This is a genomic window from Altererythrobacter chaiwopuensis (genome assembly GCF_054957735.1).
The window spans coordinates 979,553-1,036,353 of sequence record NZ_JBTXJF010000001.1 but is presented as its reverse complement, the minus strand read 5'-3'; the positions used below and the strand labels follow the sequence as shown (position 1 = coordinate 1,036,353).

At 60.3% G+C, this 56,801-nt stretch carries 49 protein-coding genes and 1 tRNA gene (1 of these 50 cut by a window edge); 33 read left to right on the top strand and 17 right to left on the bottom strand.

Going from position 1 to position 56,801, the window contains the following annotated elements; genetic code table 11:
• Positions 1 to 390: 390 nt before the first annotated feature.
• The 9 genes from gloA to ACX3VQ_RS05065 all read left to right on the top strand — a co-directional run bounded on the left by gloA (position 391) and on the right by ACX3VQ_RS05065 (position 10,286).
• Positions 391 to 930, top strand: a complete 540-nt coding sequence (gene gloA, locus ACX3VQ_RS05105; RefSeq protein ID WP_462579852.1) for a lactoylglutathione lyase — start codon at positions 391 to 393, stop codon at positions 928 to 930.
• Positions 931 to 963: 33 nt separating this feature from the next.
• Positions 964 to 1,419, top strand: a complete 456-nt coding sequence (locus tag ACX3VQ_RS05100; protein ID WP_462579851.1) for a cupin domain-containing protein — start codon at positions 964 to 966, stop codon at positions 1,417 to 1,419.
• Entirely contained in the window at positions 1,379 to 3,088 is a 1,710-nt protein-coding gene (gene dld, locus ACX3VQ_RS05095; RefSeq protein ID WP_462579850.1) for a D-lactate dehydrogenase, read from the top strand. Before ACX3VQ_RS05100 ends, dld begins: the two co-directional genes overlap by 41 nt.
• A 138-nt stretch (positions 3,089 to 3,226) precedes the next feature.
• Positions 3,227 to 4,192 (top strand): helix-turn-helix domain-containing protein, encoded by a 966-nt coding sequence (locus ACX3VQ_RS05090; protein WP_462579849.1) that lies wholly within the window; start codon positions 3,227 to 3,229, stop codon positions 4,190 to 4,192.
• A gap of 182 nt (positions 4,193 to 4,374) precedes the next feature.
• The gene (locus tag ACX3VQ_RS05085) at positions 4,375 to 6,564 is read left to right on the top strand and encodes a TonB-dependent receptor (RefSeq protein WP_462579848.1); all 2,190 of its coding nucleotides are present in this window, start codon (positions 4,375 to 4,377) and stop codon (positions 6,562 to 6,564) included.
• 79 nt (positions 6,565 to 6,643) lie between these two features.
• Positions 6,644 to 7,114, top strand: coding sequence for a cupin domain-containing protein (locus ACX3VQ_RS05080; protein WP_462579847.1), 471 nt, complete (start codon positions 6,644 to 6,646; stop codon positions 7,112 to 7,114).
• 55 nt (positions 7,115 to 7,169) lie between these two features.
• On the top strand, positions 7,170 to 8,798 hold the full coding sequence (locus ACX3VQ_RS05075) for an AMP-binding protein (protein ID WP_462580690.1): 1,629 nt from the start codon (positions 7,170 to 7,172) through the stop codon (positions 8,796 to 8,798).
• Positions 8,799 to 9,258: 460 nt separating this feature from the next.
• Complete coding sequence (locus tag ACX3VQ_RS05070) at positions 9,259 to 9,771, top strand: antitoxin Xre/MbcA/ParS toxin-binding domain-containing protein (RefSeq protein WP_462579846.1); 513 nt, start codon at positions 9,259 to 9,261, stop codon at positions 9,769 to 9,771.
• Positions 9,768 to 10,286 carry an RES family NAD+ phosphorylase gene (locus ACX3VQ_RS05065; RefSeq protein ID WP_462579844.1) on the top strand — a complete coding sequence of 173 codons (519 nt, stop codon included), beginning with the start codon at positions 9,768 to 9,770 and terminating at the stop codon, positions 10,284 to 10,286. The genes ACX3VQ_RS05070 and ACX3VQ_RS05065 overlap by 4 nt, the downstream gene beginning before the upstream one ends.
• A 138-nt stretch (positions 10,287 to 10,424) precedes the next feature.
• Here ACX3VQ_RS05065 and ACX3VQ_RS05060 read toward each other — a convergent pair whose 3' ends face one another.
• The 3 genes from ACX3VQ_RS05060 to ACX3VQ_RS05050 all read right to left on the bottom strand — a co-directional run bounded on the left by ACX3VQ_RS05060 (position 10,425) and on the right by ACX3VQ_RS05050 (position 13,732).
• Entirely contained in the window at positions 10,425 to 11,285 is an 861-nt protein-coding gene (locus ACX3VQ_RS05060; RefSeq protein WP_462579843.1) for a DUF5681 domain-containing protein, read from the bottom strand.
• On the bottom strand, positions 11,282 to 12,613 hold the full coding sequence (locus ACX3VQ_RS05055) for a site-specific DNA-methyltransferase (protein ID WP_462579842.1): 1,332 nt from the start codon (positions 12,611 to 12,613) through the stop codon (positions 11,282 to 11,284). Before ACX3VQ_RS05055 ends, ACX3VQ_RS05060 begins: the two co-directional genes overlap by 4 nt.
• A gap of 432 nt (positions 12,614 to 13,045) precedes the next feature.
• On the bottom strand, positions 13,046 to 13,732 hold the full coding sequence (locus tag ACX3VQ_RS05050; RefSeq protein WP_462579841.1) for a queuosine precursor transporter: 687 nt from the start codon (positions 13,730 to 13,732) through the stop codon (positions 13,046 to 13,048).
• Positions 13,733 to 13,871: 139 nt separating this feature from the next.
• Here ACX3VQ_RS05050 and ACX3VQ_RS05045 point away from each other — a divergent pair, with 139 nt between their 5' ends.
• The 6 genes from ACX3VQ_RS05045 (at position 13,872) to ACX3VQ_RS05020 (ending at position 22,565) form a co-directional block, all read left to right on the top strand.
• A complete protein-coding gene (locus ACX3VQ_RS05045) occupies positions 13,872 to 15,185 on the top strand; it encodes a NupC/NupG family nucleoside CNT transporter (RefSeq protein ID WP_462579840.1) in 1,314 nt (437 codons plus the stop codon).
• Between the two features lie 9 nt (positions 15,186 to 15,194).
• Positions 15,195 to 16,124, top strand: a complete 930-nt coding sequence (locus ACX3VQ_RS05040; RefSeq protein WP_462579839.1) for an isopenicillin N synthase family dioxygenase — start codon at positions 15,195 to 15,197, stop codon at positions 16,122 to 16,124.
• A 250-nt stretch (positions 16,125 to 16,374) separates the two neighbouring features.
• The gene (locus ACX3VQ_RS05035) at positions 16,375 to 19,812 is read left to right on the top strand and encodes a TonB-dependent receptor (RefSeq protein WP_462579838.1); all 3,438 of its coding nucleotides are present in this window, start codon (positions 16,375 to 16,377) and stop codon (positions 19,810 to 19,812) included.
• A gap of 103 nt (positions 19,813 to 19,915) precedes the next feature.
• Entirely contained in the window at positions 19,916 to 20,641 is a 726-nt protein-coding gene (locus ACX3VQ_RS05030; RefSeq protein ID WP_462579837.1) for an energy transducer TonB, read from the top strand.
• A 59-nt stretch (positions 20,642 to 20,700) separates the two neighbouring features.
• On the top strand, positions 20,701 to 21,753 hold the full coding sequence (locus ACX3VQ_RS05025; RefSeq protein ID WP_462579836.1) for a mannose-1-phosphate guanylyltransferase: 1,053 nt from the start codon (positions 20,701 to 20,703) through the stop codon (positions 21,751 to 21,753).
• Positions 21,754 to 21,761: 8 nt separating this feature from the next.
• On the top strand, positions 21,762 to 22,565 hold the full coding sequence (locus tag ACX3VQ_RS05020) for a class I mannose-6-phosphate isomerase (RefSeq protein ID WP_462579835.1): 804 nt from the start codon (positions 21,762 to 21,764) through the stop codon (positions 22,563 to 22,565).
• Between the two features lie 6 nt (positions 22,566 to 22,571).
• Here ACX3VQ_RS05020 and ACX3VQ_RS05015 read toward each other — a convergent pair whose 3' ends face one another.
• The 3 genes from ACX3VQ_RS05015 to ACX3VQ_RS05005 are packed head-to-tail and all read right to left on the bottom strand — an operon-like array spanning position 22,572 to position 24,831.
• A complete protein-coding gene (locus ACX3VQ_RS05015; RefSeq protein ID WP_462579834.1) occupies positions 22,572 to 22,877 on the bottom strand; it encodes a polyhydroxyalkanoic acid system family protein in 306 nt (101 codons plus the stop codon).
• On the bottom strand, positions 22,874 to 23,623 hold the full coding sequence (locus ACX3VQ_RS05010) for a hypothetical protein (protein WP_462579833.1): 750 nt from the start codon (positions 23,621 to 23,623) through the stop codon (positions 22,874 to 22,876). Before ACX3VQ_RS05010 ends, ACX3VQ_RS05015 begins: the two co-directional genes overlap by 4 nt.
• Positions 23,623 to 24,831, bottom strand: a complete 1,209-nt coding sequence (locus ACX3VQ_RS05005) for a toxic anion resistance protein (RefSeq protein WP_462571186.1) — start codon at positions 24,829 to 24,831, stop codon at positions 23,623 to 23,625. The genes ACX3VQ_RS05010 and ACX3VQ_RS05005 overlap by 1 nt, the downstream gene beginning before the upstream one ends.
• Before the next feature lie 174 nt (positions 24,832 to 25,005).
• On the opposite strand from ACX3VQ_RS05005, the gene ACX3VQ_RS05000 reads away from it, so the two are divergent.
• On the top strand, positions 25,006 to 26,547 hold the full coding sequence (locus tag ACX3VQ_RS05000) for a TIGR00341 family protein (RefSeq protein ID WP_462579832.1): 1,542 nt from the start codon (positions 25,006 to 25,008) through the stop codon (positions 26,545 to 26,547).
• Between the two features lie 37 nt (positions 26,548 to 26,584).
• Positions 26,585 to 28,225: an acyl-CoA dehydrogenase family protein gene (locus ACX3VQ_RS04995; protein ID WP_462579830.1), complete on the top strand. Its 1,641-nt coding sequence runs from the start codon at positions 26,585 to 26,587 to the stop codon at positions 28,223 to 28,225.
• A gap of 23 nt (positions 28,226 to 28,248) precedes the next feature.
• Here ACX3VQ_RS04995 and ACX3VQ_RS04990 read toward each other — a convergent pair whose 3' ends face one another.
• Positions 28,249 to 30,000, bottom strand: a complete 1,752-nt coding sequence (locus ACX3VQ_RS04990; RefSeq protein WP_462579829.1) for a fatty acyl-AMP ligase — start codon at positions 29,998 to 30,000, stop codon at positions 28,249 to 28,251.
• 151 nt (positions 30,001 to 30,151) lie between these two features.
• Between ACX3VQ_RS04990 and ACX3VQ_RS04985 the strand changes: the two genes are divergently transcribed.
• From ACX3VQ_RS04985 to ACX3VQ_RS04970, 4 genes are read left to right on the top strand one after another with little or no spacing between them, the layout of a single operon-like run.
• Complete coding sequence (locus ACX3VQ_RS04985) at positions 30,152 to 30,721, top strand: regulatory protein RecX (protein WP_462579828.1); 570 nt, start codon at positions 30,152 to 30,154, stop codon at positions 30,719 to 30,721.
• The gene (locus ACX3VQ_RS04980) at positions 30,711 to 31,229 is read left to right on the top strand and encodes a DUF192 domain-containing protein (RefSeq protein WP_462579827.1); all 519 of its coding nucleotides are present in this window, start codon (positions 30,711 to 30,713) and stop codon (positions 31,227 to 31,229) included. Before ACX3VQ_RS04985 ends, ACX3VQ_RS04980 begins: the two co-directional genes overlap by 11 nt.
• 50 nt (positions 31,230 to 31,279) lie before the next feature.
• On the top strand, positions 31,280 to 31,675 hold the full coding sequence (locus ACX3VQ_RS04975) for an NADH:ubiquinone oxidoreductase subunit NDUFA12 (RefSeq protein WP_462571192.1): 396 nt from the start codon (positions 31,280 to 31,282) through the stop codon (positions 31,673 to 31,675).
• A gap of 2 nt (positions 31,676 to 31,677) precedes the next feature.
• Positions 31,678 to 32,175: a DUF2155 domain-containing protein gene (locus ACX3VQ_RS04970; RefSeq protein ID WP_462571194.1), complete on the top strand. Its 498-nt coding sequence runs from the start codon at positions 31,678 to 31,680 to the stop codon at positions 32,173 to 32,175.
• Here the strand turns inward: ACX3VQ_RS04970 and aat are convergent.
• Positions 32,124 to 32,822 (bottom strand): leucyl/phenylalanyl-tRNA--protein transferase, encoded by a 699-nt coding sequence (gene aat / locus ACX3VQ_RS04965; protein WP_462579826.1) that lies wholly within the window; start codon positions 32,820 to 32,822, stop codon positions 32,124 to 32,126. The genes ACX3VQ_RS04970 and aat overlap by 52 nt on opposite strands.
• 119 nt (positions 32,823 to 32,941) lie before the next feature.
• On the opposite strand from aat, the gene ACX3VQ_RS04960 reads away from it, so the two are divergent.
• Positions 32,942 to 33,017: transfer RNA gene (locus tag ACX3VQ_RS04960), tRNA-Trp, on the top strand.
• 66 nt (positions 33,018 to 33,083) lie between these two features.
• Here the strand turns inward: ACX3VQ_RS04960 and ACX3VQ_RS04955 are convergent.
• A complete protein-coding gene (locus ACX3VQ_RS04955) occupies positions 33,084 to 34,607 on the bottom strand; it encodes an alanine/glycine:cation symporter family protein (RefSeq protein WP_462579825.1) in 1,524 nt (507 codons plus the stop codon).
• A 277-nt stretch (positions 34,608 to 34,884) separates the two neighbouring features.
• Between ACX3VQ_RS04955 and secE the strand changes: the two genes are divergently transcribed.
• Together secE and nusG are read left to right on the top strand one after the other, a co-directional pair.
• A complete protein-coding gene (gene secE, locus ACX3VQ_RS04950; RefSeq protein ID WP_462571207.1) occupies positions 34,885 to 35,094 on the top strand; it encodes a preprotein translocase subunit SecE in 210 nt (69 codons plus the stop codon).
• A gap of 30 nt (positions 35,095 to 35,124) precedes the next feature.
• Positions 35,125 to 35,661, top strand: coding sequence for a transcription termination/antitermination protein NusG (gene nusG / locus ACX3VQ_RS04945; protein WP_462571208.1), 537 nt, complete (start codon positions 35,125 to 35,127; stop codon positions 35,659 to 35,661).
• Positions 35,662 to 35,675: 14 nt separating this feature from the next.
• On the opposite strand, the gene ACX3VQ_RS04940 is transcribed toward nusG, so the two are convergent.
• On the bottom strand, positions 35,676 to 36,140 hold the full coding sequence (locus ACX3VQ_RS04940; protein WP_462579824.1) for a host attachment family protein: 465 nt from the start codon (positions 36,138 to 36,140) through the stop codon (positions 35,676 to 35,678).
• An 85-nt stretch (positions 36,141 to 36,225) separates the two neighbouring features.
• Positions 36,226 to 37,470 carry an FAD-dependent oxidoreductase gene (locus tag ACX3VQ_RS04935; RefSeq protein ID WP_462579823.1) on the bottom strand — a complete coding sequence of 415 codons (1,245 nt, stop codon included), beginning with the start codon at positions 37,468 to 37,470 and terminating at the stop codon, positions 36,226 to 36,228.
• A 402-nt stretch (positions 37,471 to 37,872) separates the two neighbouring features.
• Between ACX3VQ_RS04935 and rplK the strand changes: the two genes are divergently transcribed.
• Both rplK and rplA read left to right on the top strand, forming a co-directional pair.
• Complete coding sequence (rplK, locus tag ACX3VQ_RS04930) at positions 37,873 to 38,304, top strand: 50S ribosomal protein L11 (protein ID WP_462571211.1); 432 nt, start codon at positions 37,873 to 37,875, stop codon at positions 38,302 to 38,304.
• 4 nt (positions 38,305 to 38,308) lie between these two features.
• Positions 38,309 to 39,001 (top strand): 50S ribosomal protein L1, encoded by a 693-nt coding sequence (rplA, locus tag ACX3VQ_RS04925; RefSeq protein WP_462571212.1) that lies wholly within the window; start codon positions 38,309 to 38,311, stop codon positions 38,999 to 39,001.
• 129 nt (positions 39,002 to 39,130) lie between these two features.
• Here the strand turns inward: rplA and ACX3VQ_RS04920 are convergent, their stop codons facing one another.
• Positions 39,131 to 39,520 (bottom strand): MAPEG family protein, encoded by a 390-nt coding sequence (locus ACX3VQ_RS04920; protein WP_462579822.1) that lies wholly within the window; start codon positions 39,518 to 39,520, stop codon positions 39,131 to 39,133.
• An 83-nt stretch (positions 39,521 to 39,603) separates the two neighbouring features.
• Here ACX3VQ_RS04920 and ACX3VQ_RS04915 point away from each other — a divergent pair, with 83 nt between their 5' ends.
• Complete coding sequence (locus tag ACX3VQ_RS04915; protein WP_462571214.1) at positions 39,604 to 39,918, top strand: winged helix-turn-helix transcriptional regulator; 315 nt, start codon at positions 39,604 to 39,606, stop codon at positions 39,916 to 39,918.
• Here ACX3VQ_RS04915 and ACX3VQ_RS04910 read toward each other — a convergent pair.
• The 3 genes from ACX3VQ_RS04910 to ACX3VQ_RS04900 form a co-directional block, all read right to left on the bottom strand.
• Positions 39,915 to 42,773, bottom strand: coding sequence for a DUF2339 domain-containing protein (locus tag ACX3VQ_RS04910; protein WP_462579821.1), 2,859 nt, complete (start codon positions 42,771 to 42,773; stop codon positions 39,915 to 39,917). The two genes, ACX3VQ_RS04915 and ACX3VQ_RS04910, sit on opposite strands and share 4 nt — an antisense overlap.
• A gap of 72 nt (positions 42,774 to 42,845) precedes the next feature.
• Positions 42,846 to 43,610 carry a competence/damage-inducible protein A gene (locus ACX3VQ_RS04905; protein WP_462579820.1) on the bottom strand — a complete coding sequence of 255 codons (765 nt, stop codon included), beginning with the start codon at positions 43,608 to 43,610 and terminating at the stop codon, positions 42,846 to 42,848.
• 164 nt (positions 43,611 to 43,774) lie between these two features.
• Positions 43,775 to 45,259 carry a flavin-containing monooxygenase gene (locus ACX3VQ_RS04900; RefSeq protein WP_462579819.1) on the bottom strand — a complete coding sequence of 495 codons (1,485 nt, stop codon included), beginning with the start codon at positions 45,257 to 45,259 and terminating at the stop codon, positions 43,775 to 43,777.
• Positions 45,260 to 45,371: 112 nt separating this feature from the next.
• Between ACX3VQ_RS04900 and ACX3VQ_RS04895 the strand changes: the two genes are divergently transcribed.
• A complete protein-coding gene (locus tag ACX3VQ_RS04895) occupies positions 45,372 to 47,399 on the top strand; it encodes a TonB-dependent receptor (protein WP_462579818.1) in 2,028 nt (675 codons plus the stop codon).
• A gap of 162 nt (positions 47,400 to 47,561) precedes the next feature.
• Positions 47,562 to 50,492 (top strand): TonB-dependent receptor, encoded by a 2,931-nt coding sequence (locus ACX3VQ_RS04890; RefSeq protein WP_462579817.1) that lies wholly within the window; start codon positions 47,562 to 47,564, stop codon positions 50,490 to 50,492.
• Positions 50,493 to 50,609: 117 nt separating this feature from the next.
• On the opposite strand, the gene ACX3VQ_RS04885 is transcribed toward ACX3VQ_RS04890, so the two are convergent.
• Together ACX3VQ_RS04885 and ACX3VQ_RS04880 are read right to left on the bottom strand one after the other, a co-directional pair.
• Positions 50,610 to 51,773: an acyl-CoA dehydrogenase family protein gene (locus ACX3VQ_RS04885; protein ID WP_462579816.1), complete on the bottom strand. Its 1,164-nt coding sequence runs from the start codon at positions 51,771 to 51,773 to the stop codon at positions 50,610 to 50,612.
• 38 nt (positions 51,774 to 51,811) lie between these two features.
• Positions 51,812 to 52,573 (bottom strand): crotonase/enoyl-CoA hydratase family protein, encoded by a 762-nt coding sequence (locus ACX3VQ_RS04880; protein WP_462571222.1) that lies wholly within the window; start codon positions 52,571 to 52,573, stop codon positions 51,812 to 51,814.
• Between the two features lie 116 nt (positions 52,574 to 52,689).
• On the opposite strand from ACX3VQ_RS04880, the gene ACX3VQ_RS04875 reads away from it, so the two are divergent.
• The 4 genes from ACX3VQ_RS04875 to ACX3VQ_RS04860 form a co-directional block, all read left to right on the top strand.
• Positions 52,690 to 53,958: an acetyl-CoA C-acetyltransferase gene (locus ACX3VQ_RS04875; protein ID WP_462579815.1), complete on the top strand. Its 1,269-nt coding sequence runs from the start codon at positions 52,690 to 52,692 to the stop codon at positions 53,956 to 53,958.
• Between the two features lie 10 nt (positions 53,959 to 53,968).
• On the top strand, positions 53,969 to 55,498 hold the full coding sequence (locus ACX3VQ_RS04870) for an acetyl-CoA acetyltransferase (protein WP_462579814.1): 1,530 nt from the start codon (positions 53,969 to 53,971) through the stop codon (positions 55,496 to 55,498).
• A 100-nt stretch (positions 55,499 to 55,598) separates the two neighbouring features.
• The gene (gene hppD / locus ACX3VQ_RS04865) at positions 55,599 to 56,714 is read left to right on the top strand and encodes a 4-hydroxyphenylpyruvate dioxygenase (RefSeq protein WP_462579812.1); all 1,116 of its coding nucleotides are present in this window, start codon (positions 55,599 to 55,601) and stop codon (positions 56,712 to 56,714) included.
• Positions 56,711 to 56,801, top strand: the 5' portion of a protein-coding gene (locus tag ACX3VQ_RS04860) for a VOC family protein (protein WP_462579810.1). Its footprint extends 476 nt past the window's final position; only the first 91 of its 567 coding nucleotides appear in the window; its start codon is at positions 56,711 to 56,713; its stop codon lies off the right edge, out of view. The genes hppD and ACX3VQ_RS04860 overlap by 4 nt, the downstream gene beginning before the upstream one ends.

Genomic DNA, 56,801 nt, shown 5'->3' with positions numbered 1-56,801 from the left:
TCGAATGTGTATGTGGCACATTGGCTCTGGCGACACCCTCTTAGCTGTTTCATTTTGCCGTTCAAATGATCCTGAACGGGGTCGTTGACTGAATGTCCGCTTTGCCGACCTTCTGATCTGCAAGCGGAATGTCTGAAACCGGCCCAGAAGCTGCCCTTCGAGCCAAATGGCTGTGATGACCGAAAGTGGGCCGCTAGCGGTCCGTCAGCTTTTTGCAACGATTGCTGCGAATGCTGCCTTTCCGCAAGCGTTCAGGAAGGGGGACTTCGTCTTTGCGCAGGCTGACAAGTTAGTTTGCAGGATCAGGCAAGCGTCAATCGGTGATGACGATATGCTTGAAAAGGTGCGAACACGCCTGATTGCGTCGAGAACCGAGAGAAATTTAGTAAGATGCCAGATTTGCCCGATCAACGCCCGGAAGGGGACATATCCGCTCCCGCGGAAACCAAGGGTTTCGTGTTCAACCAGACGATGCTGCGTATCAAGGATCCCGCGCGTTCGCTGCCGTTCTACCAGCATGTCTTGGGGATGACCCTGGTGAAGGAGATCCCTTTTCCTGAGATGGAATTCACGCTCTACTTTCTTGGCTATGTCGGGTCGGCTGATGAATTGCCTGACGACGCGGAGGGTCGTCTGCATTACGCCTTCGGGCAGCCAGCCATGCTAGAACTAACGCATAACTGGGGCACCGAAGACGAAACTGGTGAGGTTTACCATAGCGGCAATGATGACCCGAGGGGGTTTGGCCATATTGGCCTGGCTGTCCCCGATGTGGATGAGGCATGCAAAAGGTTCGAGGCTCTCGGAGTTGCGTTCGTCAAACGCCCCAACGAGGGGAAAATGAAGGGCTTGGCCTTTATTAAGGACCCCGACGGGTACTGGATCGAAATCCTCAATCCTGCAAACAGTACTGTGATTTGCAGTAGTTGAGAGTTGCGTTGAGAAAAAAGGGATAGATAGCCAATGACGAAGAATTTTAGTCCTGTTGAGGGACGGGCAGTCCAACTCGACGACATCGACTGGGTGCCCTTCCCCGATTCATTGAGCGCTGGGGGTATCCGCTGGAAACTCTTGAACGTGGCACCTGAGTTGGGCTCTTGGGCTGCGATATTTGACTGCCCTGCGGGCTCGTCCTTCAACAGCCACCATCATATCGGTCCGGGCGAATATTTCCTGACGAAAGGCCGAATGGAGGTGCGCGGCGGATCTGACGATGGCGGAGATACTGTCACGGCTCCCGCCTATGGCTACGAAGCGACCAGCGCGTTCCATGGTAAGACCTATTTCCCGGTCGACAGCGAGTTCTACATGACGTTTCTCGGACCGCTGCAATTCGTGGACAAGCCAGGAGGCGAAACTCTTGCGCTGGTGACCTGGGATGGCGCGCAGGCAGCGTGGGAAAGCGCCACCGCTGGCTGAATGTAACGGCCGCCTGGTCGATGAACTCCGCAATGCGGTAAGAAGAGGTCAGGTTCTCACGGATTGCAGAGAGACGCAGTCGTATCGATCCGGCTATCGCGTTGGCGACGGGGCCGCTCTGGCAGTCGTTCGCCCTGGAACGTGCTTGGAATTGTGGCGCGTGGCCCAAGTCTGCGTTCGCCACCAATCGATTATCATCCTGCAAGCCGCAAACACAGGATTGACGGGCGGTTCCACGCCATTCGGCAGCTACGACCGACCGGTCATCGTAATTTCGACCCTTATGCTTGATGCTGTTCTGCCCCTCGATGACAGCACGGATGTCATCTGCCTGGCAGGCAGTACGCTCACAAATCTAGCAAGGGCAATCGAGCCATCCGCGCGGTTACCCCACTCGGTGATTGGCTCTTCCTGCCTTGGAGCGTCAGTGGTTGGCGGCATTTGCAACAATTCGGGTGGTTCGCTCGTGCGTCGAGGGCCTGCGTTTACACGTCACGCGCTTTTTGCGCGAATTGATGCCCACGGCATTCTTCAACTCGTAAACCATCTCGGGCGTGATCTTGGCTCAAGCCCAGAATCCATACTCCGAAGTCTGGACGCTGGTGACGCGGGTACTGCCGATGAGAACGATGGCGCTGAAGCCGGGGGGGATTATCTAAGCCACCTGCGTCAGTTTGACAGCACGCCGGCCCGTTACAACGCCGATCCACGGCGATTGTTCGAGGCATCGGGATGTGCGGGAAAGCTGATTGTCTTTGCAGTGCGAGTGCCGACCTACCCTGCTCCCAGGAAGGAACAGACGTTTCTGGTTACAACCGACGATGCAGCACGACTTGGCGCATTGCGCCGTGCCATTCTCTCCGACCTCGTCACCGTTCCCAGCACTTGCGAGTACCTAGATCGCGATGCCCGCCAACTTGCTGCTCGATTCGGTCGTGACATTTGCCACCTTCTGGCTGCCTTCGGGGCGGGGGCCATGCCGATCATACAGCAAATGCAACGCAGGCTTGACATAGTCGGCAGCAAACTCGGCCTGAGGCCAAATCTGTCAGCCAGGCTATCCCAAACGATTTCCCGCGCTACCCCGCATCCGCTGGCAGCCGATCTACGTGCCATGTTCGATGCGCACGAACATGCCTTGCTTTTGACCACGGACGACGATGGGATCGCGCAACTGAGTAACCTGCTGCAACGAGCTTGCACGGATCATTCGATGCAGTTTAGCGTACTCGATCGCGGACAGGCAAACGCTGCGTTCCGGTTGAGGTTTTCCAGTGCCGGTGCAACGGTCCGAATGCAGGAGTTGTCGCGCAAGGCGATCGAACTGTCTTCGCTCGACATCGCACTTCCCCGAGGCGCGACTGATTGGCAGTTCGTCCTCCCCGAGCGACTCGAAGAGCAGGTCTTGGTGAAAGCCGCCTACGGGCATTTTCTGTGCCATGTATTCCACCTCGATTTCCTCCTCCGGCCCGGAGTGGACAAGGAACTGTTCGAGGGCGAGGTAAAACAATTGGTGGAAGAGCGCGGCGGCCAAATGCCCGCTGAACACAATTTCGGGCATCTTTACGAAGCACCACCGGAAGTGGCAGGTTTTTATCAATCGCTCGATCCCACCAACACACTCAATCCAGGTATTGGCAAGACCTCGCGGATGCGGGGATGGTCTTAGCCTCGTTGAACATTGCCGTTTGGTGGAATCTCATCTATCGTGCCGACGGGCACCAGAACCCGATTTGCCGACAGGGCGATACATATGACCTAGCCATAGATTGAAAAGAAAACAGTGGTTTGGTCGGGAGAGAGTTTTATGGGAGCTAGCATCGACCAGATAAACTGGTCTACCAACGACGTGGCGGTTCGCGAACAGTACGATTCCTGGGTCGCAGCACTCAACGAGACCTATGGGACATGGCGACCGGAGCTGCCGAATTCGACCGGATTCCTTGCCAGCGTGAGGGCGAGCAAATTGCCAGGTATGGCGCTTGTCGAATGTGAATGCGACCCATGCGGAGCCCAGCGTACCCGACGAGATGCGCAGGCCATCCATGAAGAGCAATTGACCATTCAACTCGTGCTGTCCGGCAGCGAGAGTATTCAGATGGGCGATCAGGAGGCATCGCTTTCCGAAGGCGATATTTTCGTCTGGGACGACACACAGCCGATACGGTTTTCGGTGCTTGAGCCATTGCACAAAATGTCCCTTGTTCTGCCACTGGAGAGACTAAGGAGCTGGGCCCCCAATGATTGGCGGAATCTTCCACGATACCTCAAGCGCGGAGAGGCGAGCGCGGCAATGCTGGGAAGCTATATTCGGTCTTTGTCGACGATCGACTTCGAAAATAATCCTATGCGTTATAATGCGTTGATCGAGGCGGCGATCGCCATTCTGGTAGCGCCCATTGCGAAGCGAGATGTCGATAGCAGCCAAAGGCTGGCGCAATTGGAGACCATCAAAACCAAAATTCAGCCAATGCTGCGGGACCCAGATCTCGATCTGAATATGATTGCCGCGAGGAACCGAATTTCGCTGCGGTATCTTCACTGGTTATTCGAAGCGAGCGACACCACGCCGTGGCGTTATGTCGTCAACCAGCGGCTCGAAGGGTGCAAAAGGGATCTGCAGAACTCCGAGCAAAGCCACCGCAGCATTACCGACATCGCGTTCTCGTGGGGATTTTCTAATTCCGCGCATTTCGGACGCAAGGTCAAGGCGGAATATGGCTGCTCTCCGAGCGAATTGCGCCGCATGCTCAGGAAGCCTCACGCAGCCTGATTGAACCGCTGATCCCCCTAATTTTCCATTGCACAAATGACACCTTGCGACTTGCACAACCGGAACAGCGAGTTGTTCCATGATGGCTCAATAAGGTCCCGGATAAATATCACTGGGAGGGGCCAATGCTGCGATATCTTCAAAAGGATTACCTACTGAGTCCAGTCGTCCGCGGGGTGCCAATGACGGGTATTGCCCTGGGATTGGTACTCGGAGGACCGGTAAATGCGCAGGACTCCGCCTCGGACAGAATTGCGGAAGAATCTTCGCCTGGTGTAATCATCGTCACGGCACGGAAACGTGCCGAAACGACATTGGAAGTCCCGGAATCCGTCACCGCATTTTCGGCCGAGACACTGGAACGCGCGAACATCGAGGACATCGATGACGTGGGCCTTGCCGTTCCCAACCTGCAACTCAGTACGCGCGCAGACGGATTCCCGAATGTGACGGTTCGCGGGCTCGGCGGGTTTGGCAACACTCAAGGCGTCGGCTTCTACCTCGACGACGTACAGCTTTTCTCGGACGCGTCCTCTCGCTTTGGCGATCTGGAGCGTATCGAGGTCCTGAAGGGCCCGCAGGGTATCCTTTACGGCGGCTCGAACATCGGCGGTGCGGTCAAGTTCGTGAGTGCGAGGCCAGAACTGGGGGCTTTCGAAGGGCGGATCGCCGCCAAAGCGGGCACGGACAACTATTTCGATGGTGAGATCGAACTGAATGTTCCACTTGGTTCCAATTGGGCCTTCAAGGCTTTCGCATTCGGCGAAACCGATGATAGCTTCCTCACCAATGCGCAAACGCCCCGTGAAAATGGCCGGTCAGCCGACGGCTCCAAAGACATCGGAAAGCGGGAGCAATACGGCATTCGTGGTGCTCTTTATGGCGACCTGGGCGGTCCGGAAATCTACATTACTGCCCGCTACAATGAGCTCGACGGTCCGAACAATCTCTGGATACGCGAACTCGATGGGGACTTCCAGTATTCGCGTACGGTTGATCTGAGCTACAATCCACGCAACACGAGAGAAACGTTCGGATTGACGGGGCACGTCGATATACCGATCGGCAATGTGACCTTGCAATCGATATCGTCTTACACCGAGACTGAATCGCGTCGTGAAACCGACCTCGACATCCAGAACGAATTCGTGCTCGATCTTTTCCGGCCGGAAGACTTCGAAGCCTTCACGCAGGAAATCAGGCTTAGTTCCGATGATACAGGTCCATTCGTTTGGCAGGTAGGCGGTTACTTCCTTGACCTGAGCCGGGATCTGGACAGTGTCCTGATAATTCGTGAGGCGTTCTGTTTCCTTGATCCTGGTACCTGCGCGCCGCTAGGTCAGAACGATGACGAGATACTTGCTGAAGTCCCGTTTGAAGTAAGTCGGCGGTCTCGCGATCAACTGGCAGCCTTCGTCAACGCATCGTACCAGTTGGGCCAGATCGAACTGAGCGGCGGGCTGCGGGTCGACAACACCACCTCCGAGCGCGACAATCTCGATACCGGGCTATCCGGGAAGGCCGAAGAAACAGTGGTTCTGGGCCGGGCGTCGGTCGCTTGGTCAAATTTGGACGAAACCACGCTTCTGTACGCCACATTTTCGCAAGGGTTTGAGCCGGCAGATTTTTCCCTGTCCAATTTGTCGACCGCGAACTCTCTGTTGCGGTACGACAAGGAAACGGCGGATCAGATTGAAATAGGTTACAAGGGCCGACTGCTCGACAATAATCTCTTCCTGACCATTGCTGCATTTTACGTCGACTACAAGGACCGCCAGTTCGAATTGCAAACGGTTGATCCAGCTACCGAGACACCGGTTGAGGGGATCGTCAACGTCGGCGATTCGACGCAGAGGGGAATCGAAGTCGATTTTGTCTGGCAACTGTCAAGCAGTCTGACCTTTTCCGGTGGTGCCGGCTATATCGATGCCGAGTGGGATGACGGGGTTGTTTCGCCTGTAACCGGCCTGGATCTCGGGGGCGTTCAGCCGCCAAATGTTGCCAAGTGGAGCGGCTCAGGCGCGCTGGAATATGAAGGCGATTTGGGCAAAGGTGAATTCTTCGTGCGCGGCCAGGCCCGCTACAAGGGCAAGAGCTCGACCAACGCCCAATTCTTCGACGTACCAGGTGATGACTATCCCATATTCGTCAACCCGAGCTATTTTGTCTTCGATCTGGCCGCGGGCTTCGAACTGGGTAATGTCAACATCGGGGCCCGTGCCGAGAATATATTCGACAAGAAATATTTCACGGACGTGCAGGAATTTCCCAATTTTGCCGGGACACTGAACCCTGGCGAGCCAGGCCAGATCGTCATCGGCACGTTCGGCCAAGCTCAGCGCTTCATCGTGTCGGTGGGTTACGATTTCTAACAATAGTCCGCCGGTCCAGGCGAGGGAAGTAAACCGCTACGTTTGCGTATGCCCATGAACGAGAAATAGGAGAATTGAGATGCCGCTACCCCAAGATATCACGCCGTTGAATGATCAGTTGGCCGATACGGTTGTAGAAACCGGAAAAGTTGAATGGCTTGAAACCGAACCCGGCATGGCATGGATCAAGGTGTTGTGGACGGGCTCCGAGACAGGGGCCTGGGCGGCAATCTTCAAGTGGAAGAAGGGTTATGTAGCCGGTGGCCACAAGCACCTCAGCGCGGCCCATGTGTACGTCATGAGTGGAAAGTTGCAGGTCCGGGAGGGTATCCTGAATGCGGGTGACTATGTCTATGAGCCGAACGGCATGCTCCACGGTGCGACAACAGCGCTAGAGGACACCGAGTACCTTTTCATATGCAACGGGCCGCTCATTTTCCATGACGATGACAGCTTCACGAGCTATCTGGGTTGGGAAGAACTTGCGAGAATGGCAGATGGTCAGATTGATGGTTCCGCTATCAGTGCAGGATCGAAGGTTGTTGCATAGGAGCTGGCGCTTGCTCAGCGAAATTCTCGTGGGAAATTGATTGCGGGACGCCGAGGTGACAACTCTCAGCCATGCCAGAGGTGCTGTCGATCAGCCTCTGCTTCAGTACAGTATCGGTGACGCCCTTGACCGAGCTGCTTCCGCCTGGGGCAGTTCACTGGCGCTCGTGTCACGCCACCAGGGAATCCGGTATAGTTGGTCCGAACTCAACGCTGAGGCCGATCGCATAGCGACCGGATTGCTTGATCGTGGAGTGAGGAAGGGGGACCGCGTCGGCATCTGGTCGCCCAACTGTGCCGAATGGGCGCTGACTCAATTTGCTACCGCAAGGATTGGCGCGATACTCGTGACGATTAACCCGGCCTATCGTGTTACCGAGCTCGAATATGCGCTGAACAAGGTCGGGTGCAGTGTCATTGTTACCGCACAATCATTCAAGACCAGCGACTATGTTGGCATGTTGCGCGAACTTGGGCGGGAGAAACTCCCTCAGTTGCGCTGTATGATTTCCATCGGAGAGGAGGAGGTCGACGGCTTCGTGCCGTGGAACGCTTTGCGGGTTCAGGCAGAAAAGCCCCGCCTCTCCTCGATTGGCAAGGAAATCGATTTCAATGACCCGGTCAACATTCAATTCACCAGTGGGACCACGGGATTTCCCAAGGGTGCCACCCTTACGCATCACAATATCCTCAACAACGGTAGGTTTACGGCCTATACGCTGCGCCTTGAACAGTCAGACCGCATCTGCATTCCCGTTCCCCTTTATCATTGCTTCGGCATGGTCATGGGAAATCTCGCCGCGGTTACGACGGGCGCGGCGATGGTCTATCCGGACGAAGCGTTCGACTCCGCGAAGACTCTCGAAGCAGTGGCTGCGGAGGGGTGCACCGCTCTCTATGGCGTGCCGACCATGTTCATTGCAATGCTCAACCTGCCTGATCTAACGCAGTACGATGTCTCGACGCTTCGCACGGGTATTATGGCAGGATCGCCTTGCCCGACGGCCACAATGCGCAAAGTCATGGACAAGCTCAACATGAGCGAGGTGACTATCGCTTACGGCATGACTGAAACCAGTCCGGTCACTACTCAGACCTCGCTGGACGATCCTCTCGACAAGCGAGTAGAAACGGTCGGCCGGGTCCATCCTCATGCCGAAGCAAAAATAATCGGACCCGATGGCGCCACCTTACCGCGAGGTGAGCAAGGTGAATATTGCTCGCGCGGCTATGCGGTGATGCTCGGATATTGGGATGGTAAGGAGAAAACAGAAGAGGCGATAGACGCGGACGGCTGGATGCACACGGGTGATCTCGCCGTGATGGATGAGGAAGGCTACGTCAGCATCACCGGCCGAATCAAGGACATGATCATCCGAGGAGGAGAAAACATCTATCCGCGCGAGATCGAGGAATTTCTGCTCACACATCCGGATATATCTGATGCGCAGGTATTCGGCGTTTCGGACGACAGGTACGGAGAAGAAGTTTGCGCGTGGGTCATACTCAAAAATGGCGCAATATTGTCGGACGATGACATAAGGTCCTACTGCAAGAGCAATATCGCGCATTACAAGGTGCCGCGCTACGTACGCATGGTCGACAGTTTTGTAATGACGGTAACGGGAAAGGCGCAGAAGTTTGAAATGCGCAAAATGATGGAAGCAGAACTGGGCCAAGGATAAGCTATACGAAAATCACAGGACACATTGCTCAATGGTTCCTCCTCTATGTCCGCGATCCATTGATCTTCTGATTGTGAGACCTGAGCGAACGTCGACTTTCAGGAGCTTAGATCTGAGATTGCAATGTCTTGGATTGGGGCGCATTTCTGACCGGCAGGATTGCAAGTTCCGGTAATGCGGCAACTGGGCTGATTGCGGACGGTCGGCTTCTAGGAGATAAGAGCCTTTTTCAGAGAGTGCGATCGTGGCAAATGAGATGGTGAAACCGAACGAGTCAGCGCCAGACTTGCCCCGGCCTGGAGACTGCACTCGTTGGTGAGCACTCGAATCAATGAGCAAATTCCGAGTTTCTTGGCCGGGATCAAAATAGAAATCGCAACATTTCCCGAAGGGCTTCGATCCCTTGACTTTTGTCGGAATGTCCCAGATATTGTCCCATATATGGCAGGAGAATGAGGCAATGGCGGCTGATGTGAAAGATGGCGGTAAGGCTGGAGCTTCTGAAAATGCTAAGCGCCGGAGTGCTGCCGCGTCGCGTCGATCGGCGACCAGTGTGAAGGCACATTCTAAGAAAGTGTATGCCAAAAAGGCCGTTCCCAAGAGAGGAAAACTTGCTGGTGCCGGAGTGATCTCCTACTTCGATAAGGCTGGCCTAATCGATCTAGAGCGAGTGACTGGAGAGTTCCATATCACCAAAGGGCAGCTGGCAGAGACTATTGGCCTGAACGTCGCGGCGATCAGTAAGGCTGATCGACGAATTGCTCCTCGCACTCAGTCGAGAGTACGAGAAATGTTGGAGATCATCTCCCGAGTACGCGAATGGTCTGGAGGTGCAACTCAGGCCTTGGCCTGGTACCGATCTCAGCCGATCCCTGCGCTAGATGGCAGGACCGCTGAGGCGTTGGTCAAAGACGGAAGGGCTGGTGCTGTCCGGACTTATTTGGACCACATGGCTGTTGGTGGCTACGCTTGAGGTTTCAGGGAAGGTGTTACCGGGGACATGATCCTCGGTGGTCCTTCACGCCGATATCTGGCGAAGGGGCCGCCATCACGGGTGGACGATTTAATCGTGTTGGCGAACCGACCCTGTATCTATCTCTAGACATCGTCACCTCGGTGGGGGAGTGTACGCAAGGCCTAACACGTCGTCTCGAACCGCTTACGATGTGCGAGTACGAAGTCGACTGTGAGCCCATCGCTGACTTGCGTGATGACGGTGGTAGAGCAAACTACGGGGTTGCGCTTCCAGAACTTGCGTGCCCATGGCTGACATATCTTCTGAATGGCGAAGATGCTCCCTCTTGGTTGGTTGTCGACGGTCTAAAGGAGAATGGTTTCGTCGGAATGCTCGCACCAAGTTTCTACCCGGGAGCTACGCCGGATAATTGTAATCTCATCCTTTGGAAGTGGGGGCCAGAGTTGCCTGCGAAAGTGGAGGTTTTTGACCCGGCAAATAGATTGCCCAAGGACCAGCTGTCTTGGAGCTGACTTGATGGTCGCTAACGGAGCATAGCTGCCGGTCCGCTCTTAGGCATTCTCAGGCAGAACTCGAATGACCGGAGTTAGGGCGCAAAGCTGCCATTATGACTAGTTAGCATCGAGCTGCTGTTGCTCTTTTACGCCGAATCAATCTCCAACATAGTCTCCCCATTGACGCTGTTCTGGAGGCTTCTCTCGATCTTTCATGAACTGTTTGATAGTTTCACCAGCGCGTGATGCGCCCTCCCGGTATGAGCGATCCTCAAGTCTCATCTTGTAGCGCTCGGGCATGGCATCGTTGATGATGTCGAACATGCGCTGCTCCCAGTGCCATTCCTCCAGGTATTGCTGCTTCTTCAGCTCGTTTCTCGCTTTGCGATACTTGTCCGCAAAATAGCTTACCTCTTCCTGTGCCTCGAGTCGGCGTGCGGCGGCTTTGTCGTAATGGGCCTTCTGCTCCTTGGTTTGCGGGCCTAGGATACGCACATCGCCCGTGTTCGGATTGATGATGATGTCGTCGGGATGCGGGATCGGCTCAGGCACGGGTTTGCCGTTCTTTTCGCAATGTTCGATCACCTCGGTCCATTCGCGCTTGTAATCGAGCGCGTTGCCCAGCAATTCCGAGTGTGCGTCGGCATCGCGCTGTTCAAGGCCGGTGACCAGTTCCGCCATGGTCTTCTGCGCGAACCGGTTGCCCTTCATCGCGGCCACACCCATCGCGCGGAACACCGCCTGGATCGCCGGTAGTTCGATAAGCTGACCATCCTCGCGCAAGGTGACGGGCCGATATGCCTCATGGCGCAGGAACTCTTCAGCCGCGCGCATGCCGTGACCCGTGTTGATCTTTGGCTTGTTGGTCGAGCCCTTCGCGCGCCCCTTGGAGTTGCCCGACTGACCTTTCTGGAACCGGTGCTCGACCGGCGGCTTGCCGTAGCCGACCGTGTAGGGGACGACGTTGTCCTTATCTTCAGGGCCGCGCTGCTCATCCTTGCGTTCTAGCTGGGTCATTCTGCAGCCTCGAGATCAAGGCCCAGGCGCTCGTCGGCTATCTCTTCAAAGGAAGCCCCTGTTGTATCGAGCCGCGCCTTCTTCCCGGTGTAATTCTCCCAGCGCCTGATGATTGTATCGCAGTAGAGCGGATCGTATTCGACAAGGCGCGCCTTGCGGCCGGTCTTCTGCGCAGCAATGAGCGTGCTGCCCGAACCACCGAACCCGTCGAGCACGATCTCGCCGCGGCGCGAACAATCGCGCAGCGCATCGGCGATCAGCGCGACCGGTTTGACCGTGGGATGCATCGCCAGCTCATCGGAGCGATCAGCGCTGATCGAGGATATCCCGGCATAGTCCCAGACGTTGGTACGATAGCGCCCGGTCTCACCGAGCCCGAAGCTGTTTGTATGCGCGGCCGTGCCCTGCTTGAACACGAAGATGAGCTCGTGCTTCGAACGATAGAAAGCGCCCATCCCGCCATTGGTCTTGTTCCAGACCACGAGGTTCTTGAGCTCTGTGAAACTGGCCTCGCCCGCTTCGACCAGTTCGCCCATATGGCGCCAGTCCATGCAGACATAGGCGATCGCACCATCGCGCATGACGCGAGCCATGTTCCCCAGCGTTGACTTCAGGAACGCCACGAACTGCGTCCGGTCCATCTCGCCGCTGGCAAAGGCGAACTCGCGGTGCTTGACTGCACCGAGGCCGCAGACATTGCCGTCGATCGCAACATTGTAGGGCGGATCGGTAAACACGATGTCCGCGCGCTCGCCCGCCATCAGCCGTTCGAGGTCGAGCTGAAGCTGGGTGTCACCGCACAGCAGGTGGTGGTTGCCAAGTGTCCAGAGATCGCCTCGCCGTGATACCACATCGCCTGCCTTCGCTGGAACGAGGTCCTCAGCAGTATCAATGGCATCAGGGTCGGCTTCGCCGGCCTCGTCGAGAACCAGGTCAACCTCGGCCAGGCTGAACCCGGTGAGCTCGGTGTCGAACTCGAGATCGACCAGAGCCTGCAGCTCGATCGCCAGCACCTCCTTGTCCCAGCCCGCATTTAGCGCGAGCTTGTTGTCCGCGAGCACGTATGCGCGGCGCTCGGTCTCGGAGAGATGCGACAGGGCCAGCGTCGGGACCGATCTGATGCCGAGCGTCTTCGCCGCCTCGACCCGGCCATGCCCCGCAATGATCTCGCCATCGTCCGAGATGAGAACGGGATTGGTGAACCCGAAGCGCTCGATCGAGCGGGCAATCTGGGCAATCTGCTTTTTGGAGTGGGTTCTCGCGTTGCCCGGATAGGGCCGCAAGGATTGAATGGAGCGCTCAATCACGCCCGTAGGTACTTCCGTCATCTTATCTTCCTTCAGCTGTCACAGCGATGGGGATCTTCTCGATAACATAAGCCAATTAAAATGTCAGCACAAAGCAAGAACAATTCTGGGGATAGCGCGCTATACTGCCTCCCACCTCTCACCGCGATCTAGCCGAAACTCTTTTCCCTGGAGGCTTGCGCAGCTTCCCTGCAGGGACGTCACGATTTCCCTGATCAGTCAGAAAATTTCCCTGCTCTTAGAGTAGGGAAATTGGCTCAAGAAATGGCAGTATTCTGCGGGTTTCAAGCGCTGCAATGCGGCGCGAAAAGGCCCAAAAATTTCGATTTCCCTGTAGATTCCCTGCAAATCAGGGAAATGGAGGCCCGAGACTGGTTAGATCGGGACTGCGCCATTCACCACCTTCGCACTTGATTGATCTTTCTGCGGCGGCGCACAGGCGTGCGCCCCGGCCTACCGGGCCGAAGCGTCGAGCCTGCGCGCCAGCGCCACCCCGCCAGTGATCAGGAACGGCACCAGCACGAAGCTGAGCGCGACCTTGGCCAGCACCTGGCCGATCATCAGATTGGTGATGTCGAATTCGCCATAGAAGGCGAGCGTGATGAAAATCACCGAATCGACCGCCTGACTTAATGCAGAGGCGATCGCGCCGCGCGCCATCAGGCCAAAGGTGGAATTCTCACCGCTGCCGCGCAGTTTCGAGAAGATCCAGACATTGAGCAGCAGTGAGGTGAGATAGGCGGCGGGCCCGGCCAGCCATACGCGCCAGGTTGATCGGTGCACCTGTTCGAAAGCGGCAAGGTCGTCTGGGCGGAACGCGACCATCTCGGTCGATGGCGGAAGAGCCAGCACCAATTGCATGAGCACCGCCGATACGCCCAGCGGAACGAAGCCCCACCACACGATCCGGTTGGCAATCTTCTGACCATAAAGCTGGGCCACCGTGCTCGAAATCACCACCAGCGTCAGAAAGGCAAAAATGCCCGCTTCCACCGCAAGATCGCTGGGCGGCAATTGCACCTGTTTATAAGCCAACACGCCCGCCAGCACCGTCATTCCGCCATAGAGAAGCATGTACACGAACAGGCCACGCGGCATGGCAGCAGCGGCGGCAGCTTGCGGAGTATCGTGTTCGCTCATGCTGGAAATAGCCCTTCTGGCAGAAATGATCTGTGCACGGAGCTTGCGCTCGCACCTTGCGAAAATTGACTAATGGCGGCGCGCGCGCAAGACAGCGTTTGATTTCATCCGCAACTTGTCGGGCCGCAAAGGGGCGCAGATGCCGCAGTTTGTTGTAAGTCTTGCCGGGATCGCCGCGATCCTGGCTATCGCCTTTGTGCTGTCGAACGGGAAAAGAAGGATCAAGCTTCGGATTGTCGGGGCCGCCTTCGCGCTGCAAATGCTGATGGCGCTGCTGGTGCTACGTACGCCATGGGGCGTCACTGCGATCCAGGGGCTGTCCAACGGGGTGATTGCCCTGCTGGACTATTCCAAGGTCGGCATTTCCGCGGTGTTCGGACCGATGGACGCCAACCCCTTCGTCAACACTTTCGTCATCGCGGCGCTGCCGGTGATCGTGTTCTTCGCGGCGATCGTCTCGATCCTCTACCACTGGGGCGTGATGCAGCGGCTGGTGCGCTGGGTCGGCGGGGCGATCGGCTGGATCACCGGGATCAGCAAGGTCGAGGCACTTGGCGCGGCGGCCAATATCTTCGTCGGCCAGTCCGAAAGCCCGCTGGTGGTGCGGCCCTATCTCGCCGCGCTTTCACCCAGCCGCCTGTTTACCCTGATGACCGTCGGCATGGCTGGGGTCGCCGGCACGATCCTGGCGGCCTATGCCAGCTTTATCGGCGAGGACGCGGTGCCCTTCCTGCTCGCCGCCGCCTTCATGTCGGCGCCCGGCGGTATCCTGATGGCCAAGATCATCATGCCCGACGACGAAGGCGAGCCAGCGCCCGAGGGGCGGATCGTGCTGCCTGATGCGCGGATCAGCGCCGAAGGACCGGCCGCGATCACCGAAGGGTCCAGCACCCACGAAGTCGAGGTCGCCGAGACGTTCGAGGAAGGGCATCGCCCGGCCAACCTGATCGAGGCGGCGGCGCAGGGCACCCAGACCGGGGTCAAGCTGGCGGTCGCCGTGGGCGCGATGGTGATGGTGTTCGTGGCGCTGGTGGCGCTGGCCAATGGTATCCTCGGTGGGTTAGGCGGTTGGGTCGGCTACCCCGAATTGACCTTCCAGCGGATCCTCGGCTGGGTCTTCGCCCCGGTAATGTATCTGATCGGCATCGCCGACTGGCAGCAGGCGCAGCTCGCCGGCGGGCTGTTCGGGACCAAGATCGTGCTCAACGAATTCGTCGCCTTCATCGAGCTGGGCCAGCTCGAGGGGCTGACCGAACGCAGCCGCGCGATTATCACTTTCGCGCTGTGCGGCTTCGCCAATTTCTCCTCGATCGCGATCCAGATGGCGGTGACGGGGGGGCTTGCGCCAAATCAAAGACCGGTGATAGCGCGGCTCGGTATCAGAGCGCTTGCTGCCGGCAGCCTCGCCAACCTCATGAGCGCGGCGCTGGCCAGCCTGTTCCTGCCTTATTAAGATGGTGTCATGACTGAAATCGCATCCGTTTCACTCGATCAACCGCTCGAGAACATCGCCGATGAACTGGGCCGCAGCTTTGCCGAATTCGGCTTTGCCGTCATTCGTGACCACGGCATCCCGCAGGAATTGATCGACCGGGCCGAAGCCAGGTCGAAGGAATTCTTCGCGCTGCCGGAAGCGGTGAAGCGCGGCTATCACATTCCCGGCGGCGGCGGTGCACGCGGCTATACCCCCTTCGGTACGGAAAAGGCCAAGGATGCCGAGGTTCAGGACCTGAAAGAGTTCTGGCACGTCGGGCGCTCGCTTCCAGAGGGGCATCCGCTGGCGGAATATATGGCACCCAATGTCTGGCCGGATGAGGTCGAGGGCTTTCGCGAGACGTTCACCGAGCTCTATGCCGCGTTCGAGAAGGCCGGCGGGCGTGTGCTCGAAGCAATTGCGCTGCATCTGGGGCTCGACCGCGAATATTTTGCGCCCACAGTGGAAGACGGCAATTCGGTGATGCGGCTGCTGCATTATCCGCCGCTCAGCGAGGATGCGCCCGAAGGGGCAATCCGCGCCGCCGCGCATGGCGACATCAATACCATCACCCTGCTGCTCGGCGCCGAAGAGGCCGGGCTTGAATTGCTGACCAGGCAAGGCGAGTGGAAATCGGTCGACGTTCCCGAAGGTGCGCTGGTGATCAATGTCGGCGACATGCTTGACCGGCTGACCAACGGCAAACTCCGCTCGACCACGCACCGTGTGGTCAACCCCAAGGGAGACGCGGCCCGGCGCGCGCGTTTCTCCATGCCGTTCTTCCTGCATTTCCGGCCCGATTACGTGATCGAAACGCTGGACAGCTGCATTGAAGCGGGCAGCGAATCGGACATTCCCGAGCCGATTTCGAGCCACGAATTCCTCCAGCAGCGTCTGCGCGAGATCAATCTGGCCTGAATTCAGCGACGCAGGGGGAAATACCCCTGATTTTCTGGCGTTGTTGCGCCCCGGCAACACTGGCCAAAGCGCTAGGGATTCTGCGGCTTTCAGGCCGGTCAAGAGGGCGTGGATGGCCTGCGCGCTGCCAGTGCGGCCAGGTGTTTCACAATTTTGTCATGCAACTGACTTTTTGCCGCAGTGCAGCGCGTTTAACCAGTTCTTAGCCGAGCGCTAGATTCCGGTTCGCATTCACATCAGGGGCCTAACCATGAAATTGAAATATCTTCTGGCAGCGAGCGTTGTCAGCATTTCTGCCGCCGCCACGATTGCCACGCCCGCAGCGGCGCAGCAGATCACCTCGGGGGTTGAAGGGCGCGTTACGGATGAAAGCGGCGCTGCGATCGCCGATGCCACTGTAACCGTCACCGATACGCGTACCAGCCAGACTCGCACACTGAGCACCGGTAGCGATGGAAATTTCCGTGCCATCGCGCTGGTTCCGGGCGGACCTTATACGATCACTGTTACCGCTCCCGGCTATCAAGGCCAGACGGTCGAAGACCTGTCGATCAGCATTTCGGGCAATACCAGTTTCAATTTTGCGCTCACCGCCACCGAAACGGGTGCCAGCGACAGTGTGATCGTGGTTACCGGCGCTCGGGCCAATGCCGTTCAGCTGGCGGTTGGCCCTGGCGTTGCATTCGATACGGCAACTCTGGAGGCCTTTCCCTCGATCAGCCGCGATGTGCGCGACATCATTCGGCTTGATCCGCGCGTCAGTCTCGAACGTTCGAACGAGGTTGATCGTATTTCGTGTTTGGGTGGTAATGACCGTTCAAACACTTTCACTGTCGACGGTATCGTACAGGCTGACGTATTCGGCCTGAACGGAACGCCATTCGCGGCGCGCAACTCGCTGCCGTTGCCCTTCGATGTGATCCGATCGACATCGGTCGAATTTGCGCCTTTCGACGTTGAATTCTCTGACTTTACCGGTTGCCTTGTCAATGTGGTGACCAAATCAGGCGAGAACGAGTTTCACGGCAGCGCCTTTTACACCTATTTCGATTCAGGGCTGCTGGCCAACAGCATCATCGATGGCGACGGTGTGGAGCAGCCGCTTTCTTCTGGGAGCGAGAAACGCTGGGGCGCCACCTTGGGCGGACCGATCATCAAGGACCGCCTGTTCTTTTATCTCGGATACGAACAGGTCGATCTCGGCGATGCCAATGACGAAGGGCCAACAGGTGGCGGTTTTGTCAACGAAGTGGACGGCATCACGCAGGATCAGTTCGATCGTTTCGCGTCGATCGCGCAAAACGTGTATGGCCAGGACGTTGGCGGCTTCCCGCGTACTCTTGATGAGTCCAGCAAACGCTATTTTGGCCGGATCGATGCGTATATTTCTGACGATCACAGGCTGGAGGCGACTTATCAGCGGCTTGAAGAATCGAATATCGAGCCCGATTTCGGTTCAGATAATTTGACCGGCCTCAATTCGTTCGAGGATGAAGGCACAAAATCGGATTATTTCTCGCTACGCCTTTATTCCGAATGGTCAGACAAGGTTTCAACGGAAGTGCGCCTCAGCCGCTCTGAGGTAGGAGACATTCAGGGCCCGTTCGGGGGCGGTGAAGCGCAAAGCGAAAACCCGATTGTCAGGCTGGCGGTTGGCACTTCCACACCAGGCGATGACGGAATTCTGGGAACGAGCGATGATGATTTCGGCGTTCTGAGCACTGGCCCTGGCATCTTCCGCTCAGCCAACCAGCTCGATACACGGGTTAATCAGGCGAAGTTTCAGATGAACATCGACGGCGGCGATCACCAATTCAAGATCGGTGCCGAGCTGAATGATCTTCAGGTCTTCAATCTGTTTGCGGTCAATGCAACGGGGACACTCTATTTCGCCAATCTCGATGCCTTCGAGCAGGGCATCGTCAACCAGGGGACCGAATTCTTCCCCGATGCGGAGGAGATCTTCGACGGATCGAGCTATGGCGCTGATATCAACGCTACCCCCAGCGGAGACATCAATGAGGCCGCTGCGCTGTTCAGCCGCAAGATCTGGTCATTCTACGCCCAGGATGATTGGCAGGCGACCGATCAACTCAGCTTGACCGCCGGCATCCGCGTTCAGACCTATTCGGGTGGTGCACCTCGTGCGAACCCGAATTTCCTTGAACGCTATGGCTTCACCAATTCCGTCAGTTTTGGCAGCCTTGATCCGGTCATCCTGCCGCGACTTTCGGCAACTTATGAATTCGACAATGATGGCTTCCTTTCCAACTCGCGTCTGACAGGCGGCGTCGGCATGTTCTCGGGTGGGGATCCGGTAGTCTATTTCTCCAACGCGTTCTCGAACAATGGATTCTCGACCGGACTCGGCACTTCGCTCAGCTGCGCTCCAGGCGAATTCCCGACCAGCGTTCTGTCCGGCGGACAATTCGCCGGTTTCCCCAGCTGCGTTGTGGCGGGCGGATCGGCGCAGGCAGCGGCCGGACTTGCCGATACGCAATCGACCGATCCCAATTTCGATGTCCCCACGGTGCTGCGTGCCAATCTGGGTTTTTCATCCACGTTCGGGACCGATGGCGGGTTCTTCAGCGATTGGCGTCTGAACCTTGATTATATCTATTCGCGGTTCAATGACACGATCAACTTTGTCGATCTGTCGCAAGCGCCTAATATTAGCCGCGGCCTCAATGGCTTTACTGTTGATGGTCGTCCAATCTATGCCGCGATTGATCCGACCGATCCTGATGCTGCTGGCTGTAACGCCACTCTGGCAGGCACCGGCGGCACACCGCCGGTTTGGCAGAATGTCACGGCTGCCTGCTTCAATCGTATTGGCCGCGATGACGAGATCCAGCTGACTAATGGCCCTGATTATGAGAGCCATATCGCCTCGATCTTGCTGTCGAAGCGGTTCGATGGCCTCTTTACCGATGGGGGCAGCGTCAACTTCCGCTTTGGTTATGCCTATACCGATTCGGAAAACAATCGTGACAATGGCTCTTCGACAGCGACTTCGTCGTTTGATGTCACGGCTGCGTTCGACCGGCAAAATCCGGCGGTATCGACCTCGAATTTCGAAACGCGCCACAACGTCACCGCAGCTCTCAGCTTCAAAGAAGAGTTCTTCGGCGATTTTGCGACGCGGCTGGGCGTGTTTTTCCGTGCTAGTTCGGGCAGGCCCTATAGCCTGACCTTTGATGGGGGCGGGGTTTTCAACGACAGCGCGTCTGGGAGCGACAATGCACTGCTCTATGTGCCGTCAGGTGTGAACGATCCGAATCTCGCACCTACCTCTGACCCAGCGGCAGTACAGGCACTGATCGATTATGTCGGGACTACAAACTGCAAGTTCACACCGGGGGCTTCGATTGCGCGCAATTCCTGCCGCAACCCATGGCAGTATGATATGGACCTGCGTTTCAGCCAGGAGTTGCCTTTCCTCGGAAGCTTGACGAACGTTGTAGAAGACAAGGTCGAGCTGTTCATGGATTTCGACAACTTCCTCAACTTCCTCGACAGTAGCTGGAACCGGCTAAAGTTCAGGAACAGTCAGGTCGATGTCGTCGATGTCGCGGTAGATAGCGCAGGGCGCTACGTCATTTCCGGCTTTAATCCGGACGATGATACGTCTGTCGGGATCTCAAGCTCTGCCTGGAAGATCCAGGTAGGAGCACGCTACAAATTCTGATCCCCGTAGATCATAGAATGTGAACAGAGCGGCGGGGCCTTCGGGCTCCGCCGTTTACATTTGGGCGGTTTGTATTCGGGGTGAGGCGCGATATTGGTGCCTCATGGCTGGTCCGGGCGAAGGGTTTCTGAAGCAGCGCCGCAAGCTGCGCCCCGGCATGATCGCGCTGATTGTGCTGCTCCATTTGCTCGCGCTTTACGGGCTAGCGAAAGCGCTGGTTCCGCAAGTCACCGCCACGATCGAGCGCGGCGTGGTTGAGGCGTTCACCGTCACTGTTACCGCGCCGCCGGATGACCCGCCCGATGAGCCCGATGAAGGGATGGCGGGCGATCCGGGGGAAGAGGCGGTGCCCGATCCGGTCAGCGCGCCCACGCCCAGGGTGACGCCAAAGCCTGATCGTGCTCTTCCGCAGGCATCCTCCACCGGCGACGCCGCAACTTCCGGTGCTACCACCAGCGGCGAAGGCACCGGTGCCAGCGGTGAGGGCGCAGGCACTGGCAGCGGGGATGAAGGCAGCGGCCAAGGTTCCAGCATGGCCACCGGCCCGGTCAAAATCGCAGGCACGATCGATTCGGCGCGCGATTATCCCGTTCCTGATGGCGGGCGCGAAGTGCGTTTTGGCCGGGCGGTGCGGATCGCGATCCTTGTCGGCACCGACGGCTTGCCAAGGCGCTGCCGCGTGTTCCGCTCGAGCGGGCTGCCCGAAACCGACGCGCGCACCTGCGAGCTGGCCATGGCACGCTTTCGTTTCAAGCCGGCGCGCAACGCACGCGGGACACCGATCGAAGCCGAATTCGGCTGGGAGCAGCGCTTTCGCCGCGCGCGCTAGGTGCGCTCGCCAGGCGTTTCCTTATGGCCTGCCTGCCCCGGCCTTGTTAGAGCATGCGAATGTCACATTCCTCCAATGACATGCTGATTCATCCGGTGATCCTGTGCGGCGGCGGGGGCACCCGGCTGTGGCCGCGCAGCCGCAAGCAAAGCCCCAAGCCTTTCCTGCCCCTGCTGGGCGATGAGACGCTGCTGCAACAGACGCTCGCTCGCTGCAGTGACGAGGCCATCTTCGCACCGCCCATGCTGGTGGCCGGCGCGGACCATGTGCCGTTGATAAGGGAGCAGGCGGGCGAGCTGGCGCCGGGCGCGCTGATCGTCGAGCCGGCGGCGAAGAACACCGCGCCGGCGGTGGCGCTGGCGGCGGCGCGGCTTGATCCCGATGCGGTGATGCTGGTGTGCCCGAGCGATCATCATATCGCCGACACGGCAGCTTTCCATGCGGCGGCGCTGGCGGCAGCGGCTCTTGCGCGCGATGGCTGGCTGGTGTCGCTGGCGATCACTCCTGACCGGCCAGAGGTCGGCTATGGCTATATCAAGCGCGGGGATGCCTTGGCAGGCGGCTTCGAGGTCGAGCGTTTCGTCGAGAAGCCCTCGCTCGAGACGGCGCAGGCCTTCCTCGCCGATGGCACCTATGCCTGGAACGGCGGCATCTTCGCATTCCGCGCGGGCGCATTGCTGGCAGAGCTTGCCACCCACCGCCCGGCGATGGTCGAAGCGGTCCAGCAGGCGGTCCGCCAAGGCAGCGTAAAGGGCGCGGAGTTCAACCCGGCGGCAGAGCCCTTCGCGGCAATCGAGGGCGAATCGATCGACTATGCGGTGATGGAAAACACGCGCCGCGCGGCAATGGTGCCGGCGGCGATGGGCTGGTCGGACATTGGCAATTGGGCGAGCCTGCAGGATACCATGCCCCGCGATGCCGCGGGCAATCACGCCCCTGCAAATGCGGAACTGGTCGATTGCGAGAACGTGCTGGCGGTGAGCGACGGGCCGCGCATCTCGGTGCTGGGGCTGAAGGATGTGTGCGTGATCGTTGACGGGGACGAGGTTCTGGTGACCACCCGCGATGCGGCCCCGCATGTCGGCAAGCTGGGCGGGGCGAAGGAGCAATGAGCCCCGCAATGACCAGTGCCCGCGCGCTGACCACCCGGATGGTCGAGAAAGTGTGGGGCAGGGATACTCTGCCGCCGCCCTTTGCCGCACCCTGTGGCCAGCGGATCGGCGAAATCTGGTTCGAACCGCCAGCTGAGCTTGGCAACCTGCTGGTGAAGTTCCTGTTCACCAGCGACAAGCTTTCGGTCCAGGTCCATCCTTCCGATGCGCAGGCGCTTGCGGGCGAGCAGGGCAAGGAGGAATGCTGGCTGATCATCGCCGCCGAACCGGAGGCGTGCATTGCTATCGGCCTGCGCGAGACGGCGGGCGAGGAGCAGCTGCGCCGTGCGGCGCAGGACGGCAGCATCGAGCAGCTATTGGCATGGCACAAGGTTGCGGCGGGAGATTTCTTCTACCTCCCGGCCGGCACGATCCACGCCATAGGCCCTGGGCTGTCGCTGGTCGAAGTGCAGCAGAACAGCGACACCACCTTTCGTCTGTATGACTATGGCCGCCCGCGCGAATTGCATCTCGATCGTGCGCTCGACGTGGCACGGCGGGCACCCTATCCGGCGGATTTGCGCCAAAGGACAGCCGAGAGAACGCAGTGTCTTGTTGACGGGCCGCACTTCCGGCTCGACCGGATCGTGGGCGCGCCCGATGCGGAATTCGCCCTTGCATATGACGGGGCGCTTCTGGCGCTCCCGCTTGAAGGAGAGCTTGCGCTTGATGGCGGCGGGGTGCTGGTGGCCGGGGGCTGCGCCTATGCGCCATCGCTCGAAGCGATCGATTTTTCCGGGGCGGGTGTGAGCTTGCTGATGCGCCCCGCTTAGGACGCGTTATTTCGGCGCTTCCAGCATTTTCGGGCCATCCTTGCGGATCGCCTTTTCGATCACCGGCTCGATGAACGACAGCATCCTCGGCAGCGTGATTTCGAAGATCACCTGCCGGTCCTCTATGTCGATATGGCCGGTGATGTTCTGCCCCATGGCGGATACCAGCAGCGCCATGCGATCCTCGCTGACCCAGTCAGTCTCGACATCGGCGATGCCACCCGGCAGATAATCGGCAATTTCGTGGCTGCGGGTGCTCAGGCGATGGCGCACCTCTTCGCGCCCAAGATCATGCGGCAGGGCGACTCTCATTTGCTGTGATCCTCCAGCGCTTCAGCGCCGCCGAAGCGATAGTCGAGATAGCGCGATTTAACCGCCAGATCGTCAAGCGCGCCTTCGGCCAGCCGCCTGGTCACGCGATCAACCTCGCCGCTGATCTTCGAAAGGCTTTCGATCAGCCGCTCGTCGGCAGTCTTGCCGACATGTTGCTCGCGGCGCAGATGGGCCGGGATCTTGCGGTAATTCTCGATCGTCTCGGGAATATATTCGCCCACCAGTTCGCGCACTTCGTTCACCGCGGGATCGGCCTGGTCGATGGCCTGCAATTGCAACCCCAGCGCATCGAGCTGCACGCCAAGCTGGTCGACGATCTGCACTGCGGGCGGGGGCAGCGCAGGGCGCTGCGCCTCCAGCCACAATTCGGTGCGCGCCACCATCTGCTTGGCATCGCCTTTCTTGAGGTCGGCGCGCTGCGGCACCTTCACCTTGGGAAAATTGGCGAATACTGCAAGCGCCGCGACCACCGCGAAGAAGGTCATCACCACGCCGATGAAACCTATCCCGTCAAGGATGATCCCGGCAGCGGTGGCCGCCAGCATGATCGCCACCACGGCGCCGCCGAAATAGCCTGCCCTGCGGATCCAGTTCTTGAGCTTGAGCTCGGCAGAGCCCTTGCCGATGTTCTTCGCCGGGCGATGCGTGCCGCCTTCGCGCTGCACCTGCAGCGAACGGCCTGCCGCGCTCAGGATTGCGTCAGACTCTCTGGTTGAATCGGCCATTATTTTTCAAGCGCCAACAGACCCGGTTCGGACGAAACCTTCTTCTGCGCCTGCGCCTGCCCTTCCGCACGCGCAATATATCCTTTCGACTTCTCGACCTCGGCGGATAGCGTATCGACTGTCTGCTTCATGCTCGAAAGCGCGCGCACCTTGAACTCGTCGACCTCGTCCATCGTGTCATAGATGTTCTGGAAGGCGCGCTGCAGCGTTTCGAGCGGGATCGTGCTCGAGGCCGCCTGTTCATGGATCTTGCCGGTCTGGTCGCGCAGCATGGTGCTGGTCGAATCGATGATGTCGCTGGTGGTCTGGTTGAGCGAAGTGATCTGCCCCAGCACCAGCCGCTGGTTGGTCATCGCCTGCGCCACGGTAACTGCTGTGCGCAAGGCCCCCACAGTGGTGGTGCTGGCACGGTCGACGCCCTTGACCAGTTCGACATTGTTCTTCTTCACGAGATCGAGCGCGAGGTAACCCTGCACGCTCACCGCCATTTGAGTGAGCAGATCCTGCGTGCGCTGGCGGACATAGAACAGCGCGCTTTCGCGCAGTGCCTTGGCCTTGGCGGGATCGATCGAATCAAGTTCGTCCGCCTTTTCTTCCAGCCTGGTGTCGAGCTTTTTGGCGATATGGATCATCTGTTCCAGCTCGCCCATCGCCTCCCACAATTTCTGGCGCTCGACATCGATTGCGGCATTGTCCTCGTAGAGTTCCCTCTTGCCCGAGGCGAGCCGCTCAAGGATCGCCTGGATATGGCCCTGGGCGGAAGTGTAGCTGTCAAAATAGCGCTGCAGCTTGTTGCCGAAGGGGATGATCCCGAACAGCTTGCGCCCGCGCATCTTTCCTTTGCGCCCGGGATCAAGGTCCTCAACAGTCTTGCGCAGCTCGAGCAAATCATTGCCCACGCCATTGTCCTGGTCCATTGCCCGCACCGGGCGGTCGAGGAAGCGGTTGGACATGGCGGCGGCGGCACGGATCTGTTCCTGGCCCATGCGTGTGATCTGGTCGACCTTTTCGCCGAAGGCGGGCGAATTGGCATCCTCGGCCACCAGTTCGGCCACAAATCCTTCGACCTTTTCCTCAAGCTTGGAGCGCTTTTCCTCGCTTACCGGCACCAGGCCGACCGCCTTTTCCGGCGTAATCGTAGGCACCGGATCGGGCGGGCTGAGTTCGAAATCGGTCGCCGTCTTGGCTGGGGTTTCCTGCGTGCTCATGATCGGTCTTCAAGCTCCCTGGGATGGCGGTAAGCGCCCTTCGCATACTGTATTAGTGCACTAAAACACAAACTTCAAGAATTGTGGCTTATTCGCGCCCGCGCGTCCATGCTTTCGTTTGCCAGCTCAAGGGGCTACATTGCCCTGGCCCGCCATTTGGAACGGAACGGAAATTTGGCTGAAACTTCTGCACCGCAAAGCGCCGCGCCTGGCGATGGCGCACGCGGGACGTCATCCAGTTTCTCGCGCGTATTGTTCAGCTGGCGCCGCTGGTGGCTGCAGGACGTGGTCGGCACGGTTGACCAGGCTGCCGTGATCGAGAATCGCCGCGAGGAGTGCGGGCTGAGCGAGCGTTATCTGTTCATGACCGCAATGTCCGGCGGCATCGCGATCCTGGGCCTGCTGCTTTCGTCCCCGGCGGTGGTTATCGGCGCCATGCTGCTATCGCCGCTGATGGGCCCGATCATGGGGCTGGGCTTTGCCCTGGCAATCGGGGATTACAACTGGCTCAAGCAATCCGCGCGCTCGCTCGCCTGGGGATCGGCGATGGCGGTGGTGCTGTGCGCGCTCGTGGTGTTCTTGTCGCCGATCCAGACCGTGACGCCTGAAATTGCCTCGCGCACCCAGCCCAATCTGTTCGACCTGCTGGTGGCGCTGTTCTCGGCATTGGCCGGTGCCTATGCGATGATCCGCGGGCGCGAGGGCACGATCGTGGGCGTGGCGATCGCAACCGCCTTGATGCCGCCGCTGGCGGTGGTCGGGTTCGGCCTTGCGACCTTCAACTGGACGGTATTTTCGGGCGCGTTACTGCTGTATGTGACCAACCTCATCACCATCGCGCTGACCGCATGGGGGATGGCGCGGCTTTATGGTTTCCGCACCACGCTGAGCGAGCGCAATACATTCTACCAGAATGTCGCCGTGGCGGTGGTCTTCGTTGCACTGGCTGTTCCGCTTGGTTTTTCCTTGCAGCAGATTGCCTGGGAAGCCAATGCGCAGCGGCAGGTGCGCGGCGAGATCCTGGACGAATTCGACCCGCGCTCGCGGCTGAGCCAGGTTGACGTTGATTTTGATGCAGATCCTGTGCGGATCGATGCGACCGTGTTGACACCGCGCCTTGTTGCAGATGCCGAAGCAAAGGGCGAACGATCCCTGGCGCGCGTTCTGGGCCGCCCGGTGCAACTTACGATCAACCAGTATCAGGTCGGCACCAGCGCCACTGCCGCGCAGCAGGCGGAGCTTTCCGCCACCCGTGAGCGCGAGGAAGCCGCCGCGACGCGTCGCGTAGAGGCCCTTGCCCAGCGCCTGGCGCTGGTGGCAGGGGTGAGTGAGGACGACGTGGTGATCGATCGGCAGCGCCGCCGTGCGGTGGTTCGGGCCAAGCCGCTCGAAGGCGCCACGCTTTCGACCTATCGCGAACTGGAGCGGCGCATCGTTTCAACCGAGCCCGACTGGCAGGTTGAACTGCTGCCGCCAACCCGCCCGCTTCCGGCAATTCCCTTTGCCGATGGCGAGCCAACGGCAAGGGGTGAGGCCGCCCTGTCGCTGATTGTTTGGGGAGCACAACGGCTAGGCCTGCCGATCGTGATCGAAGGCAATCCCGAGAATGTCGAACGTACGGTTACGCTGTTGGCCGAGCGCGGGATCCCGGCCACCGCAATGCCCGACCGGCGCGCCGACAATGTGCGCGCACGCTGGGGAGAAATTGACCAATAGCAATTCACCCGCTGCCTGGATGTGAAATGAAGCTGGAATGGGAAGCAAGGATTTGAGCACCATCAAGCCTCTGAGCGAACTTGGAACCCATGAGGTTTACAACCAACCCCCTCCGCTTGAAGGTGTGGATCTGTTTGCCTCTGATCGGGCCCTGAATGAAGCCGTCGCAGCAGCGGGCGGTGCGGTGCATGCCCCTCATCTTTCAAAGCTTGGCGCCATATGTGGCAGCGGTGAAGCGATCGAATGGGGGGTAGAGGCCAATCGCAGCTTGCCCGTGCTGGAAACGCATGACCGCTATGGCCACCGCATCGACGAAGTGCGCTTCCACCCGGCTTACCACGAGCTGATGCGACTCGGCCTGGACAACGGTTTTGCCTCGATTGCCTGGGCGGGGCAGCCGGCGGGGCATGTGGCGCATGCTTCGGTGCTTTACCTCACCGCGCAGGTCGATTGCGGCACTACCTGCCCGATGACGATGACCTATGCCGCCGTGCCGTCGCTGCAGGCCGAGGATTCTGTCGCGCGCGAGTGGGTGCCCCGGATCAAGGCCGGGCATTACGATCCCGCTGTGCGGCCCGCGCCCGAAAAGGCCGGCGTTACGATCGGCATGGCGATGACCGAGAAGCAAGGCGGCTCCGATGTGCGGTCCAATACCACGCGGGCCGATCCGGTCGGCGAAGATGGCTGGTACAGTCTCACCGGCCACAAATGGTTCTGTTCCGCCCCGATGTGCGATGCCTTCCTGACGCTCGCCTATGCCGAGGGCGGTTTGACCTGCTTCCTGCTGCCGCGCTGGCTGCCCGATGGCACGCGCAATCCCGGCTTTCGTGTGATGCGGCTGAAAGACAAGCTGGGTGACCGCTCGAACGCTTCGTCCGAAGTCGAATATCACGGCGCACTGGCGCAGCGTGTTGGGCCAGAGGGGCGCGGCGTCGCAACCATCATCCAGATGGTGCAGCACACCAGGCTCGATTGCGTGATGGGTTCGGCCAGCCAGATGCGCGCGGCGTTGGCGCAGGCAATGTGGCACACCGCGCATCGCTCTGCCTTCCAGAAACGGCTGATTGACCAGCCTGCGATGGCGGCAGTGCTGGCCGATCTGGCGCTGGAGAGTGAGGCGGCGTGCGCGCTGGGCATGCGCCTGGCGCAAACCTTTGATGAAGGCGATCCACTTGCGCGGCTACTTACGCCCGTGGCCAAATATTGGGTGTGCAAGCGGGCGCCACTGATGGTCTATGAGGCGATGGAGGCACATGGCGGCGCCGGCTATGTCGAAACCGGCCCGATGCCGCGCCTGTTCCGACAATCGCCGCTCAATGCGATCTGGGAGGGATCGGGCAATGTCATCGCGCTTGATGTGCTGCGCGCGCTTGGCCGCGAGCCAGAGGCAGTCGAGGCGCTACGTGCCTGGCTGATGAAGCAACGCGGCAAGAACCGGGCCTATGACAATTGGCTCGATGGGTTCGATCTTGCCGGGGTGAACGAGGCGACAGCTCGGCTAGCGGTTGAGCGTGCTGCCCTGGCGGCGCAGGCGGCGGTTCTGCTGGAATGGGAAAGCCCCGTTGCCGATGCTTTTTGCAGCCTGCGGCTTACTGGACGGGGCATGGCCTATGGTGCGTTCGATCAGGCGGTTGATGCGCGCGCGATCATTGAGCGTGCTTCGCCCGCACTCGGCTGAACGGTCTTGCTTGAACCTTGAAGTCAGGCCGCCAGGTCGAGCGGCTGGATTTCACCCGACAGATACAGCTTCTTCGCCTTGGCGCGGCTCAATTTGCCCGATGACGTGCGCGGCAGGGTGCGCGGCGGCACCAGCTCGACAACGCAGCTCATGCCGGTGACAGAGCGAACCTTGTCGGCAATCTCGTCACGCAGGCGTACCCGCTCTTCGGGGTCGGACACGCGGCAATGCACCAGCACTGCGGGCGCCTCTTCACCATTGTCCATCTCGATCGCAAAGGCTGCTATATCGCCATGGTTGAAGCCGGGCAGCTGTTCCACCGCCCATTCGATGTCTTGCGGCCAGTGGTTCTTGCCATTGATGATGATCATGTCCTTCGCGCGGCCGACAACGAACAGATAACCATCGCCAAGATAGCCCATGTCGCCCGTGTCGAGCCAGGCTCCCTTGCCATCCTTGCTTGGGACAAGGCAGTCTTCGGTTGCTTCGGGATTGCGAAAATAGGAATGCATCACGCTGGGGCCGCGGCACCACACCTTGCCGATCTGGTGATCGCCGCGCTGCTCGCCGTTCTCGCCGCGGATCTCGACCTCCATGTCGGGCAGCGGCTTGCCGCAATTGACGATCGCGCGATAGCGGGCCGGGCGCGAAAGATCGCGCGGGGTGCCCGAAAGGCGTTCTTCCTCCACCAGTTCGACCCGGATCCCCTCGCCCGGCGGCATGACAGTCACGGCCAGAACAGCTTCAGCCAAGCCATAACTGGGCGTGAAGGCATTGGCTTTGAACCCTGCGTCGGAAAAGGCGTTGACGAAATTCTGCATTACGTCGGGCCGGATCATGTCCGCGCCATTGCCTGCAACCCGCCAGCGCGACAGGTCAAAGCGCTCTGCCACATGGCTCTGGCTCGAAATGCGGCGTGCGCAAATGTCATAACCGAAGGTGGGCGAATAGGAGAGTGTATTGCCCGGATTGCGGCTGATCATGTCGAGCCAGGCAAGCGGGCGGCGCGCGAAATGGTCAGGCTTGAGATAGTCACAGCTTACCTGGTTGGCGATCAGCGACAGGAAACACCCGACCAGCCCCATATCGTGATACCACGGCAGCCAGCTGACCACACGGTCACCGCTGCCCAGGTTCATCGAGGTGGCGTGACCATAAAGATTGTGCAGCAAGGCGCGGTGCGTCACTGCCACCCCGGTAGGGAAGCGGGTCGAGCCGGAGGAATATTGCAGGTAGCAAATGTCTTCCGGATCGGCCTCGGGCAATTCGCATTCGGGCGCCTCGCGCCGGGCGAAATCTTGCCAGGATTCGCTCGCGCAGCCTTGCTTGGCGGCGGCGGTTCTGGCCATTTCGGCGATCTCTTCGGGGAACAGCAGCAGCTTTGGGTCGCAGCTCTGCAACTGCACCGCCAGCTGATCGATATAACTTTCCTTGCCGCCGAAAGTGGTGGGCAGCGGCAGTGGCACCGGCCAGGCGCCGGCATAGATGCAGGCACAGAACAGAGCGGCAAATTCGGGGCCGGTTTCCGCAATCAGTGCGATCCGGTCTTCCTTGCCGATACCGGCGGCGGCCATGCGCCGCGCCATCACCAGCGCGTCATCGCGCATCTCGGCAAAGCGATAGGCGCGTATCAGTTCGCCCCGCATATCGTGAAAATTGAGGCCCTTTTCGCTTCTGGCGGCGTAATCGATAGCCTCGTTGAACGTGGCGAAGTCAGCCCGCCTGCGTGGCAGGGGGCAATCATTCGGCGTCGGCTTCAATGCGGCGTCGGTCATATTATTCAGCGATACCCGTTATTTGCGGTGCAAAATGCGCCGATTTCAGTCCCCAATGCGGAATTCCCCTCATGTCCGCGTCCAATCCAGCTTTCCCATTTGATAAGGAGTGTGGCACGAATAAGGCGAAATGGTTGCAAAGCAAACCGGATTGTCGCGTAAAAGACGCAAGTCGCCGCCGCTGGATCAGGCCAGGCTCGAGGAAATCGCGCTGGCCTATGTGGCGCGATTTGCCACTACGCGGGGCAAATTGCTGGCCTATCTGCAGCGCAAGATCCGCGAACGCGGCGCGAGCGAGGATGGGCCTGCCCTCGATCCCGAGGCGGTGGCTGACCGGCTGATCGAGCTGCATTATATTGATGAAGAGGCCTTTGCCCGGGCGCGCAGCCAGGGATTGCTGCACAGGGGCTATGGCGCGCGCCGGGTGGAGCAGGCGCTGCATGCAGCCGGGATCAATGCCGAATTGCGAGAGGAACTGGCGCCCGGCGAGGCGGCGGCACGGCAAGCGGCCCTGGCGTTGGCCCGCAAGCGCCGGTTCGGACCCTATGGCGCGCTGGCGGACAGCGAGCCGCCTGACCGCGCTCTGCGCGAAAAGCAGATTGCGGCAATGATCCGCGCAGGCCATGACTATAGCATCGCACGCGCATTGATCGAAACCACCAGCACCGGCGAGGCCGAAGATTGGGCGCGTGAAGCACAGGATGATTGCGATGAAGTATAAGTGGACGGCCCTGGCGGTTGTTTTGGCGCTGATTTCGTGTTCGCCCGCGCCCGAGGCAGGGGCCGCCGGGGCAGCTGAAACGCAGGACGGGGCGCAAACCGTCGGCGATGAAGTGCTGCATCCGGTTTCCGGCCTGAAGGTGATCGATCTGGCAGTGATCTCGGGCGGGGCACGGCACGATTTCAGGGTCGAGCTGGCAGATAGTCCCGAAGCTCAGGCACGCGGGCTGATGTTCCGCACCGAGCTGGGCGATGATGAAGGCATGCTGTTTCCTTCCGACAGGCCCGGTATCCGCAGCTTCTGGATGAAGAACACCCCGCTATCGCTCGACATCATCTTTATCGGCATGGACGGACGGATTCTGAATGTCGCGGCCAATACCGTGCCTTATTCGCTCGAATCGGTCCGGTCTGACGGCATGGCCAGCGCAGTTCTGGAGCTGCGAGGGGGGCGAGCTGCCGAACTCGGCATCGGGCCGGGAGCCGTTGTCGAATACAGGCTTCCCTAGGCAAGGTTCCCGCTTGGCGCAGCGGCAACTATCCGCTAATCGCGCTGGCCATGGGAATCCTCGGCAAGATATTCACCTGGTGGGATGGCGCGACCATCGGCACCATGCTGTTCACTGCGCGCAAGGGCGAGCATGTCGGCACCGATGCTCAAGGCAGCAAATATTACCGTTCCAGGCCCAAGCCGGGTGAGCGGGAGCGCCGCTGGGTAATCTACAACGGCAATAACGATGCCAGCCGCGTGCCCAGCGAATGGCACGGCTGGTTGCACGGCGCATTTGACGATGTGCCCGAAAGCCGGTTGCCGCCGCCCAGAATCTGGGAAACTGATTTCACGCCCAATGCCACCGGCACGCCTGCCGCCTATCGCCCGCAAGGCGCGCTTGAGCGCGGCGGGAAGCGCGCCCGTGCCACTGGCGACTATGAGGCATGGAGCCCGGAAGGCTGAGCATGCCCGGTTGGCGCATCGGTTTGGTGGTGGTGGGCGTGATCGGCCTGGCCGCCTGTTCGCAGGATACGCCCGCGCCCGTACCGGTCGAAACCGAATTGCCGGAAGAACTTGCGACGCCTTCGGCCACTGGCACGCCAACCGATATCGGCGCAGATGTGGCTGGAGCCACGCCGATGGAAGAACGCGTGGCGACGCTGGGCCTGCTCAACAAGCGAAACAATTCGAGCCAGGATATAGAGCTGCGTCCGGGTGAATCGCGCCGGATCGGCGACATCGTCATCCGCTTGCAGGCCTGCGAACGCACCGCGCCGTGGGAAATGCAGCGCGAGACCGGGGCCTTCGTCCAGGTTTCCGTGCAGGATCGCGGCACGTCGGATTTCCGACGCATTTTCTCCGGTTGGCTGTTTGAGAGTTCGCCCAGCCTCAACGTGGTCGAACACCCGATCTATGATGTCTGGGTGAAGGATTGCGCGATGAGTTTCCCGGGCGACGAATGATCCCGTGCGGCCTGCTGAACTATGTCCGTATAGGCTTGCGGAAGGCTCATTCCAGGCTGCCCTGAGGCCCGCGTCAACCCTTCCAGATACTGCCGCTGGGTAAGCTCCACAGCACCCATCGTGCCGAGATGTTCGGTCATGAACTGGCAGTCAAGCAGGTGGTATCCGGCCCGCCGCATCATCGCCACCAGCCATGCCAGCGCCACCTTGCTGGCATCGCTGCGGTGGCTGAACATGCTTTCGCCGCAGAATACCCGGTCGAAACTGACCCCGTAGAGCCCGCCGACCAGCGTTGCGCCATCCCAGCATTCGACCGAATGCGCGTGGCCCAGCCGGTGGAGCTGGCGATAGCTGGCGATGATCCGTTCGCTGATCCAGCTTTCGGGATGATCGGGGCGCGGCTGGGCACAGGCGGCGATCACATTGTCAAAATCGCGGTCGATCGTGACTGTGAAGCGATCCTGCCGAATCGCCTTGCGCAGGCTGCGCGAGAGATGGAATTGCTCAAGCGGTATGATGGCGCGCTGTTTGGGCTCGACCCAGAATACTTCGGGATCATCGCGCCGGTCCGCCATCGGGAAAATTCCGCTGCGATAGGCGAGCAGCAGCATTTCCGGCGGTATCGGCGGGGGATAGGGCGAATGCATCTTGCAGCCATTATAGCAGGGCCTTGCCCAATTGCGGCAAGGCAAATCCGCCGGCTGCAAGGGCAAACTGCCATGTTGCTATGCTGCGCGCTTGGCTATAGAGGGCAGCGTCCGGCTGCAGGGGTGTAGCTCAGCTGGTAGAGCATCGGTCTCCAAAACCGAGGGCCACGGGTTCGAATCCTGTCACCCCTGCCATTTCCTGCCGTTCAAACAGCAAAGGGGCTGACTCTTCCCAGAGCCAGCCCCTTTTGTTCGCCGCTCTCAATATTCGTTTGGTTCTTCCGGCGTGTCGGCGGTGTGGGTCGGCCCGGCGGTCTTGTTGCCGCGCGCGAGTGCGAAGACCACGCCAGACAACAGCAGCAGCGCCAGCAGGTTGGGCGCAACCATCACGGCATTGGCAATGTCACCCATACGCCAGATCAGATCCGATTCGCGGCTTGCCCCGATAAAGATGACCACGCACCACAGCACCCGCCATGCAAGGTGGAGTTTCTTCTCGCCGCCACGCGTCGAACCGGGGAACCGGTCATAAATGAATGTGATTGCCCGTTCGCCGTAATAGCTCCAGGTGAGCAATGTGGTGAAGACGAACAGCAGCAACGCGATGCTGGCGACAAGCGTGCCGAGGGGAACGCTCCCGATTTGCAGTGGGAAGGCGGCGGCAAAGGCACCGCTGGTCATGGCGAAACCCTGAAGGCCCGATTGCCAGGCATGCAGCACCGGCTCGCCATTATGGGTGAAATTGCCTTCCACGGTCAGGATTACCAGCGCGGTCATGGTGCAGATCACGATCGTGTCGATGAAGGTGCCCAGCATGGCCATGCGGCCCTGGAATTCGGGATCGTCGGTTTGCGCCACGGCGTGGGCGATCGGGGTCGAGCCCTGGCCCGCTTCGTTCGAGAACAGCCCGCGTGCCACACCGGCGCGGATCGCCAGGATCACCGCCGCCCCAAGAAAACCGCCGCTGGCTGACTGGGCATTGAAGGCCCCGCCGAAGATCCGGCTGAAGGTTTCGGGAATGTCCTGGATATTGAGCAGGATCGCGATAATCGCCATGATGATGTAGGTCGCGGCCATGAAGGGAACGACCTTCTCGGCGACATTGCCGATCGATTTGATCCCGCCGATGATGACGATGAACACCAGCACGGCAACGATCAGCCCGCCAAGCCATTCCTCGATCCCGAACAGTTCGTTGAGCCCGTCTGCCACGGCATTGGCCTGGATGCCGTTGCCGGTAACAAGCGCGGAAATCAGCGTGCCAATACAGAAAGCGATTGCCAGCCAGGTCCATTTTGGTCCCAGCCCCATCATGATGTAGCTCATCGGTCCGCCGCGATAAACGCCGTCGCTGGTCTGCTCGCGGTAACGGATGGCCAGCGAACCCTCGGCAAAGGCCAGCGCCATGCCGAACAGGGCAGTGATCCACATCCAGAAGATCGCCCCCGGTCCGCCCAGCGCGATCGCGGTTGCGACTCCGGCCAGATTGCCTGTGCCAACCTGCCCCGAAAGCGCAGTCGAGAGCGCAGCGAAGGGAGAGATTTCACCCGCTCCTGCGCCCTTGCGACCTGCGAACAGCCCTTTGACGGCGGCACCGAACTTGACGATCGGGTAGAACCGCAGGCCAATCATGAACCACAAGCCCGCACCCAGCAGGATTACCGCCAGCGGAGGTATCGGAATCAGCTGCACCCCGTCCCAGGTGCCGCCCCAGATAAAGTCTGCCACATTGGTGACAGGGCCCAGCAGGCGTTCATCCAGAGTGGCCGGTTGACTGGTTGCCATGTTCGATCGTCCCCTTGTTGCGTCCCGGTAAAGGCGGGCACGCTAAGGCCAAGTGGTTACATCTGCAACGGGGTTTCGCCGCTTACCCCCGGCCTTGCCCCATAAATGGCCAAGCCCGCTTGCTTTTGTGTAAAGCCACGCTTAAACGCGCAATCGTCTTCCGACATTGGAATCAGCTTAAGCCCCTCCCGGACCTTGTTCGGGGCGGCGAGAAACCCTACCTGAAAGCCAAGCCTGGAAGGCGGAACAAATATTATCGAGGACGGAAGGTCACCCCATGGCCGAAGAGAAAAAGCGCAAGACATCGCCCGCCGAATTTGTGAACCAGGTTCGCAGCGAAACGAACAAGGTGGTGTGGCCCACCCGTGAGGAAACCATCCGCACGGCGATCTTCGTGTTCATCCTGATGGTGATTCTCTCGGTGTTCTTCCTCGGTATCGACACGGTCTTCAGCGCGATCGTGCAATGGCTGCTGTCGCTGGCCTGATCCGCGCATTTTATTTCACGGGAATTCACCATGGCTCGCTGGTATATCATTCACGCCTATTCGGGTTTCGAGAACAAGGTCCGCGATGCGATCATCGCCGAAGCCGAACGGTTGGGGCTGTCCGACGCGGTTGAGGACGTCCAGATCCCGACCGAAACGGTGACCGAGGTCAAGCGCGGCAAGAAGGTGCAGGTCGAGCGCAAATTCATGCCCGGCTATGTCCTCGCCAAGCTGAAAATGACCGATGACGTGTACCACCTGATCAAAAACACGCCCAAGGTCACGGGTTTCCTCGGCTCGAACAACAAGCCGCAGCCGATCAGTGAGAAAGAGGCCGCGCGCTATTTTGGCGGCGTGGAGGAAGCCAAGGCTGCGCCCAAGAGGGACATCAGCGTCGATTACGAGATCGGCGACCAGGTCAAGGTGCTCGATGGGCCCTTCGCCAGCTTCAACGGCGAGGTGGAAGAGCTCGATTTCGACAAGGCCAAGGTCAAGGTTTCGGTTTCGATCTTCGGCCGCGCAACCCCGGTCGAGCTGGACTTCGAGCAGGTCGAACTGGTCAAGTAAGGGTTCGGGCGGGCTCAGGCAGGTTCGTAAGCTTCAACCGCTTCGATGATCGCAGCGCTGGCTAACGCAACGCTGGTATAGCCGGTGAGGTCTTTGGCGATCTCGCCCTTGAGTCTCGGGGTGGTTTCCTTGCCGTATAGGTTGCGTAGCTCGCCCAGCGTACGCGGGTCGGCGATGACAATGATTTCAGAGTCTGGCTCGTCGATCGCCGCGGTTTCGAGGACATTGGCGGCATGGTGCGCGAATAATTCCTCTCCTTGCTCCTGCCAATCGGTGTCGGAATAGCTGCTGCGGCGTTCGCCAAAGCGCGACTGTGTCCGGCCCGGTCGGTCCGATCCTTGCTCGTGGGTGCGGGGATTGTCCGCTTCCTGCTCAACCAACATGGCAAGGGCCGGGGCAGTCGCGCCGCCAACATTCCGCAACAGCATCAATTTGCGCCCATCGGCTACCAGAATCAGCGCTCCGCTTTTGATAATCATCGTCGATATCCTCTTCTCGATGGTGGATGTCGGTTTACTCCGCGAATTGCCCGTTGGCGAATGACTTCGGTCAAATTCCGCGGCGTCAGTAAACGCTGCGCGCGGCGGCGGTGCCCTTGGTCGCAAGCGAGAAGCGCGGCTCGATCGCCAGCTGCGCATCGGCGATATGGCGCGCCACCAGTTCGCCCACCGCCGGCCCGTGCTTGAAGCCGTGGCCCGATCCGCCGCCAACCAGCCACACCCTATCATGCCCGGGCAGGCGATCGACCAGAAAATCGCCGTTCGAGGAGTTTTCATACTGGCACACCCGGCCATGGATCAACGGCGCATCGGCGAGATCGGGGAAGCGCCGAGATAGATATTCGCGTGCCTGCTCTACCATTGCCGGGGTGAGCCGCCGGTCCTGGCTGTCGGGATCGACCACCGGCCCATGCCGGTCGAAGGCGATCTTGAAGCCCTGATTCTCGAGGTCGGGCAGGCCATAGGCAATGTCGCCCGCGTTGTTGTCGGCCCATACTGGCAGCGCAGGCGGGGCAAAGCGGGCATCGCCCGGCGCACTGCCGAAATGCATGATTTCCTGCCGTGTGGGGATTATCCGCCCGCCCAGCATATCGGGGAACAGCTTGCCCAGCCATGGGCCGCAAGCATAGACGACGTGGCGTGCAGTGACTCCTTCGGCCACCAGATAGCTGCCATCGCTGGTTTTGACAGGCGGCTGCGCCTTGGCGATGACGAGCGGCGCGCCGCTTTCCCTGACCAGCGTCTGCACCGCACGGCCCGCGATCAGCGCGCCGGTTTCCAGCTCGACAAAGCCCTCCTCGCCATCGGCAAAGCGCATCTGCGGATAGCGCTGGCGCAAGGCCGCGGCGTCTCCGTGCCAGTATACATGCCCATTGGCACCCAGCCATTCGATGCTCTGGCGCATATAGGCATCGCCCGCTGGCGAGAACCACAGCACACCGATCTTGTGGAGCACCGGCAGCGCGCAGCGCGCCGATAGCGCCTGCCAGTGCGGCAGCGAGCGCGCCGCCATCTGCGAATAGATCGTGTCCGCACCGTAGCCCATCCGCGTCACCCGGCTTTCGCCAGCGGAGGAGGCGCGGGCGTTGGCTGGGCCGTACTGGTCGATCAGCGCTACCCGGTATCCGGCCCTGGCCAGCATCCATGCGCTCCACGCGCCGAACACGCCCGCGCCGACCACGGCGACGTCGAAATTGCCGCCCGATCCCGTTTGCGCGCGCGCCGCGCCGGTGGCGGTTATCGCTGCGCCCGCCAGCGCCGTGGCGCCGGCCAGCTTCAGCCCCTCGCGCCGTGTAATTCCCTTGGCCATTGCGCCTCTCTCCCCCGATACCGACCGGTAGGGTAGAACGATGCGGGGCAGCGTCAAGGCGCGCGGAGCCTTCCAGCCAGGCTTTCCTACTCGCTGCCATTCGTGGTTGGTGGGCCGATATGGGAATGGCGCGTCATCTCTTGCAAGCAGCTCGCAACAAGGCGCTTTCCCCCGGGGGAATTGTTTCTTCTATACCGTGTTCCATGTGTTCCATCCGGCAGGGCCTGGCTCGCGGGTTTAGCTTGCACTCTGCGCGAAAGGCGCTATGTGCGCGCCTTCCTGTCCAACCGGCAGGAAAACCGTGCGGGAGGTTCGGGCAACCGGGCTGTTTGACCGCTTAACATGAAGGCGCGGATACGGCGATCTCCGCCAATGCGTCTGACAGTGTGAAAGGAGGCCCCAGTGGCCAAGAAAATTGACGGCTATATCAAGCTGCAGGTGCCGGCTGGCACTGCAAACCCCTCACCCCCGATCGGCCCTGCACTGGGCCAGCGCGGCGTGAACATCATGGAATTCTGCAAGGCGTTCAACGCCGCGACGGACAGCCTTGAAAAGGGCATGCCGATCCCGACGATCATCACCGTCTATGCCGATCGTTCGTTCAGCTTCATTACCAAGACCCCGCCGGCAACCTTCCTGATCAAGAAGGCCGCCAAGCTGAAGTCGGGCTCCAAGGAGCCGGGCAAGGTTTCGGCCGGAACCATCAAGCGTTCCGCGCTGGCTGAAATCGCCGAAATCAAGATGGCCGATCTCAACGCGAACGACATCGAAATGGCAACGCGCATCATCGAAGGCTCAGCGCGTTCGATGGGCCTCGACGTGGTGGAGGGCTAATCCAATGGCAAAGCAGACCAAGAAGCAGAAGACCCTCGCCGAACTCGATCGCGAGAAGCTTTACACCGTTGACGAAGCGCTGGGCGTGCTGCGCCAGTTCAAGGGCAAGTTTGACGAAACCGTCGAAGTTGCGATGAACTTGGGGGTTGACCCGCGCCATGCAGACCAGATGGTTCGCGGCATGGTTTCGCTGCCTTCGGGCACAGGCAAGGATGTGCGCGTGGCGGTGTTCGCCAAGGGCGACAATGCCGACAAGGCGCTGGCCGCCGGTGCTGACAAGGTCGGCGCCGAAGACCTGATGGAAGACATGCTGGCCGGGAACCTCGATTACGACCGCGTCATCGCCTCGCCCGACATGATGGGTGTGGTTGGCAGGTTGGGTAAGACGCTTGGCCCCAAGGGCCTGATGCCGAACCCCAAGCTGGGCACCGTCACTCCGAACGTGGCGCAGGCAGTCAAGGATGCCAAGGGCGGCCAGGTCGAATTCCGTGTCGAGAAGCAGGGCATCATCCACTCGGGGATCGGCAAGCTGTCGTTTGACGATGCTGCGCTGAAGGCCAACTTCAAGGCACTGACCGAGGCGGTGGTCAAGGCCAAGCCGAGCGGCGCCAAGGGCAAGTATGTCCGCAAGGTCACCGTGACCTCGTCCATGGGCCCCGGCCTCAAGGTTGACCTGTCGGAAGTAGAAGGCGCGTAATCTTTTGGTCGACCCGCGCTAACGCTTCGCTGCTTGAGCGCGGGTCTCCGAACTTTCCTACAGCTGAATCGATGACGTAAGGGCCGGGGGAGCAATCCTTCCGGCCCTTGTGCCGTCATGGCCCAGCGATCAGGCGAACAGCGCCCAGATGGTCATGAAGATCCCGATCATGCCGGTTCCGTAGGCTGCAGAACGCAGGCCAAACACGCCAAACAGATAGCAAGGAATAAAGACTGCGCGGCCAAGGATGACCAGCCAGGCGGCGATCTCCGTCAGCGAACTGGTGCGATCCAGCATCAGCACCAACGCCATCAGCGGCAGGTACATCAGCATGGCTTCGATCTGGTTCTGCACGGTGCGCGCAAATCGGCCTTGCAGCGCGCTCTTCTCAACCGGTGCATCGCGGCTGCCAAGGCCCCATTTGAGCCCTTGTGTCAGTGGGACCAGGCTGCCCTGTATTGCGGTTAGCACCAGCAGCATCACCGGCAGCGCCACGATCGACCAGATTTCGACTGTCATAACATCCTCTCCTTCTGAATAGAGAGTAACTATAAAAAATATAGTGAATGGTCAATCTGTGTCCTGGCCGCTATGGGAAAGGGGTGACCCGGCACGATATCCCTCTCTGCCCGATTTCGCGGACCGCAGTGTTCATCGGCTCGAAATGGACCGCGCAGATCATGCGCGAATTGCTGCAGCACGAGCGGCGGCGCTATCAGGACCTACTCGATGCCCTGCCGGGGATTGCGCCCAACACGCTGTCGCATCGGCTCAAGCTGCTCGAGCAATCCGCGATCGTCCGCCGTGAATTCTACGAGGACAATCCGCCGCGCGCGGAATATGTGCTGACCGACAAGGGGCGGGCCATGGGGGGCATCATCCAGGCGATGCGCGACTGGGGCGAGCAGTTCGGCTAGGTCGAATTCCCGGCTGCAATGCCGCGCAATTGCCGGGCATAGATCCAGCCGATCCCGATCAGGCTGAAGCCCAGCGCCATGAAGCTGGCGATGCGCAGCAGGCCTTCGAGCCCTGCAGCATCCCACAGGAACACCTTCGCCACTGCCAGCAGCATCAGCACCAGCGAACCAATCCGCCAACTGCGTTCGCCGCGGCGTTGGCCGACGAACAGGAAGCCGAGCGCCAGCAATATGCCGAGCAGCGAGCGCAGCAGGTCCTCCGCCTGGCTCATCGGCAGGTCGATCAGGATGCTGCCCGCGAATGCCTGCCGCAGCAATGCGAGCGCGGTGAGGCTGGCCACTGCCATCACCACCGCGTCGACCAACGGACGCTGGATCGCGGCGGCATGGCGGCGCAGCAGCAGGGCGGCGAGAATTGCAACCGTACCTGCGGCGAGCACGAGATTGGCGATTGGCGCCGGCCCCACGGCCTGCCGATCCCACAGCGGATTGTGCACCCCGGCGCTGAACCACAGCGCATGCGCCAGCGCCATGCCCGCGAATGCCACCGCAAGCCGGGGTTGCGCTCCCAATCGCGGGATACCGCGCTCAAAGGCCAGAGCCGCCCCCAGCAGCAAGGCCTGCCACAGGGTGCGTTCGGCCAGTGCGAACGACACGAATGAGCTGATCGTATCGACGGCAAAGGCCTGCCGGAACAGCGTGTGCCCGATGACTATGGCCACTGGCGCAGCCAGCCAGCGCGTATCGAACCGGCCCCGCATGGGCAGGCTGACCAACGCCAGCGCGCCAGCGAACGGCAAGAGCCGGGTGAGGAGTTCGCGCAGCGAGGGAAGCTCGCGCAGGAACAGCGGATCCCCGGCAAGGGCTGCCAAACTGCCCACCGCCCATTCGCCCAGCGGCACCAACGCCCACAGGCCAGCGATGGCCACCAACGTCGCCTGCGCCGCCACGCGGCCGCGCTGCAACTGCCACAGGGTGATGGCACCGATTGCGGCGGCCCAGGTGAGCGCGATTTCCCCAACCACCTGCGCGATAAGGCCATAGGCCAGCAGGACAGCAAGAACCTCTGCGGTCGACCGCGCCCTGTGGTTCTGCTCGCGCCAGGCCAGCACCACCCAGGGAACAAGGCCCGCGAGCCAGCGGATCACACCCTGGGCGGTGTTGCTGCCTTGCTCGCCGCCGAACAAGCGTTCGACTTCGGAATTGATAGCTGGCACCGCAAACAGCGCCACCAGCGCGATCGCGGCGAAACCCCAGGGGATCGCCCGCAATGGCCCTTCGTCACGTCGCTGCAGCAGGGCGAACAGGCCGGCGAAGGCCAGGGCTGCCATAGCCACCGCCAGCCATGCCGGTGTCACCAGCAGGGCAGCTGCCGACAGCATCAGCGCGCCGGTCACCAGCAGCAGCGCCAGATCGCTCGCCCGTTCTGTGCGCCACAGCCGCCATGCACCTGCCAGCGGCAGGATGGCGAACGCCACGAATGCAAGCGCCAGTGGCGCTTCAAGTATGTCACCTTCAGGTTTGCCATAGGTGGCATAGGCAATGATGCCGAGGGCAAAGGAAGTGCCTGCCAATTGGAAAATGTCGATACGCGCATCGGACCCGCGCCAGGCATGCGCCAGCGGAACCCCGGCATGTACTGCGGCGATCCCTGCGGCAACCAGCGCGAATATCAGCGGATCGGCATCGTTCCACTGCGCCAGCAGCAGCACCGCCACCACCGCTGCGATCGCGCTCGTTTCGCGCAATTCGGGCTTGCGCCACGCCAGGAACGCCAGCGTGCCGCCGAGCAGCAGGTAGAGCGTCCATGCCAGCGGCGCATAGCCGCCCTGATCGACCAGTAGCGCCAATTGCACGCTGGCGACAAAGGCAGAGGCGATGCGCACGGGCCGTTCGTAATTCCTGGCCCCGGCAAATGCAGGCAGGACTGCGCCGAGCACGACGAAATAGAGCCCCAGCGCGAGGATCTCTGCTACGCCGGGATCGCCCGCAAGCAGCAATATCGCGCCCCAGCCGAGGCCGAACACCAGCGCCGCGATCGAAAGCCAGGGCCGGGCCTGCTGCTTGGCGGTGACGGTCAATCCGGCAGTGACAAGACCGAGGTAGAGCGAAAGCAGCGGCAGATTGGCTTCTTCTCCGCCGACCAGTGCAGGAGCGGCAAAACCTCCCACCAGGCCCAGCACCACGCAGGGCAGGCCGAAGCGGAACGACAGCGCGATCGCGCCTCCCGTGACCGCGGCCAGGCCCAGGAAAGCAAGGGTCTGGCCCACCAGGCCATATTGCGTGCCGGCAAGATAGAAGGCCGCATAGAGCGTGGCGAGGCCGGCCCCGGCGAGCGATTGGCGTACCCGCTCGTCGGCGAGTTTTTCCGCGTTGCGATAGGCCCATTCGGCGCCGCCGAGCAGCACGAACCCGAACACGAAGGCAAGCGCGACGCGTACTACCGGCGTCAGCAGGCCTGCCTCGATCGAATAGCGCACCAGAAACACGCCCGCGATAGCAAGGGTGATTCCGCCCGCCCAGATCGGCAGGCGCCGCCCGAAGATATCCTCGAAATCGAACTGGAAGCGCGGCGCGGCAGGTTCGTGCGGCTCGGGTTCGGCCGGCGCTTCGTGTGACTCCGCGAAATCTGTTTCGCGCGCTGGCTCTGGGCTGGTGTCCGTTTCGGGTGGCTCCTCCCGGCGCGTGATCGGGACGCTCGCCGCCGGGTGCGACGGTAGCGGTTCATGCGATGTTTCGAAATCGGGCCTGTCCGGGCGAAATTCGAGCTGCGCAACCTGGTGCTCCAGCCGCTCGACCCGTTTCCACAGCCAGGCGAATGCTCCGCCCAGCACGACAATCAACATGAAATTCATCGCGACCGCTCTCCCCCTTCACAGGAGGATAGCGTTCTTTGCCTGACCGAGGAAGCCGGAAACGCCCTGACCCTAGATCCCGCCGGGGGTGAAATCGAGGCCTTGATCGCCCAGCGCTTCGCACAAGGTGTCGACTGCGCTGCCGAGATCCTCGCGGCTGGTCGATCGGATCACGAAGTTCGCACCCACGCGCCCGTCGCGGAAGAAGGGATAGCTGCCGATCTGGCAGTTTGCATGCGCCCTCTCGACTTCGCGCAGGATTTCGGCGACTTCGCTTTCGGCGGTCCAGCAGCCGATCGTTTCGCTGAGCAGCGGCGCGCCGCCCTCCAGCGTTCCCGTCAGCGCGTCGAGCATGCCGGCGGTAATGTGCGGCACGCCTGCCATCAAGTGGATATTGCCGAGCTTGATTCCCGGCGCGCCCGACATGCGATTGGGGATCAGCTCGCCGCCTTCGGGCACCCGTGCCATGCGCAGCCGCGCCTCGGTCAGCTCCATGCCCCGGCTGGCATAGTATTTTTCAAGCATCGCTCGCGCCTCGGGATGCACGATCACCGGCACGCCCAGTGCGGCGGCGACCGCATCGACGGTGATATCGTCATGCGTGGGGCCGATCCCGCCGGTAGTGAAGAGATAGTCATAGGCCTTGCGCAGCGCGTTGACCGCTTCGACAATCCGCGACTCCACATCGGGCACCACGCGCACTTCGGCCAGACGGATGCCCTGCACCTGCAGCCAGCTCGCGACCTGCGCGATATTCTTGTCATGCGTGCGACCCGACAGGATCTCGTCGCCGATCACGACGAGCCCGGCGGTCCATATCTTGTCAGGAGAGGTCATGAGGTGAGATTAGGCGAGAACGGGACGGATCAAAAGAGATTCGTCATTGCGAGCCGAAGGCGAAGCAATCCAGGGACTGATCGTTCGGCAGCCGAAACCCTTGGCCATGGATTGCCGCGTCGCCCCGAAACGAGTTCGGGCCTCCTCGCAATTACGAGGCTTTGCTACTCAGCCGCTTCGAGTTGCGCATCGGCATAGGCGTTCTCGAACTTGAGGATGCCATCGTCCACCTGTGTATCGCGCATCACCTTGCGATCCTCGAGGTAATCCATACCCAGCTGCCACGGCCATTCGGAGCCGTTGCTGGGCAGGATATCGAGCGAACGCTTGATGTAGTTCGATGACAGGTTGAAGAACTCCTGCTTCTGCATCGTGTGGTTTTCCGCAAGATAGGGTGTGGCGATTTCCGTCCCGGTCCTGCGCATGTGCTGGAACACACGGCAGATATAGTTGCACACTACATCGACCCGCAGCGTCCAGCTGGCATTGGTGTAACCGAAGAAGGCCGAAAAATTCGGAATGTTCGAGAACATGCACCCCTTGTAATAGAAGTGCTCGTTGAAAAGGACCGGCTGGCCTTCAACGCTCAACCCGATCTTGCCTGCCATCGCCAGTTGCAGCCCGGTCGCAGTTACAACGATATCAGCGGGCAGGCGCTTGCCTGATTTCAGCACCACCTCCCGTCCTTCGAACCGGTCGATCGTGTCGGTCATGACTTCGGCCTTACCGCGGTTGATCGCCTCGAACAGATCATCATCGGGGATGAAGCACATGCGCTGTTCCCACGGGCGATAGGGCGGAGTGAAATCGGCCGCCCTGTAATTCTCGCCCAGGCTTTCCTTGGCCAGCTTGGTGAGATTTTCGGCGACCTTCTCGGGCTTGGTCTCGCAGGTCTTGATCATCCAGCTGGTCAGGCGGATGTTGCGCCAGCGGACAATCTTGTACGCCAGATTTTCGGGCAGGATCTTGCGCAGGATTCCCGCCATCCAGTCATGGCTGGGTATATTTCGGATCCAGGTCGGCGTGCGTTGCAGCATCGTAACCCTGGCTGCTTTCTGCGCCATCACCGGAACGATGGTGATCGCAGTTGCACCCGATCCAATCACGACCACGTTCTTCCCTTCGTATTCGACATCCTTGGGCCAGAATTGTGGATGAAGAACCTGGCCTTCGAACTTGGAAAAGTCGAAACCCGCGTCATAGGCCTGGTCATAATCGTAATAGCCGGTGCCGAGGTACAGCCAGTTGGCGGTCAATTCGCGCCTCATGCCATCGGCCTCGACCACGACATGCCAGCGCGCATCCTCGTGGCGGAAGTCCGCCGAAATGACATGCTGGCCATACTGGATGTGGCGGCGGATATCGTATTTGTCGATGACCCCGTTCAGGTAGTCCTTGATATCCTGCGCGCTGACGATCCGGTTCTCGCTGCGCCATGGCTCGAATTCGTAGCCGAAAGTGTGCATGTCGCTATCGGTGCGAATGCCGGGATAACGGAACAGGTCCCACGTGCCGCCAGGGTCCTCGCGCCGCTCTAGCACGGTGTAGGTCATCTCTGGGACCTTCATCCGCATATGCGCTGCCATGCCGATGCCGGAAATGCCGGCGCCAACGATCAGCACATCAAAATCGGGCGGTGTAGCAAGCATCCTAATATCTCCCCTGCTTACACTGATGTAAGCATACAGATTGCCACAATGCTAGACCCGATGGCATTTTGCAACTGACTGATGTTGGCAGATGCGATAGGGCGACCGCGCTATGGCCAGACTTGCTCTCCTGATTCCTGCCGCATGTGCGGTATGCCCGCTCTCTCCACTGCTGGCGCAGGAGCCCGCAGATGGTTCAGATGGACCGGAACGTGAGATTGTCGTGATCGGTGAGGGGTTGGAGCAGGCGCCATCCGTGGCTGCCTATGCGGTGAGTGAGATTGATCGCCCTCAAATCCTTACCTCGGCTTCGGGCCGGATTGAAGATGTCCTGTCGAATATTGCCGGATTCCAGCAGTTTCGGCGTTCCGATAGCCGCTCGTCAAACCCCAGCGCACAGGGGGTGACGCTGCGCGCACTGGGCGGCAATGCCACGAGCCGCGCGTTGGTGTTGCTTGACGGAGTGCCGATGGCCGATCCGTTCTTCGGCTATATTCCGCTGAGCGCGATCGCTCCAGAGAGGCTGGCCAATATTCGCGTCACGCGCGGGGGTGGATCGGGGCCGTTTGGTGCTGGCGCATTGGCCGGGACTATCGAATTGCAGAGCGCAGATGCTGCTACACTGGGGCCGTTCAGCGCGAGCCTGCTGGCGAATGATCGCGGCGAAACCGAATCGAGCGCCACGCTGGCGCAGGATCTGGGCGCAGGTTTTGGCGTGATCAGCGCGCGCTGGGACAGGGGCGATGGTTTTTTCACAACGCCGGTGGACGAGCGCGTTCCGGCTACCGCACGCGCCGCGTTTGACGCATGGTCGGTGGGGGTGCGCACCGTTGCACCGCTATCCGACACGATCGAGTTGCAGGCACGCGCGCTGGCCTTTCGCGACGAGCGGACATTGCGTTTCGATGGCGGGGATTCCTCCAGCGAAGGACAGGATGCGAGCATTCGCATGGTGGGCCGCGGAAAGTGGCAATTCGATGCCCTTGCCTATGTCCAGGCGCGCAATTTCTCCAACGTGGTGATCAGCTCAACCCGCTTTGTTCGTGTTCTCGACCAGCGCAATACGCCCTCGACCGGGCTGGGCGGCAAGTTCGAACTGCGCCCGCCGGTTGGCGGTGGGCATACGCTGCGATTGGGGGTCGATTATCGCCATGCTGACGGCGAATTGCAGGAAGAAGCCTACAGTGCATTCACCGGCAATCTGACTGAGCGCCGCCGCGCCGGCGGGACCAATACAAATCTCGGGTTATTTGCCGAGGATGACTTGAAGCTTGGCGCTCTTACATTGACGGCGGGCCTACGGGCGGACCGCACGCGTATCGCCGATGGCTTTTTCCGTGCAGTTGATGCGAGCGGCACTCTGGTGAGCGAAATCACTGCCGCTGACCGGAGCGATTGGACGGTGACCTGGCGCGCTGGCGCAGCCTATGATGCCAGCGCGATGCTGCGCCTGCGTGCCGCCGCATATACCGGTATGCGGTTGCCCACCCTTAACGAGCTCTATCGCCCCTTTGTGGTGTTTCCGGTTGTGACCGAGGCCAATGCGGCGCTCAGGAACGAGCGGCTGGAAGGTTTCGAAGCCGGGGTTGATCTGGCACCGTGGCAAGACGTAACCCTTTCGATCACCGCATTCGATAACCGCGTCGAAAATGCCATCGCCAATGTCACCCTCGCGCCCAATGTTCGCCAGCGGCAGAACCTTCCTGCAATTGACGCGCAGGGGATTGAGGCATCACTCACGGCCAAGCGCGGAGCCTGGCGCTTGAACGGCTCACTGGCCTACACCGATGCAGAAATCGACGGGCGGGGAAACTCGGCATCGCTTGCCGGCAACCGCCCCCCGCAGACCCCGCGATGGGCGGCCTCGACCACGCTTGGTTGGGCGCCGGTGCCTGGTTGGGACTTTGCGCTGACGCTGCGCCATATCGGAGCGCAGTTCGAAGACGACCAGCAAACCGACCGACTCGCAGCGGCAACCACGCTTGATCTTTACACCCGGATTCAGCTCGAAAACCGGCTGTCTTTGGTGCTGCGGGGCGAAAATCTGGCCGACGAACGCATCGTTACCCGGAATTCTGCCGGTTCGTTTGACCTGGGCACACCGCGAACGGTTTGGGCCGGTTTACGTTACGGCTTCTGACGTTTGACACTGGTTTGCAGCCAGCAAGGCTGCGGCACCATGTGACAATTTTGCACTCTTATGCCTGTTCGCAACTGACGGATGAAGGGTAGGCTCTTGTAATTTTCATCACCTGATTGGTAGACTTTGCGCACAATCATGAGGTTTTGGGAGAGAGAACCTATGAAACGCAAGCTAAGCTTTGCCGCAGCTGGCCTGATGGCCGGCACTTTTTTAACAACACCGGCTTTCGCGCAGGATGCGGGTGATGAAGAAGAGGCAGTCGCAACCAATGTGATCATCGTTACCGCTCAGCGCCAGGCGCAGAGCCTGCAGGAAGTGCCGATTGCGGTCAGCGCCTTCTCGGCCGAGGCATTGGAATCGCAGCAGATCGAGAATGCCAGCGACCTGCAGCTGACCCTGCCGAATGTGTCGTTCACCAAGAGCAACTTCACTTCATCCAGCTTCACCATCCGCGGCATTGGCGACCTGTGCGTTGGCGTGTCTTGTGACAGTGCCACCGCCATTCACGTCAATTCGGCGCCGCTGTTCGGCACCCGACTGTTCGAAACCGAGTATTTCGACCTGGAACGGGTCGAGGTGCTACGCGGCCCGCAAGGCACTTTGTTCGGTCGCAATGCGACTTCGGGCGTGGTCAATGTGGTAACCGCCAAGCCCGATCTCAGCGGGTTTTCCGGTGCCGGTGAGTTCGAATACGGCAATTTCAACAGCATCAAGGCCAAGGGCATGATCAACCTGCCCATCGGCGAGACCATCGGCGCGCGGATCGCGGGCTTCTACCTCAAGCGTGATGGCTACACGACCAACCTGTTCAACGGCCAGGATATCGACGACCGCGACATGTATGCCGTGCGCGGTTCGCTGCGGTGGGAGCCGGGGCCGGACACGACCATCGACTTGATGGCCTATTACTTCCGCGAAGATGACAACCGGATGCGCATCCAGAAGCAGCTTTGCCAGCGCGATCCGACCGGCGTGCTGGGCTGCCTCAACAACCGCCGCGACTTTGCCAAGACCAATTCCAATTCCACGTTCACCGGCACGCTGGGCTCGTCGGAATTCCTGGCAATCAATGGCATCCCCAGCACCTTCGGCCTCAACAGCCTGTACGGCCCCGACGCCTATGCGAATTTTGTGGAAGCTCCGGATGTCCGCCAGATAAGCACCCAGTTCACGCCGGAATACTTCGCTGACGAGCTGCAGCTGCAGTTCGACGCGGATCATGATTTCGGCGCGATTTCAGTTTCGCTGAACGGCACCTATCAGGAAGCTCGCGTCGATTCCCGGCAGGATTACAACCAGGGCATCGGCGAGATTCCCAATGCCGCGCTTGCTTTCGGATCGCTCCAGACCTTTGCCAATCCGCTGGCGGTGGGCCCATTCGTCGCGTCCTATTTCCAACCGGTAGTGGAGGGCCTGTTCGACAGTGCGGGCAATCTTTGCACTTCCGAGACGCGGCAGGACAATCTCGGCGCGTTCGAGGGCTTCAGCATCTGCACGCCTAACGGGACCCAGTTCGACCGGTCCAATCAGGACAGCTCGGCATGGTCGGTCGAATCGATCGTCAGTTCGGATTTTGACGGTCCGTTCAATTTCCTGCTTGGCGGAATCTATGCGGAAAGTCATCTGACCGAAAACAGCTATTTCGTGAATGCCTTCGCGATTGACTATGTCGTGAGTGTGCTGGGCACCTTCACCGCGCTGGGAAACACGGATGCGAATGGTGATCCCGCGCCGCTCCCACCGTCCTACCTTGCCACATCGTTTTTCCGTAACAATACCGATGACTTCAAGCTGAAAAGCTATGGCATCTTCGGGGAAGCCTATTTCGAAGTGTCAGATCGCTTCAAGTTGACAGCGGGCTTGCGCTACAATGACGACCAGAAGGCAATACGCGCTCGTTCCACCCTGGCGAGCTTCCTCAACCCCTTCAGCAATGATGGCGATCCCTTCGATTCACCCTTCGTCGGTTCCTTCGATGCCGATCCCGGCGTCGCTGGTAACCAGCTTTGGCAGGAACGTGAGGTAAGCTTCAACGAGGTGACAGGACGCTTCGTGGCCGATTTCCAGGTTACGCCTGACAATCTCGTCTATGCTTCCTATTCGCGCGGTTACAAATCGGGCGGCATCAACCCACCGCTGCAGCCTATCTTTGCCGTGCCCGACAGTTTCGGGCCGGAGCAGATCGACGCATTCGAAATCGGGACCAAGAATACCTTCGCAAACGGAGCGCTGCAGCTCAATGCCACAGCCTTCTATTACAAGTACAAGGGATTGCAGCTCAGCCGCATCATTGCCCGGACTTCCGTCAACGATACGATCGACGCGAACATCTGGGGGGTCGAGCTTGAATCCTTGATCCGCCCCGATGACAACTGGTTGATCAACATGAACTTCAGCTACCTCAATGCCGAAGTTGCCGGTGACCAGTTCTTCTCGGATTCGCGGGATCCGGGCGGCGGTGATCCCAATGCGGTGATCATCAAGGACATCACCAACGGCGCCAACTGCGCGGTCACGGGCAGTGCGCCCGGCGGGCCCGATGCCTTCGTCAACGCAATCAATGCCTCTCCGGCCCTCAATCTGCAAGGAGTGACCGAGTTCCCGGCCGACGGCAACATCGCCTCATCGGGCGCTTTCAGCATCTGCTCGGTGCTGCAAGCCCAGGCTGCGGCGATCGGCGGCCTGTTCGGCGGCATCGAAGTGCTTAGCCCCGGCGTGGAAGTGAACCTGAGGGGCAACAAGCTGCCGCAGGCGCCGGAAATGAAGGCCTCGGTCGGCGTGCAATATTCGCATGAATTTGCCAGCGGGATGACGTTGGTGCCGCGTTTCGACGTGGCGATGACAGGCGAGCAATATGGCAATGTCTTCAACGGCAATGTCAATCGCATCGCGCCGTTCGTCCAGGCGAATGCCCAGGTCCAGCTCAATTCGGCGGAAGACAGCTGGTTCGCTCGAGCATTCGTGCAGAACATCTTCGACAGCGATTCGGTGACCGGCCTCTACATCACCGATGCCTCGTCGGGCCTGTTCACGAATATCTTCACGCTCGATCCGCGCCGCTACGGCGTTGCGGTAGGCATCAAATTCTGATCGTGTCGTTCGCGCCCTGGCGCGAACGGTAACGGCTGAACCAAAGAAGGGGCGGCTCGCACTGCGCGGGCCGCCCCTCTTCCTTGCACTCGCTGGTGCGTGGTTGTGCCGCCCAAATTACATCGAGCGTGCAATGACCATTTTCATGACTTCGTTCGAACCGCCGAAGATCCGGGTGATACGACTGTCGCGATACATCCGCGCGATCGGATAATCGTTGATGTAGCCTGCGCCGCCGTGGAATTGCAGGCATTTGTCCACCACCTCGCCTTGCAACTCGGTGACCCAGTATTTGGCCATGCAGGCGGTCGCCACGTCAAGTTCACCTTTCAGGTGCCGAGCGATGCAGTCGTTCACGAAAACCCGCGCCGCCGTGCCGCGCGCGTTGAGGTCAGCCAGCACGAACTGGGTGTTCTGGAAATCCCAGATCGTCTGGCCGAACGCCTTGCGTTCCTTTACGAATTCCAGAGTGGTTTCGAGTGCCTTCTCTATCCCCGTCATCGCGCCCATCGCGATAATCAGGCGTTCCTGCGGCAGCTCGCCCATCAGCTGGTAGAAGCCCTTGCCTTCCACTCCGCCCAGCACGTTTTCAGCCGGCACGAACACATCATCAAAGAACAGTTCCGAAGTATCGGCCGCATCAAGCCCGATCTTGTCGAGCTTCTTGCCGCGCTGGAATCCTTGCGCGCCTTCGGTCTCCAGCAGCATCAGCGAAATGCCCTTGGCTCGCTCGTTGGGATCGGTCTTGGCTACGACGATGATGAAGTCGGCCGTCTGGCCGTTGGAGATATAGGTTTTTGCGCCGCTGATGCGGTAGCCATTGCCGTCTTTCAGCGCGGTAGTGGTGATGCTCTGCAAGTCGGAGCCTACGCCCGGTTCGGTCATCGCAATTGCGCTGACCAGTTCGCCCGTCACCAGCCTGGGCAGATATTTCTTCTTCTGCTCTTCGGTGCCATGCCGCACCAGATAGGGCAGGATAATGGTGTTGTGGAGGCTGGCGGCAAAGCCTTCCACGCCGTGTTTCGCCTGCTGGTCGATAACGACCATATCATGCCGGAAATCGCCGCCGTGGCCGCCGTATTCCTCGGGCACTGAAACGCCCAGCAGGCCTGCCTGCCCGGCTTCATGCCAGAACTCGCGTTCAACCTGCCCGTCTTCGCGCCATTTCAGAATGCGCTTTTCCGGTGCGTGTTGCTGATAGAACTTGCCTACCGCATCAGCGAAGATCGAGATTTCCTCGTCTTCCATGAATTCGGGCTGGGGGACATTGATCGCGGGCATTTTATTCCTCTCCAATGGATAGCTTGCGTGGCGCGGGCTTACTTGCCCTTCCAGTTGGGCTTGCGTTTCTCGGCAAAGGCGGCGGCGCCTTCGCGGGCGTCTTCGCTCATGAACACCTGCGGCAGCAGCTTGGCCTGCTTTTCCCAGCGTTCTTCAAGCCCCCAGCCGCGCGATTCGTCGACTATCTGCTTGGATACCCGCACCGCCAGCGGCCCGTTTTCGTTGATCTTGCGAGCGAGTTCGATCGCAGCATCAAGCGCAGGGCCATCGACCACGCGGTTGAGCAGGCCGAGTTCATAGGCGCGCGCCGCGTCGATGAACTCGCCCGTCAGCGCCAGCTCCATCGCGATCTTGGGCGGGATCATGCTGGGCAATTTCATCAACCCGCCCGCTGCCGCTGCCAGCCCGCGTTTGGCCTCGGGAATGCCGAATTTGGCATCCTTGTTGGCCACAATGAGATCGCAGCTGATCATCAGCTCCATACCGCCGGCCAGGGCATAGCCTTCAACCGCCGCGATCAGCGGCTTGACCGGGCCCTTTTGCGTGATGCCGCCAAATCCGCGCCCCTCGATACTGGGCGATTCGCCGCGCAGGAAGCCTTTCAGATCCATGCCCGAACAGAAGGTGCCTCCCGCCCCGGTAAGGATACCGACGCGAAGATTGTCATCGCTGTCGAGCCGGTCGATCGCCGCAGCGATGCCTTCGGCAGCGGCCTTGTTCATCGCATTTTTCGCTTCGGGGCGGTTGATCGTGATGATCAGTATGCCGTCACGCTCTTCGGTCAGCAGATCTTCGCTCATCGGCGCTCTCTCCTATCAATTTGTGGCATTTTGAATTGCAACTGAATTCTTGTGCATGTGCTGGCCAAGCTTTACGAATGCGTCAACCGCATTTTCGCTAATCGAGAGGATACCCCATGGGCGAGGCATATATCATTGACGCAGTCCGCACGCCGCGCGGCATCGGCAAGCAGGGCAAGGGCGCACTCTCTGCCGAACATCCGCAGCATCTGGCAGCCACCGTGCTCAAGGCGATCAAGGATCGCAACCATCTCGATACCAAGACGGTTGATGACGTGATCTGGTCAGTCTCGACCCAGGACGGCATGCAGGGCGGTGACATGGGCCGCATGGCCTCGCTCGACGCGGGCTATGACATCACCAGTTCGGGCATGACGCTTGACCGCTTCTGCGGCGGCGGGATCACTTCCGTGAACCTGGCAGCGGCACAGGTGATGAGCGGTATGGCCGATTGCGTGGTCGCAGGCGGCACCGAAATGATGAGCCTGACCGCGCAGATGGCGAAAGAAAAGATGCAGGCCGGGATCAAGCCGCCGATGATGGGCAGCTACAATGAGCGCCTGCAGAAGGTGCATCCGCAGAGCCACCAGGGCATTTGCGGCGATGCGATTGCCAGCATGGAGGGCATTACCCGCGAAGAGCTCGATGAGGTAGGCTATCGCAGCCAGCAGCGCGCCGCCGAAGCGATTGCCGAAGGGCGCTTTGCCAAATCGATCATTCCGGTGGTGGACGACGAAGGCAATGTGATCCTCGACCATGACGAATATCCTCGCCCGCAGACAACGCGCGAAGGGCTGGCGCAGCTGGAACCGGCCTTCACCAAGATCGCGGACGTTCCGCTCGATGCGGAAGGGACGACGTTCCGTAAGTTGGTGAACCAGAAATATCCTGACCTCGAGATCAGGAATTTCCACCATGCCGGCAATTCGTCAGGCGTGGTCGATGGTGCAGCGGCGGTGCTGGTGACGAGCAAGGAATATGCGCAGAGCCATGGCCTGAAGCCGCGTGCGCGGATCGTCGCCACCGCCAATATGGGCGATGATCCCACGCTGATGCTCAATGCACCGGTGCCGGCCGCCAGGCGCGTGCTGGAAAAGGCGGGATTGACGCTTGAGGATATCGACCTGTTTGAAATTAACGAGGCCTTCGCCGTGGTTGCGGCCAAATTCGTGCGCGATCTCGGGCTCGATTGGGACAAGGTCAACGTCAACGGCGGCTCGATCGCGCTTGGCCACCCGATCGGCGCGACCGGATCGATCCTGATCGGTACCATTATCGACGAGCTTGAGCGTCGCGGCGGTCGCTATGGCCTTGTCACGATGTGTGCGGCAGGCGGCATGGCACCCGCAATCATCGTCGAACGTGTGACCGACTTCGCCGACTGAGGCAGGCGGCATGATTGCCGACAACACGCCCGTCATCATCGGGGTAGGGCAATATTCCGAACGTCCGCAGGACAAGGGATATCAGGCGCTATCCTATATGGACCTTGGCGGGCGGGCGCTGGCAGCGGCCATTGCCGACAGCACCGCTAGCGGGGATCTGGCCGGGGCGATCGATACGCTGGCGGCGATCCGCCAGTTCGAGATGTCGCGCCCGGGTGCCGAGCGGCCATTTGGCGGGGCAGACAATGTGCCGCGTGCCTATGCCAAGCGGGTCGGCGCCAACCCGAAGCGCGCAATCCTATCGACCACCGGCGGGCAGACCAACCAGCAATATCTCGGCGAATTCGCCGCAGCCATTGCGGCGGGCGAAAGCCAGTGCGCGGCAATCGTGGGTTCGGAAGCAATTTCGACCGTACTTGCGCTCTCTGCAAAGGGCGAGAAGCCCGACTGGTCTGAGCAAGTTGGCGGCGAGATCGAGGATCGCGGTTACGGGCTAGATGGCTTGCTCGAGCCCTCGCTGATGGCGCATGGTGCGGCTGGTGCAATCCCGCTTTACGCGCTGTGCGAAAATCGGCGGCGCGCCGATCTTGGCCTGTCGCTCCAGGATTACCGTGCGAAGATCGGCCAGCTGTTCGCACCCTTCACCCGGGTTGCCGCCGCCAATCCCCATTCCGCAGCCCCGGTTGAACGCAGCGCTGAGGAGCTCGCAACGGTGACAGAGCGCAACCGCATCGTGGCAGAACCCTATACGCGCATGACGGTAGCGCGTGACCAGGTGAACCAGGCTGCGGCGATCATCATCGCCAGCGCCGGACTGGCGCGGCAGCTGGGCGTGCCGGAAGGCAAGTGGGTGCACATCCACGCCGTGTCCGCCGCGACCGAGCTGGAGTTGACCCAGCGGCCCGATCTCAGCCGCAGCCCGGCCTCGATCGCGTCGCTCGAGAGAGCCTTGGAGCGGGCGGGCAGGGGCATGGACGAGATGGCCTATCTCGATTTCTATTCATGCTTCGCCATTCCCGTTTTCAACGCGATAGACCATTTCGGCATTGCGCCAGATGATCCGCGCGGGCTGACGCTTACCGGCGGGCTGCCATTCTTCGGCGGAGCGGGGAACAACTACTCGGCCCATGCCATCTGCGAAGCGGTGGATCGGGTGCGCAAGGATCGCGGCTCCTACGCGCTGGTCGGCGCCAATGGTGGTTGGATGAGCAAATATTCGACCGGGATTTACTCCACCGAGCCTGCCGACTGGTCGGGAAATGATCGCTTTTCCAAGCTTGCGAAGGCGACCGACGCCGTGCCGCGCGGCGAGGGCGCGTTTTCCAGCACCACGGTGGAAAGCTACACCATCAACCATGGCAAGAAGGGCAGCGTGGCGATTTTCATCGGGCGCAATGATGCGGGCGAGCGGGTGTGCGGCAACGCGGATCTTTCGCACGGGGCGACCCGCGCGCTGTTCGAAAGCGGTGAGCCATTCGGCGCGAAGCTTAACGTGACGCAGGACGAACGCGGCCTCAATATCGGCCGACTGGCGGGCTGATCGCCCTGGCAGCGGTAGATTGAGGCAGATTTTGACAATCGGGCAGGTTTCGCGTATTTAGTTTCAAACGAAACTATATTGATTCCAACCAAGGATTGCCATGACCAAGCACCCGTCCGACCTGTTTGAGAACCCTGCCGGCCTCGATGGCTTTGAATTCGTGGAGTTCTGCGCGCCAGAGGAGGGTGTGCTCGAACCCGTGTTCGAAGCGATGGGCTTCACCCATGTTGCGACTCACCGTTCGAAGGATGTGCACCTGTGGCGCCAAGGCGGGATCAATCTGATCGCCAATTACGAGCCGCGCAGCGCGGCATGGTATTTCGCGCGCGAGCATGGTCCCTCGGCCTGCGGCATGGCTTTCCGGGTGCGCAATGCCGCTGCGGCGTGGGAGCATCTCATTGATCAGGGGGCGGAGCCCGTTGCAGTCGAAACCGGCCCGATGGAACTGGCAATCCCCGCGATCCGCGGCATCGGCGGGGCGATCCTCTACCTGGTCGATCGCTATCCTGACGAGAAGGGTGAGGGCCTGTCGATCTATGACATCGATTTCGAATATCTGCCGGGCGTTGACAGGCATCCTGAAGGCGCGGGTTTCAAGCTGATCGATCACCTGACGCACAACGTCTACACCGGCCGCATGAAATACTGGGCGGACTATTACGAGAGCCTGTTCAATTTCCGCGAAATCCGCTTCTTCGACATCAAGGGCGAATATACCGGTCTCACTTCCAAGGCGCTGACTGCACCGGACGGCAAGATCCGTATCCCGCTCAACGAAGAGGGAGAGGGCGGGAAGGGCCAGATCGAGGAATTCCTGCGCCAGTTCAACGGTGAAGGGATCCAGCATATCGCGCTGATCTGCGATGATCTGGTCAAGTGCTGGGATAACCTCAAGGCGCTTGGCGTGCCGTTCATGACCGCGCCGCCCGCGACCTATTACGAAATGCTCAGCGATCGCCTGCCCGGCCATGGCGAGGATGTGGACCAGCTCAAGATGCGCGGCATCCTGCTCGACGGTTCGACCGAAGGTGGCCAGCCGCGCCTGCTGTTGCAGATCTTTGCCGAGGCTCAGGTCGGCCCGGTGTTCTTCGAATTCATCCAGCGCAAGGGTGACGAAGGTTTCGGCGAAGGAAATTTCAAGGCATTGTTCGAAAGCATGGAGCGCGACCAGATCCGCCGCGGCGTGCTCGAAGTACAGGGGGAGCCGGCAGAATGAGCGCGATCAAGCCTTCCGGCATCCACCACGCCGCCTATCGCTGCAAGGACGCGAAGGAAACGGTAGAATGGTACGACCGCGTGCTGG

What these genes read in the sequence shown, in the direction of transcription:
- ACX3VQ_RS04870 (WP_462579814.1), top strand. Translation starts at nt 53,969, where the DNA reads ATGATTGCCGACAACACGCCCGTCATCATCGGGGTAGGGCAATATTCC.
- ACX3VQ_RS05030 (WP_462579837.1), top strand. Translation starts at nt 19,916, where the DNA reads ATGGCTGGTCCGGGCGAAGGGTTTCTGAAGCAGCGCCGCAAGCTGCGC.
- ACX3VQ_RS04910 (WP_462579821.1), bottom strand. Translation starts at nt 42,773, where the DNA reads ATGAATTTCATGTTGATTGTCGTGCTGGGCGGAGCATTCGCCTGGCTG.
- ACX3VQ_RS05080 (WP_462579847.1), top strand. Translation starts at nt 6,644, where the DNA reads ATGCCGCTACCCCAAGATATCACGCCGTTGAATGATCAGTTGGCCGAT.
- ACX3VQ_RS04975 (WP_462571192.1), top strand. Translation starts at nt 31,280, where the DNA reads ATGGGAATCCTCGGCAAGATATTCACCTGGTGGGATGGCGCGACCATC.
- ACX3VQ_RS04970 (WP_462571194.1), top strand. Translation starts at nt 31,678, where the DNA reads ATGCCCGGTTGGCGCATCGGTTTGGTGGTGGTGGGCGTGATCGGCCTG.
- ACX3VQ_RS05050 (WP_462579841.1), bottom strand. Translation starts at nt 13,732, where the DNA reads ATGAGCGAACACGATACTCCGCAAGCTGCCGCCGCTGCTGCCATGCCG.
- ACX3VQ_RS04955 (WP_462579825.1), bottom strand. Translation starts at nt 34,607, where the DNA reads ATGGCAACCAGTCAACCGGCCACTCTGGATGAACGCCTGCTGGGCCCT.
- ACX3VQ_RS05055 (WP_462579842.1), bottom strand. Translation starts at nt 12,613, where the DNA reads ATGACGGAAGTACCTACGGGCGTGATTGAGCGCTCCATTCAATCCTTG.
- ACX3VQ_RS04875 (WP_462579815.1), top strand. Translation starts at nt 52,690, where the DNA reads ATGGGCGAGGCATATATCATTGACGCAGTCCGCACGCCGCGCGGCATC.
- aat (WP_462579826.1), bottom strand. Translation starts at nt 32,822, where the DNA reads ATGCATTCGCCCTATCCCCCGCCGATACCGCCGGAAATGCTGCTGCTC.
- ACX3VQ_RS05100 (WP_462579851.1), top strand. Translation starts at nt 964, where the DNA reads ATGACGAAGAATTTTAGTCCTGTTGAGGGACGGGCAGTCCAACTCGAC.
- ACX3VQ_RS04940 (WP_462579824.1), bottom strand. Translation starts at nt 36,140, where the DNA reads ATGATTATCAAAAGCGGAGCGCTGATTCTGGTAGCCGATGGGCGCAAA.
- ACX3VQ_RS04880 (WP_462571222.1), bottom strand. Translation starts at nt 52,573, where the DNA reads ATGAGCGAAGATCTGCTGACCGAAGAGCGTGACGGCATACTGATCATC.
- ACX3VQ_RS05035 (WP_462579838.1), top strand. Translation starts at nt 16,375, where the DNA reads ATGAAATTGAAATATCTTCTGGCAGCGAGCGTTGTCAGCATTTCTGCC.
- ACX3VQ_RS05045 (WP_462579840.1), top strand. Translation starts at nt 13,872, where the DNA reads ATGCCGCAGTTTGTTGTAAGTCTTGCCGGGATCGCCGCGATCCTGGCT.
- ACX3VQ_RS04895 (WP_462579818.1), top strand. Translation starts at nt 45,372, where the DNA reads ATGGCCAGACTTGCTCTCCTGATTCCTGCCGCATGTGCGGTATGCCCG.
- ACX3VQ_RS05090 (WP_462579849.1), top strand. Translation starts at nt 3,227, where the DNA reads ATGGGAGCTAGCATCGACCAGATAAACTGGTCTACCAACGACGTGGCG.
- ACX3VQ_RS04885 (WP_462579816.1), bottom strand. Translation starts at nt 51,773, where the DNA reads ATGCCCGCGATCAATGTCCCCCAGCCCGAATTCATGGAAGACGAGGAA.
- ACX3VQ_RS04935 (WP_462579823.1), bottom strand. Translation starts at nt 37,470, where the DNA reads ATGGCCAAGGGAATTACACGGCGCGAGGGGCTGAAGCTGGCCGGCGCC.
- dld (WP_462579850.1), top strand. Translation starts at nt 1,379, where the DNA reads ATGGCGCGCAGGCAGCGTGGGAAAGCGCCACCGCTGGCTGAATGTAAC.
- ACX3VQ_RS04900 (WP_462579819.1), bottom strand. Translation starts at nt 45,259, where the DNA reads ATGCTTGCTACACCGCCCGATTTTGATGTGCTGATCGTTGGCGCCGGC.
- ACX3VQ_RS05060 (WP_462579843.1), bottom strand. Translation starts at nt 11,285, where the DNA reads ATGACCCAGCTAGAACGCAAGGATGAGCAGCGCGGCCCTGAAGATAAG.
- ACX3VQ_RS05070 (WP_462579846.1), top strand. Translation starts at nt 9,259, where the DNA reads ATGGCGGCTGATGTGAAAGATGGCGGTAAGGCTGGAGCTTCTGAAAAT.
- ACX3VQ_RS04920 (WP_462579822.1), bottom strand. Translation starts at nt 39,520, where the DNA reads ATGACAGTCGAAATCTGGTCGATCGTGGCGCTGCCGGTGATGCTGCTG.
- ACX3VQ_RS05010 (WP_462579833.1), bottom strand. Translation starts at nt 23,623, where the DNA reads ATGGCCGATTCAACCAGAGAGTCTGACGCAATCCTGAGCGCGGCAGGC.
- nusG (WP_462571208.1), top strand. Translation starts at nt 35,125, where the DNA reads ATGGCTCGCTGGTATATCATTCACGCCTATTCGGGTTTCGAGAACAAG.
- hppD (WP_462579812.1), top strand. Translation starts at nt 55,599, where the DNA reads ATGACCAAGCACCCGTCCGACCTGTTTGAGAACCCTGCCGGCCTCGAT.
- ACX3VQ_RS04995 (WP_462579830.1), top strand. Translation starts at nt 26,585, where the DNA reads ATGGGAAGCAAGGATTTGAGCACCATCAAGCCTCTGAGCGAACTTGGA.
- ACX3VQ_RS04890 (WP_462579817.1), top strand. Translation starts at nt 47,562, where the DNA reads ATGAAACGCAAGCTAAGCTTTGCCGCAGCTGGCCTGATGGCCGGCACT.
- ACX3VQ_RS05085 (WP_462579848.1), top strand. Translation starts at nt 4,375, where the DNA reads ATGACGGGTATTGCCCTGGGATTGGTACTCGGAGGACCGGTAAATGCG.
- ACX3VQ_RS05040 (WP_462579839.1), top strand. Translation starts at nt 15,195, where the DNA reads ATGACTGAAATCGCATCCGTTTCACTCGATCAACCGCTCGAGAACATC.
- ACX3VQ_RS05015 (WP_462579834.1), bottom strand. Translation starts at nt 22,877, where the DNA reads ATGAGAGTCGCCCTGCCGCATGATCTTGGGCGCGAAGAGGTGCGCCAT.
- ACX3VQ_RS04980 (WP_462579827.1), top strand. Translation starts at nt 30,711, where the DNA reads ATGAAGTATAAGTGGACGGCCCTGGCGGTTGTTTTGGCGCTGATTTCG.
- rplA (WP_462571212.1), top strand. Translation starts at nt 38,309, where the DNA reads ATGGCAAAGCAGACCAAGAAGCAGAAGACCCTCGCCGAACTCGATCGC.
- secE (WP_462571207.1), top strand. Translation starts at nt 34,885, where the DNA reads ATGGCCGAAGAGAAAAAGCGCAAGACATCGCCCGCCGAATTTGTGAAC.
- ACX3VQ_RS05005 (WP_462571186.1), bottom strand. Translation starts at nt 24,831, where the DNA reads ATGAGCACGCAGGAAACCCCAGCCAAGACGGCGACCGATTTCGAACTC.
- ACX3VQ_RS05020 (WP_462579835.1), top strand. Translation starts at nt 21,762, where the DNA reads ATGACCAGTGCCCGCGCGCTGACCACCCGGATGGTCGAGAAAGTGTGG.
- ACX3VQ_RS04905 (WP_462579820.1), bottom strand. Translation starts at nt 43,610, where the DNA reads ATGACCTCTCCTGACAAGATATGGACCGCCGGGCTCGTCGTGATCGGC.
- gloA (WP_462579852.1), top strand. Translation starts at nt 391, where the DNA reads ATGCCAGATTTGCCCGATCAACGCCCGGAAGGGGACATATCCGCTCCC.
- ACX3VQ_RS05025 (WP_462579836.1), top strand. Translation starts at nt 20,701, where the DNA reads ATGTCACATTCCTCCAATGACATGCTGATTCATCCGGTGATCCTGTGC.
- ACX3VQ_RS04990 (WP_462579829.1), bottom strand. Translation starts at nt 30,000, where the DNA reads ATGACCGACGCCGCATTGAAGCCGACGCCGAATGATTGCCCCCTGCCA.